The organism is Rhizobium sp. SL42 (assembly GCF_021729845.1).
Taxonomy (GTDB): Bacteria; Pseudomonadota; Alphaproteobacteria; order Rhizobiales; family Rhizobiaceae; genus Allorhizobium.
In genome coordinates this window covers 172160-229830 of sequence record NZ_CP063399.1, presented here as the reverse complement: position 1 = coordinate 229830, position 57671 = coordinate 172160, and the positions used below count along the sequence as shown (strand labels likewise).

The following is a 57671-nucleotide window of genomic DNA, read 5'->3' as shown; positions in this document are numbered from 1 at the left end:
CTGCCAGCTCGGCATAGGGACCGGATTTCGGAGCGTTCAGCGTGATGGCATTGCCACCCGTCAGACAAAACGACTTTCCACGGCATTCCCAGTCGGAGGGCGTTTCGGCACCGGACAGAACAATGGTGACATCTTTGCCGGAGACGGCGATATTGTCGCTGCAGGCGGATCCCCCGGTATTGACCGAGAAGAACCCGTCAACGGTGTAGGTGCCTGCACCGAGCCGGGCACCACCGGCCAGATTGACGTTTCCAGATATGTCGTGCTCGGTGCTTGCAGGAATGGAAATACAACTTCCGCCACCGCCGCCGTTCAAATCTCCGTTGAGGCGGAACTCGCCCTTGCCGCTACTGGCGTCCGCCATGACCGTGATCGAACCACCATCAAGCCCGATCGCGTTGTCGCCGCTGGACTTTCCAAGCGTGTAGCTATTGGCCGTACCGGCACCAAGTTTGAGTGTTGCACCGGCACCCGTATAGAACCCCGCGTCGAATTCGAAGGTGCTTGGCCCACCGATAGAAACTTTGCCCGAAGTACAGAGGCTATAGCGCGCATCACCACATTTCTCGTCTCCCATACCGAAGTGGAATGAGCCGGCGCCAAATATCAAGTCCGCACCGTAGACCCCCTTCTCGACGTTGAAGGTGCCATCGCCAAATTCCAGCTTTGTGCCGAAATCGTTCTGAATTCTCCCAGAGAAGTTATAGACTGTCGTCTTTTTTCCTGAGACGTTAAACTTCACCTGGACGTTTCCGTGGACAAGCAGGGAGCCGATGTTGATCTTGGAACCGCTGCAGGTGACATCCCATTTGTCGGTCCAGTACTGATTGTAGTTGATCGGGTCGTAACTGCAGCCAACCGACTTGATCGCATCCGCGGTATCCGGAGGCGAGGCACTCCCGCCAAATTCAATGTTCTTGCTTTTGTTGAGCGATATGTCGGTCGGCCAAGATGCTTTCCGAATTACGTCGAAACGGGCGCTAAGCTCCGCAACACCGGCGTGGTTCTCCAGCGGATCGCTCGTATACTGTTTTGTGATAGGCGCTTCGGCGCCATTGCCGGCGACGATGTTCTTTGTCCACGGACAGGGTTGCGCGGAACCCTCGAAATAGGTAGCGCTTTTGGCTGTGATCTTGGTTCCGCAAGGCGCAATCAAGTCGCTGTTGGAGGCCACATAACAGTTTGGAGCTCCGACCTGGACACCACCGGACAGCGCCACGCCTGAACCTGATTTATGGAGTGCGATTATACAAGCGCTTGCCGTAGCACCAAACGATGAATAGGCCTCCGCGGCTATGTCAAGCTGTGGTTTCACGCCAAGAACTGGTGCCAAAAACAGTGTGTTTGTCGTCTTGACTTCAACATGCACGGCTTGAAGCTGAGCATCCTTTGGCGACGGAGCGAGGGAAACTGCGACGCTCGTGGGGTCCACTCCGTTGAGCTTCGCGACATGAAGCACAGCCGATTTCATTCGGTCCTGCGAGTTTGTGTCGCTATATGCGAGTGCTCCTGCATAAGATGCCAAGTCAGCGGTACGCTGGTTTTCGTCGCGTACGAGCAATCCGTATCCATATTCAACAGATAGGGCAGCAAAACCAATGATGATAGGCAGCAGTATCGCCGCCAAGATGGCGATCCCGCCACTTTGGTCGGCGCTCAAGCGAAAAATAGAGGGGTGAAAAGCTCTCACAGTCTAAGTTCTCCAGGAGGCGATGCTCGGTACAAGACCGAGGGAGCAAACCTCGTGTTCGGATTGTTACTGGCGAATGGTGACCGTCTAGCCTTGGGGAGCAAAACAGCTTGCGGTGGTTACCATTCTGGCAGCGATCAAAGAGTAGGCATCCGTGCACTGGCTTTAGCCGAAGCGCTTTGCCATGGAAGTCGGATAGAGCACGGCCAAATCGGACACAACAGATCGGTGCGACACCGTTTCGCTTGCGTATTTCCTGTTTGCTGACGCTTTTCCAATATCGAACTCACTGAGCATCGCTGCGATGCGCGCGACCTCCTGCACCAGCGCATGGCTGGCCGCGGTGGACTGCTCGACCATCGCAGCATTCTGCTGCGTCCCCTGGTCCATCGTATTGATGGCTGTGTTGATTTCCTGAAGTGCGGTCGCCTGTTCGCTTGATGCCCTGACGATCGCACCGATGTGCCGGTCGATCTCGGTTACCTCGTCGACGATCTCCGTCAGAGCTACGCCGGTTTGTCCCACCAGTAACACACCCTCTTTCACCTGTTCTCCGGAGTTATTGATCAATTCCTTGATCTCCTTCGCGGCCTTGGCTGAGCGCTGGGCGAGTTCGCGCACTTCCTGCGCAACCACTGCAAATCCTTTGCCGGCATCGCCGGCTCTGGCGGCTTCTACGCCGGCGTTCAATGCCAGAAGGTTCGTCTGGAATGCGATCTCGTCGATGACGCCGATGATGTTCGAGATTTCGCGTGACGAACTGTCGATCGCACCCATCGCCGCAACTGCTTGCTGGACGATGTGGCCGGATTTCTCAGCACCGATGCGTGCCTTAGCGACCAGTATCCCGGCCTCTGCCGCACGCTGGCTGGAATCCTTCACTGTTGTGGTGATTTCCTCAAGTGCTGCTGCTGTCTCTTCGATTGATGCCGCCTGCTGTTCCGTGCGCTTTGCGAGATCGTCGGCTGACGAGCGAATTTCTCTTGATCCGGCGTTGATCCCCGCCGTGGCTCCATTGATCTGCTCGATCGTTGTCGCCAACTGCTCCAGTGCATTGTTGAAATTGTCACGAAGGGTGTGATAAGCTGCTGGCAGGTCTTCGTCGATGCGGTAGCCGACATCCTTGGCGGCAATCTCCGCCATGGCTTTGCCAAAAATGTTGCAGACCAACTTGCGCTCAGCATCGATAGCTTCTGCCTGCGCCTTCTGTTTGGCAACCTCGGCTTCGTCGATATAGACCGAGATCGCCAGATCCATGTCCAGCATCACCGCCTTGACCAGACTTGAGAGTGCCTTCCCGAATGCCGCAGGTGTCATCGTCCGTTTAGAGAAGATGCCGCCCTTTGGGAATATCTCTTCGACCGCGCTGTTGATCAGATGGTCGAGAATGATGGCATAACCACCGATATACCATTGCGGCTCCAGACCGATGTGGGCATGCACCGTTCCGATCGTGCGGACTTTGCCGACATAGTCCTCGTTGAAGTTGCCGTCGGCGATGTTGGTCCAATGACCCATCTGCGCGCCCTTGGCGCGAGCGATATTGTCATCGTTCGAAAAGAACCGGCTGACTTCCGGGCTTATGCGCAGTTGCGCGTAGAATTTGTCGAGGCCATGTGGCAGCTCGCGTTCCACCAGAGTCTTCAGGGATCGAATGGCACTGCGTCCGTGGTAGTCGAGCTGCATAAATTCGAGACGACGTTCCACACTTTGGCTCCTTGCCTTTGTATTGGCGGGCCCATAGTCGAGACAGTGGACGGAACTACTGGCTGTATGTGTGGAATCCTGACCGGACACTTGTCTACCTCGAATACGGAGCTTTGAAATCGCGATCGGGTGTGTACCGCAATCACATCGAAACCCGTCGTCATGCCGGAACTGGGCGTTCACCCGCCCTCTTAATGACCCCAAATTTGGGGGTGCTGGTTAAATTGAGATTAACCAGGCGGGCTCAGCAAGATAGATCTCGAGACTTGTGCGCTTATTGGATGCCGATCGCCATTTAAGGATATGGCGGACTCGAAAAGTACCTGGCTTGACGGCAACAGATGGCAAAGTTCGCGCCAGGATCCGGCAATTTTATCCCTAACACTACTTTGGCAGAATTGATTTTGAGGTCATTTGGAACCTGATACGGCAGTGTGGACATCGTTGTGGTGGATGGTGGTTTGAGAGCGCCGCTATGACGGCGCGTCGGATAGCTGGCAGTGTCGGTTTAGGCGGGCCGCGTCTGTTCCTTTTTTTCCCGCTTTGCCTTGTATAGGTGCTGATGTTGCAGGAAGGCATAAGCGATCATGGTCATCAGCGCGTGTCGATGAAGGCCTTGCCATGATCGGCCTTCGAAGTGATCGAGACCGAGTTCTTCCTTCATCTGCTGATGAGCCTGCTCGCAGACCCAACGAGCTTTAATGGCCGCCGCCAGTTGTTTCAATGTCGCCGCGGCCGGCAGATTGGACAGATAATATTTGCGTTCGTCGTTTGAGCGCCACTCGCCAACCAGCCAGGCTTCCTCGCCCGGCATATGCTGTTGCCCCTTGTCGAAGATGCGTTGTGGGCTGCCATCAGCGATCCGAATGCGCAGGGCAGCAAAGCGCGCGGTCAGTCGGCCTTTGGTGCCACGCCGCCAGCTGAGTTTCGTCCACGTCGAGGCCGCCAGCATCGTTTCGGCGGCTGTCGACAGCGTATCGGGGATGGAATGTTTGCGCGGCCGTCCATGACCAGCAACAGGAAAGATCAATCCGACATCATGGGGATAAACCTTCTGATGCTTGGGAATGCCGACGGCCCAGGTGAGACCCCGCGCACTCAAACCCTGCCGAAATGCGGCTGACAGACCATAGCCTGCGTCCGCAAGCACGGTGCCAAACCGGACACCTGCGGCAATCAGCCGATCGATCTCGTCGAGCGCAATCTCCGGCTTGGTGCGGGATACGCGCGACAGCTCGGGAACGCCGGCTTTTGCCATTCTGTCCTGATCGCTGGTCCAACTCTCGGGCAGGAACAGCCGCAAACCCACCGGGACAGGAACCTCGTTGCGTGCCAGCGTCAGTGACACCAGCGTCTGGCAATTGGCGCGCTTGCCCAGCATCGATGCATATTGCGGCGCGACCCCTACCGAGTGGTCGCCCTTCTTCGGAAGGCCCGTATCGTCGATCACCAGAAATGCATCTGGGCCTCCGACTATTCTGTCAGCCTGCACGGCCAATTCCGCCTCAAGCGGACCGGCGTCCCAAATGCCATCCGAGATGAAATGATGCAGGCGATCGTAGCGATCAGGCGCAAGCCGCTCCGCCATCGGCCCTATGCTTTTGCGATCACCAGGCCCAATCAGACCCGAAACATAGATCGGGCACATCTGCCGCCGCTTCTTGTGGCCAAGCTTCTCAACGAACGGCTTCAGCCATTCCGTCAGTGCAACATCTTGCTCCGCCATCCTTCGCACCCCTGTTGAAGTGCCAAAGATCGCCGATCATCGTTAACCAAGGATGAATCTGCCAAAGTAGTGCTAGCTCTGGCTCAGGATGTAATGCGACTGCACGGTTTCTATCTATTAAAATCGCCATTGAAGAATTCTGCGAGTGTGGCGATATAGCCTTTGAACCGTTGCATCGGCGTTGCCAGGGATTTTGTTCTAGCGTGGCCAGCTGCCGTTGCTAGATGCCGTGGTGGGCCGGCGTCTCATGAGTAGCCAGTTTGGTGGCTGTCCCTCAGAATGACGATTGTCTTGGAACGAGGTCCGCTGCGCATCAACCAGCACGGCGGTTGCCGTTGCATAGGTTTCGGACCGCAGATGCCGGTCCACCATCAGCATCATGTGGTGAATCGTGACGCCGCGTGAGCTTTTCGCCATCTGTTCGGCTCCGGCATTGGTGGCGTCGGCAAGGATTGCAGCCATGAGCGCCGCCTCATCGTTCGCCGTTTCGCCGGTACGATAATGCGTGAAGCTGTCGAGGAACCTCGTCCAGCTTTGCACTTCGGCAAGCAGGCTGGTGATCCTGATCCGTGGCACCAGAACATAAAGTCGGCGGCTGAGCGTGAGGATCCTGTCGCTTTCCTCCTCGCGGATCGGCGAGATAGGCAGCCCCTTGTCTGAAATCGTCGTATCCGGAATCACGTTGGTTGCCGCAGCCTTCGCCAGCTCTTTCAGTTTTGCATCGAGCGTGGCGGTGCGCTGGGCTCGCCATTCGGCAAAGCTGTCGGGGAGTGCAAGCCCGAGCCGGCCCTCGGCATGCATCAGGGCGAAGATCGGTCGAGGCAGAAGACAGTGCAGAAATGATCACGGCTCCTCGTGGAAGGCAGAAGACGATGATCTCCATCTGATCGTCGTCGAGACCGATCAAAGGCACCGCCCGCGACGTCAAAACTCCTCCCAAGTGTCGCCACCCTTGAGGGCCGCGTTGCCGTTGAAGGCCTTCGCTATCTTGGCTGCCATCTCGCGAGTCGGGGATGCGACCGGTCGTGATGCATGGTTGGCAACGGAGGGCGCAGCACGATATCCATTGCCCCCTGTTCCGATGTTGAACTGTCCCAGGAGCTCGAACAACTGCTCTGCTTCCTTGGCGAGGCTATGGGCGGCCGCGGTCGTTTCTTCAACCATGGCCGCGTTCTGCTGCGTTCCCTGGTCCATAGTGTTGACGGCTGCGTTTATTTCCTTGAGGCCGGTTGCCTGCTCCCTGGAGGCTTCGACGATCGCGCCGACATTGCCGTCCACCTGCACGACTTGGGTGACGATTTCCTGTAGTGCCTTGCCCGTGCTGCCGACCAGCGAGACCCCGTTCTTGACGTGCTCATTCGACGCGTTGATCAATTCCTTGATCTCTTTTGCAGCCTTGGCTGAACGCTGGGCCAACTCGCGGACCTCCTGAGCGACGACGGCAAATCCCTTGCCCGCGTCACCGGCGCGGGCGGCTTCGACACCGGCGTTGAGCGCCAGAAGATTCGTCTGGAAGGCAATCTCGTCGATAACGCCGATGATGTTGGCAATTTCACCTGCCGACTTCTCGATCTTGCCCATGGCATCGACCGCTTGACCAACCACGCTGCCGGAATGTTCGGCGTTTTCCTTCGTCTTGCGCACGAGCTGGCCGGCCTCCTGGGCACGGTGACTGGAATCGCTGACGGTCGTGGTGATTTCTTCAAGAGCGGCTGCCGTCTCCTCGATGGAGGCGGCCTGCTGCTCAGTCCGGCTCGAAAGGTCATTCGAGGCCGACTGGATTTCCTGGGAGGCCGCAGCGATGGTGCTGGCGTTTTGCGAGATCGTCTGCAGCGTGCTGCGAAGTCTCGAGGAAGTCTCGTTGAAGTCGCAACGGAGTTTTTCGAGCGTCGGCAGGAACGGCGTGGCAATCGTCTGTGTCAGGTCGCCTGCCGACAGTGCCTGAAGGGCATTGGCGAGCTGATCGACATTGTTCACGCGCTGCGTGACGTCGGTGGCAAACTTCACCACCTTGAACACTTTGCCGTTCACGTCGATTATCGGGTTGTAGGATGCCTGGATATAGACCTTCTCCCCACCTTTGCCGATCCGCATGAACTCATCCGAAACGAGTTCTCCGCCGGCCAGCTTGGTCCAGAACCGGCCATAGTCTTCGCTGTTGCTGAAGCTCGGCTCGCAGAACATAGAATGGTGCTTGCCCTGTATCTCGGACAGTTGGTAACCGAGTGTATTGAGAAAATTCTCGTTGGCGGTGAGAATGTCGCCCTTCAGGGTGAATTCGATAACCGCCTGGGCTCGGGAAATCGCCTCGAGTTTGCAGCCGTTCTCGACGGCTTGCTCCTCGAGCTCACGGCGCTTTCTAGCGTTGTCACGGAAGGTGACGACGGTCGAAGCCATGGCGCCAATTTCGTCGTGGCGGCCTTCGCCATAAATGGCAACGTCCAGATCGCCCGCGGCAAGTGAGCCCATGGCGCCAGTGATCGAGTTTAACGGCCGGATCACCCCAGCGATGACGGTCCAGATCGAGAATACGGCGGCGGCGGCTCCCGCGACGGAGAGTATCGTCATGACAATCGCCAGCTCGGTTTGCAGCGCCTTGCCTTTCTCAAGACTGTGCTGAGCAAGGTCTATATGCAGCTCGATGAGCTTGGAGATTTCTGTCCCAAGCGGGTCAATTGTCGGGTACAGTTTCGTGTCTATAAAGGTAGCGAGACCCTGCATATTGCTGCTTGCGAGCAGGTCGCGCATTTCGCTGATGCGCTCATTGGCGCTTTGCCGAATGCTCTGGAACTTGCTGGCAATCGCCCTTGCCTCCTCGGTGAGTGTTCCCGAGGTATAGTGCTTCCACTTGGTTTCAATTGTCGAAAGGGCCCGGTCGACGCTCTTTGCTCCGTCCGCGGCGAGCACCGCACCTGAACGCACTTTGTGCGTGGTGTCGACGATTTCGACGGCATAGCTGTCGGCAATGATCTTCAATTCCTCCATGGGAAGAACATCATTCGAGACTATGGACTCTGCGATTTCCTTTTCTTTTTCAGACACATAAACGGAAAATATCGAAATGGCAGCGATTGCAAGAATAAGGGCCGATATGGATATCAGTAGCTTTGCTTTTATCGTCATAGGAACCTCCAATTCGACGACAGGTATCGTCGCAGACAATGAGCTGAAACCGTGATTGGGCACGAACCTCAATCACATCGAAGCCCGTCGTCATGCCGGCTCTGGTGTTCATCCACTTTTTCGATGGACCCAGACGTGGAGGTGCTTGGTAGACTTTCGGTTAACAAATCAGGATCTTGAGACAGATTGCGCTAAAATTGCGCCAAGCGGATACGTTCTATCGTTTATGGATAGGAACAAGCTCGAGGGGTGGGGTTGTTTGTATATGCCTGAGCCGAATTGTGCTTCCTGTCCAACCGCCGCCTCCATTTTTCGCATGATCCGGTCCGGTTCAACCAGGCCATGCGCGAAATTGGCCGCCCCTCGAACGTTTCAGGCCGATCCGCGAGATCAACCGGTGCACCGAGCTGTCACACAACACGATCGCGAAGTATTTGAACGCTGGTATGATCGAGCCGACGTTCACGATACCGGATCTGCCGAGCAAGCTTGATCCTTTTGCCGACAAACTGGCGGCCTGGTTGAAGGCAGAGACTGGAAAGTCGCGCAAGCAGCGCAGAACGTTGAAGCAGCTCCACGCGGATCGGGTGTTTTTCGGCTTTACCCGCTCGTATGGTCGGGGTGCCGCCTTCGCCCGCGATTGGCGGGCTGAACGGCAACGTGAGCAGCAGACGACGGGCCGCGGGCATATTCGTTCCGCTGTCTTTTCGCCCAGGCGAAGCATTCCAGTTCGATTGGAGTGAGGACTATGCCGTGATCGGCGGCGAGAGTGTGAAGCTTCAGGTCGCGGACATCAAGTTATCGCACAGCCGGCCGTTTCTCTTGCGGGCGTATATGCTCCAGACACATGAGATGTTGTTCGATGCCCTTTGGCACGGCTTCCGGGTCTTCGGCGGCGTACCTGATCGTAGCGTACCAGATTACGTGCCCGGGCACGTAATCTGGTTTTTGTGATCCCGTACGGCTATGTGCCCCGCAGCCTGTTGATCTAGGCGTTCTCGACAACACAGGGCACATAACGCTCAGTCCGACTATGGTAATCTTCTCCATGGAACGGTTCCTTCTGCCTTGTGGCGATTGGCGTCACCACAGTAGGCATCCTCAATGCCGGTGCGAAGGGCCGTTTCACACCATCATTTTTCCATTTCGCGCCTGCCCACCTGCACCGTCCTAGGTAAGCTGCATGTAAACAAATTTTTCGAGTTGAACCGTGCCACGGCGAAATGAAAACTGGATCAACATCACCCGATAATCCACAGGATCAATGCCCTGCTCGACATCGAACGGAAGGTCAACGGGCTTGCCGCCGACCAGCGCCTGGAACGCCGCCGCAGGGACCCGCTGGATCTGGTGAGCCAGCAAACAGTGAAGGAAATTTGCCTGAAGTGGGGCTTTTGCCACTTAGGCAGGCTTTCTGCTCTCTACACGGCAGGCTATGGCGAGACCCATCCGATACCAGAAAGCGATCCGCGACGACCTGACCTCTGTCTGACTTCGGCGCAAGGGTGTTCGTTTTGCGCGCCGACTATCCACTTTCCGCAGAAATGTACTACCCGAGTTCCACATCAAGAAAATTATTAACCTTCGCCGACGTTTATATGATCGCTAGACCGCAAAAGCTTGGAGGCGCCGCGAGCAGGATACAGTCCTGCACCTCCAGGGTTGTGCGACGGTAGTAACTCTCGGCCAAATGAATGAGTCATCCGGCACAACCGTTGAAATTTCCTACGGATATGAAATCCGGTAGCGAACCCCGGGTAGCTCTATATGCGCGCTTTCTCCCCAATTCTTCTAGCATTCCTGCTGATCGGCAAGCCCGTCGCCGCTAAGATGATCGGTGTGGTGATCTCAAACTCCACACCATTCTTGGCGATGCTTCAGAATGGCATCGAGACAAATGGCGCCAAGGTGCAGGGCCTCACTCTCAAGCTCGATGTGACCGAGAACGATATTGAACATCAGTTGAACGCTATCCGCCAGTTCGCCAGCGAAAAGGTCGATGCCATCATCATCGCTCCTGTCGATGAAGATCTCGGCGTACAGATATCGAAGATCTCGGCGGTCGGCGACCAGATGGACAAGATCACGCAGCAGAATGCCACAATGGTCGAAGAGGCCACCGCTACGGTACAGAATCTGGCGCAGGAGACGGCGGAGTTGGAGATCTTGGTGCAACGCTTCCGGACGAGGGCATCGGTATCCTATTCCGAGCAGCCCCGCGCGGTGGCGTGATGTTCAGCATTGACTGTCCGGGAAACTTACGAGGGGCCCCGGGCTGAACATGTGCTGTCCCGTTCAAGTCAGAGGATGGAACAGCACAAACGGTTGAAAAAATATGAGAGGGACAGGCTTCGACCTGTCATGCATTGATCCCATGATTGGAAAACATACTGACACCGCCTCTTCGCTTCAGAATGAAACAAACATGCTGTCGACCGCACTTACCGTGGAATCACAGTTCATCGAACCATTGTTTGCGGCGATCACCGTCGACAGCGGCACAATTCAACGAGACTCATACGTCTCCACCGCGAACCTGGCCTTCTGGTCATTCGACCCTGAAACAGGTCACCTTTGGTGGTCCAGCGAACTCGACAGGCTTTTCGTCCAGCTTTCAAGCGAACTCGATCTGCACCAAGTTCGGCCGATCGTAAGCACGGCCCTCTCGCCTTGGCTGCAAGGCATCGCTCGACGGTCGCTTAAATCGGACAGCGAGCAGTGGAAAGATCTAAAGCTGCGGACCGGACCTTTCCACCATCGCGGTAAAACCATCCGGTTCCGATGCCATGTGCAGGAGCAACAAAGCCATTCGATGATCCTCACGGGAATTGCGTTTGAAGACGACCCGGATGGCGTTGATCAGCCCGAGGGGATATTTCGCGAGGCATTTGAATACGGACCGATCGGCGCGGTGCTTATCGATTCGCATGGCCTCTACCTGAAAGTGAATGAAGCTTTCGCGGGTATGCTGGGTTATGCCCGTGACGAGCTTTCCGGACGCCACGTCCATCAAGTCACGCCTCCCAATGATATTAGTGTCGACCCGGAAGCCGTACAGGCCCTTCTGCTGGAAGGAAACGGACGGGCAACATTCTTCAAGAAATATGTCCACCGCGACGGGCATATCGTCGATGCACGAATCGAAATGGTGACCCTCTCGGGTGATATCACGAGACCAGACGAGGCCCTTCGCTTTCTCGCCTTTGTTCAGGACCTTACGGAGCTGCGGAAAACACAGGCCGAACTGTACACGTCTCAGCTACGCTCGGAACTCGCACTCGAAAGCGCGGGAATCGGTATATGGGAATGGAATGGCCAGGAAAATATGGGCTTCTATTCGCGGCGGACATGCGAAATTCTCGATGTGGAACTGGAAGAGCTGCCCTCTTCGGAAAGCTGGCTTGCCCGCATCCATCCTGAAGATCTTCCGGCTTATGTTGAAATTCGCAAGCGGCATCTGGACGGCGATGCACCCCTTCACAGGGCGGAAGTCCGTATTCGTCAACGAAATGGCTCGTACAAGTGGATTGAGGATCTCGGTAAGATCGTCGAACGCGACGAGTACGGCCAACCGCTGCGCATGGTCGGAACGCTTCTGGATATCCACGATCGCAAAGTCATGGAAGAGACGTTGGCACGACAGTCGCGCGAAATCGCTTCTCTGGTGGAGCACTCCCCCGACGGTATCATCCGCTATGATCGAGAACTTCGCCGGTTGCATGCAAACCCGGCCATGCGGCGCTTTATTGGGGGCATCGATCCGAAGGAGGTTATAGGCCAAGTAGCAGAAAAAAACGACGCCACGGGGATTCCCGATGACTATCTTTTGGCGCTCCGTTCTGTCTTGAAAACCGGCGAGGAGACCGAGCTGGAGACGACATACTCGTCTTCTTCGGGGGAACGTAATTGGCTGCATGCTCGCTTTACGCCGGAAATCGATGCCCGAGGGAAACTGTCGAGCGTTCTGGTGTCGATACGTGATATTACCGAAGCCATATCGCACCGGGAACGCATACAGAAGCTTGCCTATTTCGATGCTCTAACAGGGCTACCCAATCGCGCCCGTTTCAATCGCGACTTTGAGACGATACTGACCGAAGCTGCAGCCAAGAACAATCAGTTTGCTCTCATTATTTTGGACATCGACAACTTCAAGGATGTAAATGATACGCTCGGCCATGCGGCGGGCGACCAGCTCCTGTGTGAGGTTGCCCAGAGGCTCACGGGTGAGCTGCGGCATTCCGACACTACCGCCCGCCTTGGCGGCGACGAGTTTGCCATTTTTCTGGAGGATGTGGAACATCGGCAAAACGTAACCGAAATCACCAGCCGGCTGCTCACGGCGATAGCCCAACCATACCATCTTGATGGCCGTGACATTTTCGTTTCGGGCAGTCTCGGAATAGCCTGCTATCCAGATGATGGCTCCACCTCGCGCGATCTCTTCGCCCACGCCGATGCTGCTCTTTACGAGGCAAAGGCACGGGGCCGGAATAATTTCCAATATTACGACGAGACATTCAGTGCCAACGCGAGACTGCGGGTAAAGCTCGGTAATGCCTTGCACACCGCTCGCGCCAACAATGAGTTGGAGCTCTATTTCCAGCCGAAGGTCGACCTCCCGTCCGGCGAGATCATCGGTGCCGAGGCGCTGCTGCGCTGGCGGCATCCTGAGCTTGGACTCTTGATGCCCGATTCCTTCATCGCGATCGCGGAAGAAAACGGGTCTATCATCGATATTGGCGGCTGGGTTATTCGAACGGCTGTACAGACGGCCGTCGACTGGAACGTCGAGCGCAGAAAACCGCTGAAAATTGCTATCAACCTTTCACCCCGGCAATTCAAGCAGAACGACCTTGCGAAGCAGATCGAGTTTGCCTTGAAGCAGACCGGCTGCCTAGCGGAATGGCTGGAATGCGAAATCACAGAAAGCCTGCTGCTTAAGGATGAGGCCGGTATTCAAGCGACGCTGGAAAAGATCCAGACGATGGGAGTTAGCATTGCCATTGACGATTTTGGAACCGGCCATTCGGCTCTTGCCTATCTTGGCCGCTTCCCGATCGACGTCTTGAAGATTGACCGGTCCTTTATCGCCGAAATGGACAAGAGCGATCGCGGCAGGGAACTGGTAAAGGCCTTTACTTCCATCGCCGATGCACTTGGAATGACGACAGTGGCCGAGGGGATCGAGACAAGCGAGCAGGCAGCAAGCCTGAATGGTTTCGGTTGTGGAATCGGACAAGGTTATCTGTTCGGCAAGCCAGTTCCTCTCCAGGATTTCGCGAAGTATTTCGAGGACTATTCAGCTGATTGAACCGCTTGGCGCAGCCGGGCATCCATCTTTCGCACTGGCTATCCGTCCCGCGCGCGGAAATCGTCCCTTATCAACCGCACGGCGGGTCAGAGCGACGAAAGCAGGAATTCGTTAGCCATTCAACGGGCAATCATCTCGCGTCCCTCGCATAAAACACCTGCAAAAGCAGTATCTTATGTTGAGAAGGCGCATCGCTATTTTGGGCTGTGACCAAGTTAGCCGTCCGATCGAATGAATCCATCAGGTCATTTCTCTATGTTTCCAACAGGCAGAAGCCATGACCGCTTCCAGAGCCATTGCACAGGAGCGTCGGATGAAACGCACAGCCGCCAAGGACATCAAGGTGCTGATCTCGCGTTCGAGCGAGGAGGTCAACTCCGGTGTGAAGCTGGTGACGGCGACCGGTGAGGTCCTCGGCTTGATCCAGGGCCATGTCATCAAGGTCAACGAGCATGTGCATTCGATCGCCGCGGCGGCCAAGGAGCAGTCGACCGGCCTGTCTGAGGTCAACACTGCCGTCAATCAGATGGACCAGATGACGCAACAGAACGCGGCGATGGTGGAAGAAGCCACCGCATCCACCAGCCGGCTGGCCGACGAAGCGTTCAACCTCGCCCGATTGATCTCCCGCTTCAAGCTCGACGGTTCCGTTTCCGCACCGCGCGTCGCAATGCAAGGCAGTAAGGCGGTAGCTTCGCCAGCCAGAGCGCTTACCCGCAAGCTCGGAGGCGCCTTCGGCGGCAGAGCCGCAGCCTCAGCCGTTGCGGAAGAGTGGGAGGAGTTTTGATCCATGAAGGGGATGCAGCTCATCTGCTGGGCACGACGCTGGAAATCATCGCCTTCCATCTCGGCGACCAGCAATTTTGCATCAAGACCACTTCGATCTGGGAAAACCGGGCTTGGGCAGCGGCAACGCCGCTGCCCAAGCCCGCGTTAATATCGCCTTCTTGCGATCCTTGTCGCTCAGTCCGTCGAAGGTCCGGGTTTTCAATATCAGGTCGAGCTGCCGGCCCGACGCCGGCATGAGCGTATTGCGGGATCTCATCATGGTCCTCCTGAGTGATTCTACGTCCACTTCGGACGACTGTAGGCTTGTCGTAACCGGTGACCAGCCTGTTCAATTCGATCAGCGCCGCAAGATCGACGCCTGGCGTTCCCTTGGTCATGCCGTTGCACACCAAAGGATCAATCATCCACCCGACAATCGAGACCACAACGCCCGGTGGCCCCAGAATATGCAGAAACTGACCTGTCGCGCGTTCTTCGACACGGCGAACGATTACCTTTTGGCCGAAATACGGATGCCAGCGATAATGAACCTCGACTTCATCGCCGACATGGGCAGAATGAACGGGGAATGGCCATCATCAGGAAGAACAGCCTCTTCGCCGGCAGCGACGGCGGCGGCAGGACATGGGCGACGATCGCGACGCTGCTGCAAACTGCAAGAATGAATACCGTCGATCCCCAGGCTTGCTTACCTAAACGCTTGAGCGTCTCGCCAACGGCTGGCCCAGCAGCGATATCGACGCCCTCATGCCATGGAACAATATGGCCTGAACGGCCTCAGCTTGCCGCTTACGTGCCATCTTCGTTGAAAGACCGGTCTCGTCTATGAAAACCAGCATCTGTGGATCGCGATCGAGTGGCTCATTAAATCAGGCGCGTCGGCGCTTCGGGACATCCGATCGATCCTGCTCCTATGTGTGTGCGGACTTTTCTAAATGTCCAGCGGCGAACACGCAGTTAGGCACCGAGCGCGCTCCGACTGATGCGGACCTGCCTTCAGCCGACAGGCGCGCGACCATTTCATCGAGCGATACGTCCCGGCGATCGTCGATCATTTCGACAACAAACGCCTCGTGAGTGTCCAGAAGGCAAGGGCGTTTCCAATCCTGCGGCCGCGGTTGGACACCAAGGGCGGTCACCCGTTGGGTCTTGCCTGTCCCAGGTCAGCTGACAAGCTCTAGGATTTGTCAAGAAATGCACTCAACTCGTCAACGAGCCGAACGGGATTTTCCAATCCCACCGAAACGCGGAAGGCTCCGTCTCCTATCCAATCCTTGTAGCGCGCCGTCGAATCGGGATACATTTTATACGATGAGCTAGCGATATCGTCGGAAGGGATGTAGAATACTAGGCTCTTTGTCTTCCCGAGAGATACCGCATAGCTGAACGTTCTTGCTGCATCAGCCACACGCCGGGCGAGTTCTATCCCGTTTCCGACCGAGAACGTCACCATGCCCGAAAAGTTGCTCATTTGCCGCTTGGCGAGTTCATGCTGCGGATGCGATGACAGCCCCGGCCAGTATGTTTTCTCAACCTTTAAATGGCTTTCCAAAAAGCGGGCGACAACGCCGGCGTTCCGCTCGTGAATCGCCATTCTGGCTTCGAGCGTTTCGATACCGCGAAGGATCAGCCAGGCTGCGAAAGGCGACATGCAGCCGCCGTGATGGATAAGGGCCTCCTTCCGCATCTCGGCCATCGCGGCAGAGCTACCGACAATTCCGCCGCCAATTGCGTCACCGTGGCCGCAAAGATATTTGCTGAGCGAGTGGACCACAAAGTCGGCGCCAAGCGACAGCGGGCGTGTTGCAATGGGGGTTGCGATGGTGGAATCAACCGAAAGCCTCGCACCGCAGCTCCTGGCAATTGCGGCTACGGCTGCAATGTCGGTCAGCTTCAGGATCGGATTTGCCGGTGTTTCGATATGGATGAGGCGGGTCTCAGGCCGCACGGCCGCGGCGACGTTGGTGGGATCGCCGGTATCGACAGCCGAAACGGCAATACCGAATTTTGGCAGGATGTCGTGCGCGAGTTCCGCCACGCCAGCATAGCAAACCTCGGACAGGATGAGATGATCGCCGCTGCGGAGCAGCGTGAGGAACAAGGCCGATATGGCCGCCATACCGCTGGCAAAGCAAAGGCCGGCCTCGCCGCATTCAAGCTGGGCCAGTTTCTCTTCGAGGGCAGCGACAGTCGGGTTACTCCATCGCGTGTAAAAATGTGGCGCGTCCAGCGTCAAATCATTGGCGGAAAATCCGACGAGGTCGGGGTGGGTGTGAAAACTCGTCGCCGTAACGATCTCTGGAGATACAGCATTTGTGCTACCCCGCAATTGTTCGTCTTTCGCCATTCTTTAAGTCCTTATGCAAATGAGTTTCGGCTCGGTCATCGCCTCGATGGCGAAACGGATGCCCTCCCGGCCAAGACCGGCGCTGCTGTTGCCACCGAATGGCATCGCATCGATCCGAAAGTCGGTGCTGTCGTTGACGATCGTCGCACCCGTATCAAGCGCATTGTGCCAGGAAAGGATGGAATCAAGGCGGTTGGTGAAGATGGCCGAATTGATCATCGCGCCATTGTCAGCCGCCCGGTTTTCCGCTTCTGTGAGGCTGTCAACGACTTCAATAGTGGCGACCGGCGCGAAGATCTCCTCTCGAGCAAGCGGGTGATCGTCAGGAACGCCCGTCAACAATGTCGGCTCCAGCCGCCGCCCGAAACGCCGTCCGCCCACGAGCAGCGTTGCGCCGCGACTGCAGGTATTGACGATTTGAGCATGGACACGATCGGCATGCTCCTCGCTTATCAGGGAGCCGTAGTCGGCCATTTCTGAAAATGGATCGTCCCAACGCAACGCTTGCAGGCGGTCAGTGAGGCTTTGCGCCAGTTGCTCGAACACAGCGCGTTCGGCGAATATCCGCTGGGTGTGTACACAGTTTTGTCCGGCCGCCCAAACAATGCCAGAAGCCAGGGCGTCGGCCGCACGCGGCACATCGGCGTCCGATGCAACGGCTGCAATGCAAACCCCGCCAAGTTCCAGTGCTAAGCGTTTGCCAATCGCCTGCCGGGAGATCGCTTCGCCCGCCTGTTTGCCTCCGGTGAAAGAGACGAACGACGTTCGCGCGTCTGAAACCAGTTCCATCGCCTGAGTGTTGTCCGCTTCGAGGATCTGGATGGCTCCGTCTGGAAGTCCGCTGCCCGAAAACGCTCGCGCCAGTTCATGGGCGCTGGTTGGGGTGCGAGGATGCGGTTTGATGATGATGGGCGCTCCGGCGGCGACAGCGGGTGCGATTTTGTGGGCAACGAGATTGAGAGGATCGTTGTATGGCGTTATCCCAACGACCACGCCGAGCGGGCGGCGCTCCCACCAACCAATCCGGCCAGCAGAGGCAGCCGATTGACCAAAGTTCACGCACTCTCCACCCAGTCGCCGCGCTTCTTCTGCCGCAAGTAGCAAGGTTTCATGGCACCGATCGACTTCGCGCCGTGCTTCGCGGATCGTCTTCACACCCTCGGCCACGATCGTGTGGGCCATCATTTCCCGTTTGTCGAAGACGCTCGCTGCCGCATTACGCAATGCGGACATGCGGACATGTGCCGGCAGGTCGCGGCATGCTCGCCGGGCGGCGTGCGCCGTTGCCAATGCCTCATCGACGGAGATGGCTTCTCTATTGCAAACAGGTGAAACACCGACTACCGACATGGCTGCCCCGCTGCCCTTATCGCTTTCGAAAGCGCATCCAGCGCGGCTGGAAGAACATCAATCGGCAGATAACCAAAACCGAGGCGCAGTACTGCGGAAGTCTCCCCGAACCATGTGCCGTCACCAATTTGGAGGTCCGCCTCTGGCAGCGCCGACCAAAAACGACCAATTCCCGCCTCATCAAAAGCCTTCGGGTTCAATCGAAGGCAGCACAAGGCGCCACCATCCGGCCTGACCCAATCGACAGAGCCCTCATGGTTTTCGACCCAGGCTGCGACCTTCGACAGCCCGTTCGAGAGCAGTTCACGACGCGCACGCAGTATTTTTTCGCGGTTGTCGAGGATGGCAGCAGCCAGGGTCTCATCGAGTGGCGATCCTGAAATCACCATGTTCATTTTCGCAACGATCAGCCGCTCCAGAAGCGCGGGCTCGCGAACGGTCAACCACCCGACACGAAGTCCGGGCGCGCCATGTGCCTTCGACACGGAACCTCCGGTGATGATTTCGTCGCCCAGTGCTGCAGCACTGGGAGGAGGGGGTTCGTTCCCATATGTCGCATCGCGGTAGGTCTCATCGACGAAGAGACGTGCCGCAGGCGCCTTTGCGCGCATCAGTTCCAGGATGGCCTCTGTCTCTGCCAAAGTGGTGCTAACTCCGTTCGGATTCTGCGGGCTTGCGATGCTGACGAGTTTTGTGCGTTCGCTGAGAAGTGGTTCGAGTAGGTCAGCGGTCAGACGGTAACTTTGATCGAAGGAGAGGCGGCATTCGCGTAAGGTGACACCTGTGGCGATGAGCGAGTCGCGCGACGGTGGAAAGCAAGGCGTCACAATGACGGCTTCGTCGCCTGGACGACAAAGCTCGAAAGCCAGCAGAAACAGGCCGAGGGCCGTACCCTGCGTGGTTACGACTTGGTTCGGTTTAACACCTGTGAGAGCCGCGATCCCGGTGCGAAGGCGCGGGAGACCAGCCGATGAGCCATAGCCCATCTTCAACTCGTCCAGCGCGGAGGCTCCTCCCGCCAGGTTCATAATCTCCCCGAAGGTCAAATCCTGTGCCGTGCTTTCGGCTAGGTTGTATCGCCGGTTGACGTCCAGCAGTGAAATGATCTCGTTTCGAGGGAAACGTCCCTGCCAACCTGAATTGCTTTTCAAGATTTTACTCCTCATCAATTTCGTCGGCAGCAGCTAGGTGTGAAAACGACCAGGCGTCTTGTCGAAAATTGCCCTGCTACTGCGTCCGTGTATGCGTGGTCCACAACCGCGCGCCAGAGCAGTGCATTCCTGCTCCGGAGGTCTTCAATGCATAATTCCAGTGTTATTCGCCCAAGCTTTCAATTTTGAAGCGAAGCAAGTCTTCTGTCTGAAGGTAATCCAAGCCGGACTTGTTGTAGGCCACTCCAAATGGTGTGCCCGTAGGGATCTCATCGCCCGGCAGAAGCCACATGAACTTGCTGTGATGGGCAATGTTCCGAGGGAAGAAGACCAAAGGTTCACATGTTATTTTCGCCTATGTTCAGGGTCGCCGCGCGACGAAATCGATCTCGACACGGGCGTCCAGTGCGAGCTTGACCACCTCTACCGTTGTGCGTGCTGGAAAGGGCGCCTCAAACATCCGTCCATAGATGGCGTTCATGGCCGAAAAGTAGTTGATGTCGGCAAGGAACACGCTGGTCTTGATGATATGCTCGAACCCCAGACCTGCCGCGGCCAGGACGCGCCTGATGTTCTCGAACGCTTGAGAGGTCTCCGCCTCGATGCCGCCGGGGACCATCATGCCGCTGGTCGGATCCTGCCCGACCTGGCCCGAAGCATAGAGAAGATCGCCGGCCCAGACACCCTGCGCAAACGGTCCAATCGGTGGCGCAAGATCCGGTACGGTCACTGTCATTCTGGTCATGTCATGTTCCTCGATCTGGTTCAGACAGTCACGCGATCCTGTTGGAGCCCGCTGTAGATTTACATAAAGCATGAACAGGCCTATGGTTCTTGTCTGATCCTGACCTTGTGAAGATGACCGAAACACTATTTGAACACCCACTCGACAGAGCAACATTCTGCAGTTCTCGGATGTTTGGCGGCATTGATTTGATGTCGGCTAGGTTCGTGCAGCACAGATTTGCGCCGCATTCTCATGACGAGTTGATGATCGGCGTCATTCATGCGGGTGTGAAGTCATTCAAGCGCGGCAGGTCACTGGAACATGCTGCACCTGGCAGCTTGTCCGTTGTCAATGCTGGGGAAATGCATACAGGCGAGCGCGAGCACGGTCGCGAGTTAGTCTATGCGGCTCTCTATGTGCCGGAAGCCGCACTTGCGACCATGCTGGCGCATCATCAACGCGGTCGCGCTGTTGTCAGGCAGCCAATCGTGGGTGATCGAGACATCTGGTACTGCTTTACAGTGGCACACCGGCATGTCATGTCGCTAGACGACGCGCCCGCCGCAGAAGAAGCGATGATTTGCGGTATTTCACTTCTGTTCGAGCGGTATGGGGCCAGCCCACCTGCACGCTCCGAAGCGGACTGTCCAAAAGCGGTCAAACGCGCAGTGGAATTCTTGCAAGCGCACGCCTGTGACAACGTCAGTCTCGAAGCCGCATCGGCGGCTTCTGGTGTTGGTTTGTTTCACCTAATCCGGCTCTTCCAGAAGCATATCGGGTTGACGCCATACGCCTACCTAACCCAAACTCGAATTGCAAAATCGCGACAACTCTTAAGGCTTGGCGCGCCGGTTGCGCAGGTTGCGCTTGATGTGGGATTTGCCGATCAGGCGCATTTTACCAAGCGTTTCAAGCAGCTTACCGGTGCGACCCCAGCCCATTATGCAAAATCGATGCATAACTATGAGCAGCCTCGAAATCTCCTGATGCGCTACATGCCTGAGGTCGCAGGCAAGTCATTCAGTAGGCAAGCCGAGGCCACCTTTTCGACCTTTGGCCTCGTTTCTCAAACACCACAATCTGGTTCACTCGATGAGCCGACGCGGTAATTGCCATGACAACGCAGTGGCTGAGAGCTTCTTCAATCTATCGAACTGGGCATGCCGACCCTTGGTGGCGCTACGCCGACGGCTTCGGGTCTGGTGTTCTTCTCTGCAACATCCGACTATTACCTGCGTGCCGTCGACGTCACGACCGGTGAGGTCGTCTGGAAAAGTCCGCTTCCGGTTGGCGCAGGCTCCACGCCACTGGTCTTCATATCGCCAGAAGACGGCAGACAGTATGTCGTGGTCACCGCAAACGGCGCTCGTGCGGCTCCGGACTATGGTGATTACATCATCGCCTATGCGCTTCCCAAGGTGCAGTGACGGTAGAGTGACCGTAGGATGGATACCGCTCCACCTGCGGTCATCTTAAACCCAGGAAACAGAGTTCGGCATGTCACAGATTACACGCATCATCCATCGTCGCGCCAATCCGGGTCAGGAAGCCCATTGTGAGCGCCTTGTTCGGGACATGCTCGCCGCCTGCTCGAGATCACCCGGTTATCTGTTCTCGACCGTCATTCCGCCAAGAATGGACGGCGAGGAATTTCATATTGTCCAGTGCTTCACGACGCAGGCGGCCCTCGATATCTGGCGCAACTCGAAGGATGCGGCCGAGTGGCATGAACGCTTGCGGCATGTCTCGGACCATGAGCCCGAATACCGGGTCTTCAATACGACCGACTTGTGGTTCTCGGCTACGGGTCTGGAAGGTCAGAAACAACCGGCACGCTGGCGGATGGCTGTGGTGACCTGGATGGGAATATTTCCACTGGCGTCCTTGGCCGTGGCCTTCCTGTTTCCCCTCCTGACGGCCCTGCCATTCATCCTCAGAATGATGATCCTGACCGTGTTGATCGTCTTTGCCATGTACTGGATCGTCATGCCGCGCCTGTTGCGCTGGCTGGCCTGGTGGCTGAAGCGGTAAAAAAACGGGTATGGACGCCTGTCTACTCGCCGAGGTTTCCGCGGCGGCCCTCGTCTGCGAGGATCTCAACCACATGCCTGACGCGCGGGAGAAGCTGCTTTGTCGATGGCCAGATGGCGGAGATCTCGATTCTTGCCCCGGTGAACGCCTCCAGAACAGAGACAAGTCTTCCGGCTGCGATATGACTGGCAACTAGCGAACTTGGCATTTGTGCTAGTCCAAGGCTTGCCACTGCAGCATCGACAATCGCCGCGCCGTCACCGATCTCATGGGTCGGCGGTGGTGTAACACGATAGATTGTGCCGCCTGTCGCCTTGACCCGCCATGTGTTTGGGATATCCCGGCGGAAACCAACAATGCAGTCATGCTCCTGCAAGTCCTCGACCGTGACAGGCTCACCGCGTGCTTTGAGATAATCCGGTGAGGCAACGATCAGCGCTCTTTGTTCGGTCAGCTTGCGGGTGATCAGCCCGGTGGTGCTTTTGGTCTCGCCAAACCGGATGGCAAGATCCACACCCTCCTCGACCGGATCGATGATCCTGTCAGTCAGCGACAGGGACAGGCAAAGGCCGGGATGTTGCTTTGTGATCTTCGCAAGCAAGGGCAGCAGAATCTGCCGGCCCCAGGCAGCAGGTGCATCAATCCGCAATCGACCGGCGAGCTGCTGGCTTTTTGCGGCGAGCGCATTTTCCGCAGAACCGATTTCTTCGAGAGCGTGACGGCAACTGGCCAGATAGGCCTCTCCATCGGGCGTTAAAGTCAGCTTGCGGGTGCTGCGATGCAGGAGCTTTACACCGAGCCTCTCTTCCAGCCGGGCAACGCTTTTGCCCACGGCGGACTTCGTCACGCCCAGCTTGTCTGCGGCTGCGGTGAAACTCAGAAGGGTTCCCGCTTCGACAAAGCTGATGATGCCGTTGAGTTGCTCAAGCTGAGCCATTGTAGCAAATTCCTCTACTCATCGTAGATTTCGAGCTGTTTATCGTCTTTCAGATTTACATTACCACAGGTTCATCGGCAAGGGTTCACGACGAGCGCGAACTCGTCGCCCAAAATGCAGGGTTTGTGAAATGGCTCAAAAGTTTCTGTCCACAATGAGCGCCTTGTCAGGTCTGCTTTTGTCCGCGAGCATTGCATTCGCGGCACCCGCGATTGAAGTGCTTGGCAAGGACTATGTCTTTCCCAACAAGATTGAAGGCCTGCCGACGAAGCTCTCCGACTTTACCGGGCTACAGATCAACAGCTTTGAGACCAGCGATGGTGTCAAGCTTTCCTATTGGGAAGCGGGCAGCGGCCGGCCGCTGATCTTCATTCCCGGCTGGTCGGCCAATGGTGCTGACTACGTCAATGTCATGTATCTCCTCGCCCAGAAATACCATGTCTATGTGATCGATCCGCGCAATCAGGGCCTCTCCGAGAATGTCCAATACGGGACGCGGATCGCCCGCTTTGGCGCGGATCTGAACGAGTTCATTGGTCATCTCGGTGTCGAGAGAGTTGACTTGTGCGGCTGGTCGATGGGGGCGTCCGTCATCTGGAGCTATATCGATCTGTTCGGCACGGACAATATCCGCAAGGCGGCGTTCATTGACGAGCCGATCTCAATCTACACCCATGCCGACTGGTCAGAGCAAGAACGGCTTGACGCCGGCGGCATGACCACATCGCCTGAGCGCATGATTGCAGCCTTTGGCGGTGCGCCGACAAACGATCAGGTCGTCGATATGAATGCCATGCGACGCTACATGGAAAATGGCTCTCCGGCCTTCCAGAATTCGGAAGCCTTTGCTCGGGAGTTCATCAAGAATGACCCGAAGTTCATGAGCCTTGTCCTCTTCGATCACGCGATGAACGACTGGCGCGATGTCGTCAGCCATAAGATCGATGTGCCAACCGCCATCTTCACCGGCGAGAACAGCAACAATGTGCCAAGCCAGCGGTGGATGCAGTCCGTGATCCCAGGCTCGGAGTTGCATGTCTATAAGGCCGAAGAGCAGGGTGACCATTTCCTTGCTTTCAAAAACCCCACGAAGTTCACGGACGATCTCTCATCGTTCCTGGAGCGCTGATCGGGCCACCAATGGCTTGAACTCACACACACACGAGGCGGAAGATGTCCGCCACTGTCATAGGAGACTATCATGCCCGTCGTACGCGTAAGCTGGTTCAGCGGTAAGGATGCAAAGGCGAAGAAGGCGGTTGCCGCCGAAATCACCGAGAGCATCGTCAAGAACACAGGAACCGACCCGAACTACATCTACGTCATCTTCGAAGACGTTGCGCCGTCGGACTGGGCGGGTGCCGGCAAGATCTTCGGCGAAGAAACCGAAAAAGCCTGACGCCGCGTTGCCGCTCGAGAGATACGCCTCGATTTGACGAGACGTGTCTCGCGATGGCCAGACATGCTAATTTGGAGCATCACCGATGACCTATATCACCAACGTCTTTCACATGACCGTGGAGCCTGAGGCTCTCGAAGAGTTCAAGGGCCTGATCGCGCAGATTATCGCGCTGTCGAACAAGGAACCCGAAACGCTGATCTATGAATATTCGCTCGGGCAAGACGGGCGCAGCGTTCACATCGTCGAACGATACCTGATGGATGGCGTCCTGCCGCATGTCGAAAACACTTTCGGCCCCTTTGCCGAGCGGTTCTTGAAGCTTGCCACAATCCATGCGCTCTACGTTTACGGCGAACCGCCGGCGGAACTGCGCGCGAAGCTTCAGTCTTTCGGTGCTGTCTTCTTGGCGCCTCTGGCCGGGTTTGCGCGCGCGACAGTCGCCGCCTGATACTGCGTTGGCTGCTTAAGTGGCCACCGATCGGCTGAAGATTGTGCCCGGCAGGTTTTGACCTGCCGGGCACATGTCGCGGCATGGTGCGAGTACTTGGCGATATGCCGTGATCAGTGGATTCGTATCGGTGAGACGGTCGCACCAATGCCGGGGGAGGGAGAGGTTGTCATGATGAAGGCTGCCGTTGTGTATGAAGCGGGAGGACCAGAGGTTCTCCGGCTGGAAACCCGACCGATACCCGTCCCCAGGGCCGATGAGATCAGGATTGGCGTGAAGGCCTTTGGCCTCAATCGGTCGGAACTCTTCACACGACAGGGCCATTCGCCAAGCGTCGTCTTTCCACGCATCTTGGGTATCGAGGCTGTCGGCATCGTGGACGCAGCACCGGGCGGAGAGTTTGCCGAGGGCGACATCGTCGCAACGGTCATGGGGGGAATGGGACGCCAGTTCGACGGCAGCTATGCCGAATTCACCTGTGTTCCTGCGGACCAGGTTCGGCTGATGACCTCCACGCTTGGCTGGGAAACGCTGGGCGCTCTTCCTGAAATGCTTCAGATGGCATGGGGCGCCCTGTTCTCGTCTCTGCATCTGGTGGCCGGGCACCGGTTGCTCATCCGAGGCGGCACGACGTCGGTCGGAATGGCGGCGATTGCGCTGGCACGGCGTGCGGGTGCTCATGTCACGGCAACAACGCGAAGAGCGGAGCGGGTCGCGCTTCTGGAAAATCTCGGCGCTGACCGGGTTCTGCTCGACAACGGTGAACTGTCGAGCCGCGGTTTCAAATTCGACAGGGTGCTTGAACTGATCGGGGCGAAAACCCTTCAAGACTCGCTGCAATGCGCGGAACGTGACGGCGTCGTCTGCATGGCCGGCATTGTCGGCAATGCCTGGAGCATCGCGGACTTCGCCCCTATGGATGCCATTCCCAACCGGGTCTCCCTGACATCCTATAGCGGCGAGCCCGAAGACTTCATGTCGATGCCGCTGCAGGATCTGGTTGACGATATCGCCAAAGGAGATCTCAAGATCAAAATTGGTCGTGTGTTCGCACTGGACGACATCGTCGAGGCGCACCGCTGCATGGAAGTCAACGAGGCCGGGGGAAAGATCGTGATACTGGTCTGAGACCGATCAGGCTTCTGCTGGAACGCATTCGCTGACAGAACAGGTCATGCAACTGCAATCGAGGATACGGCCGTTGCCTTGCGCACGACAGGCAGCACTTCGGTTGCCAGCAATTCGATCGCGCTGCCAACCTTTCCGAAGGGCAAGCCGCCGATATCGATCTGAGCCATGAACCGGTCATGTCTAAACATCTCGTGTTCGTAGAGGATCTTGTCGATGATCTGCTGCGGGCTCCCAACGAAAAGGGCGCCGTGCGGGCTGGCGAGACGCTCGTAGTCTGCCCGCGTCACCTTCCAGCCGTTGTCGCCATTCGGCAGATTATGGCCGATGTATCGAGCGTAGTGGGGGTAGAATTCGTCCAGGGCCGCCTGACTGTTCTTCTGCACATGCAGATGGCTGGATATCCCAACCTTTAGTCCGGTCCGGTCATGGCCGGCTTCCTCGTAGCTTTTGCGGTAGAGATCGATGAACGGCCGAAACCGTGCGGGTTCTCCGCCGATATTGGCAAGGTTCAGCGGCACGCCGGCCCGGCCCGCACGGATCGCGCTTTCGGGAGTGCCGCCAGCGCCGATCCAGATTGGCGGCTTTGCCACATAGGGTCGAGGAGCGATTTCGACGTTGTTCAGGGCCGGGCGGAAGCGCCCTTGCCAGGTGATGGCGTCATTGGCCGAAATTTTTAGGAGGAGGTCGAGCTTTTCTTCGTAAAGCGCGTCGTAGTCCTTCAGGTCGTAGCCGAAGAGAGGAAAGGACTCGATGAAGGCGCCACGCCCGACGGTCAATTCGGCACGACCGGAAGACAGGAGATCGATCGTTGCCAATTCTTCAAAGATGCGCACAGGGTCGGATGAAGAGAGAATGGTGACGGCCGTGGTGATCCGGATATCCTTGGTGACTGCCGCAATGGCACCCATGATGGCAACCGGGACGGAGATCGTGTAGTCCGGCCGGTGATGCTCGCCAATGCCGAAGACGCTAAGGCCCGCCTGATCGGCAAGCTTCGCCGCTTCCACGATCTCCAGCAGTCGACGTTTCGATGCTTCCGGGCCGCGGGTGCCGACGGGCAGGTCGCCAAATGTGTAAAGACCGATTTCCATTCTGGCTGCCGTCCTATTTCAGAAATGCTTCGGCCAGAAAACTGCCGGCGCGCGCGGCACCCTCGGCGGAAATCGTGTGAGGCACACCCGGCAGTGAGAGTGTTTCGACCTTGAGGCCGAGTGCCTGGAGAGTGGCTGCGGCCTTGCTGGTTTCTGTCGCGGGGATGACCGGATCGGCACTTCCATGGACCAGCAGGATGGGTGTTTCCAAAGCCGGCTGAAGCGGAAGCGGGGAGGCGAGGCGACCGGAAAAGCCGACCACGGCACCAACCGGCCAGCGGCCTGACGCGACCGCATCCAGCGCCATGATCGTGCCCTGCGAGAAACCGACGAGAGCGACACGGTCGAGCTTATCGGCAAATCCGTTCTCCGCGATGATCGATGAAATCACCGTGTCGAAGGAGGGCCGCGCATCGACAATCCGTGCACTACGGTTCTCTTCCGTGACGCCTGCGACGCTGAACCACTGGAAACCCGAACCAAAGCTGGAAGGGGCGGAGGCATTGGGCGACACCAAGACGGCTCCGGGCAATGTAGTCTTCCACGTATTGCCAAGCGGTGCCAGGTCATTGCCGCTGGAGCCAACGCCATGGAGCATGATGACCAGAATATTCGCTGCGACTGTCGACATTGGTTTGGTCCTTTATGCCTGCTCGAACGGCAGTTGCGGCCCGACTGGCACGATGCCGTTCGGATTGAGTGCCTTGATCGAATAATAGCCACGCTTGATATGGTCGATATTGACCGTGGCGCGAATGCCGGGGATTGCGATGATGGTCTCCACGTAGCGGCTGAGGCGAGCGTAGTCGGCAAGCCGGCGCAGATTGCATTTGAACAGGCCGTGATAGGCGGCATCGAAGCGAACCAGAGTGACGAACAACCGGACGTCAGCTTCCGTCAATCGATCGCCGAACAGGTATGGGCCCTGGTTGTCGAGGCGGGTTTCCAATCCGTCGAGCATCGAAAAGACATCGGCAAAGGCTTCTTCATAGGCAGTCTGCGTAACCGCAAAACCGGCCCGATAGACCCCGTTGTTGAGCATCGGATAGATCCGCTCGTTCAAGGCGTCGATATCGGCGCGCAGATCCTCCGGGTAGAGGTCGATGCTGTTGTCGGCAAGCGATCCAAACCCCGAATTGAGCATTCGCAATATGTCGGCGGACTCGTTGTTGACGATGGTGCCGCGTTTCTTGTCCCACAAGACAGGCACGGTTGCCCGGCCTGTGTAGACCGGATCGGCTCGCGTATAGATCTCGTGCATGTAGGTTGCACCGTTGAGCGTGTCGAAGTCGGAGCCCGGGTAGTCGCCGAAGCGCCAGCCCTGGTCGGACAATGCCGGTTCCACGACGGAAACCGAGATGGCACCATCGAGCTTCTTCAGGGCGCGGCCGATCAGGGTGCGCGACGCCCAGGGGCAGATCAGCGCGACATACAGGTGGTAACGGCCGTCCTCTGCCTTGAAGCCATCTTCGCCGGTCGGCCCGGCGCTACCGTCAGGCGTGATCCAGTTACGGAAGCCGGAGATCTGGCGGACGAAACCGCCTTTGGCGTCGCTTGCCTGCACCGGGTGCCAGTCGGCGGTCCATTTGCCTTCTACAAGCATTGTCTACTCCTGCGTGTCCTGTTGGATCGATGATACGATGCTGATCTCGGTGCCCCATGGGTCATTCAAGGTCAGACCTTGAGTCGTATCGGCTGTTCCGGCTTCTGTGGCCTTCCCGTGGACGGATGTCAGAAATTCGGGAGTTGCGATGATCTCGATATTGGCAAGACCCGTGCTGGGGTAACTGCGCACACCGGCGCCGCGGCTGTTCCAGATATTGGTTGCGATATGATGGTGGTAGCCGTCGGCGGCGTAAAAGGTTCCGCCGGGGTAGCGCGAGGTGACGGCAAAGCCGAGAACCTTGGCATAGAATGCTTCAGCAGTGGGAATGGCGCCGACCTGCAGATGCACATGGCCGACCGTCGAGCCTTCGGGAAAACCCTTCCAATCGCCGCTGCCGCTGGCTGCGACCACAGCATCGAGATCAAGCGGGTCGCTGGGCATATGGACCAGTCCGTCCTTCCATTGCCATGACAGAACCGGCCGATCCACGTAGATCTCGACGCCGTTGCCTTCGGGATCGGAAAGGTAGAGGGCTTCGCTGACCGCGTGATCGGATGCGCCCACCACCGGCGGGCGCGTTTTCATCGCATGTTGGATCCAGCGGCCGAGGTCGGCACGGGAAGGAAGCAGAAAGGCGGTGTGAAACAGGCCTGCCTCGCGGGGAGAACGCCGGCGTGCTCCGGGATCGCGCCGCAATTCCAGAAGCGTTTTTCCTTCAACGCCGAGTTCTGCGGTGGCCGCATCGCTGCGAAGGAGATGGAGGCCCACGGCCTCCTGGTAGAAGCCGCTGACCCGATCGAGGTCGTTGACCGTCAAGGTTACTTTGCCAATGCCGGTCTTCAGGCTTGATGTCGTGCTCATGGCTTCCTCCGTTCGCTGTAGTCGCTGAGTTGTTACTTGCGGATAGGCGTGGGGCGTAGTGCCTTCGCGCCATCGCCGGTCAGTGCCAGCACGATCAGGCCGATGATCCAGAAAGCCGGGAATTCCCAGCCACCGTTCGGATTGTTGAAGAAGAAGCCTGCTGCGCCGTGAACGGTGAAAATTGAGCCGAGCAGAACGGGGATCATTGCGATGGCAGCCAGGCGCGGCCAGATGCCGAGGATGAGAGCGATGGCACCTGCCAATTCCCACAGGATGGTAACGTAAGCCAGCCAGCCGGGAAGACCGAGAGATTCAAAAAAGCCGGCAGTGCCCGCCGGGGTGAATACGAAAATTTTCAGGCCGGCATGAGCGAGGAAAAGCAGGCCGAGTACGACGCGCAATGTGAGGGCGGCATATGGAGCAGTGCGGGTATCAATCATGATCGTTCTCTTCTCATTGGGTGAATTCCTGAGATGGAATATGGCCCAATTCCAGATCGATGATTATCCCGTCTGCGGGAGGGATATTACTTCCACATTGGAATCAATTATGTCCATCCGTTGTCCCATGCGGGCTGACCGCGAAACGCGTCCGCCAGAAAATCGACGAGGACGCGCACTTTCAAAGCAAGATGACGCGCCGGTGGATAGACGGCGTAGAGACCTCGCGGCTCGTCTTCAAATTGGCTGAGAACGGTTCGAACCGATCCGGCCCGAAGACTGGTGCCGGCAACGAAGCTGGGAACACGGGCGATACCCAGACCGGCGTCGGCCGCTGCCAGACAGGCTTCGGCATTCGAGAAATGCAGCCGGCTTCGCACTTCGGCAGCAATGGTTTGGTGCCGATCACCGCTTTTAAAGCGCCATGAAAGGGGATCATTGAAATTGGTGTCGACAATGCAGTGGTGATCAGCAAGCTCACTCGGGGTGGCCGGTGATTGTCGAATTTCGAGATAGGCGGGTGAGGCCACGAGCACAATTCGGACAGCGCAGAGCTTTTTGGCAATGAGGCTGCTATCGGCGGGCTGGCCAATCCGGATCGCCGCATCAAACCCCTCGTCAACGAGGTTGATGAGGCGGTCGGAGAAGCTGACGTCCAGCTGGATATCGGGAAAGGCTGCAGCGAAGGAGATCAGCACAGGAGCCAGTTGGGTCGTGCCGAAGGTCACGGGCGCTGTAATCCGCAACCTGCCCGATGGCGCACCTGAGGCGTTGCGTACCGATGCATCAAGGGCATCGAACTCCTCGATAATCCCTTTTATGCGTTCATAGTAGGCACGGCCGACCTCCGAAAGTCCCAATGCCCGTGTTGTCCGCATGATAAGCTGGACACCAAGTTCCTTTTCAAGCCGCGACACGAGCTTCGACGCCTGACCGGTACTCGTTCCAAGACGCTTGGCCGCCGCCGCGAAGCTACCTGTATCGATTACTGCGGCAAACATGCGGTCACATTCAAGTCGGTCCAAGACAATCACCTTTCAAAAATCGATTGGTCGCCCGCGCCCTCAGTCCTCGAATGCGCTGGCCCCAAAATTTGCGACGACGAAGTCCAGGAAGCTTCTCAGTTTCGGCGTCAACCGTCGGTCTGGCGCGTAGAGGACGTGCAAAGGCCGCATCGGGACCGTGTAGGCTGGCAAAAGCTCCACGAGTTGACCATCGTCAAGGTAGTCACGCACCAGTTCTAAAGGCTGCAACATGATCCCGAGGCCTGCGAGGGCAGCACAAAGCAAAGGCTCCCCATGATCGGCTACAAGCCGGCTCGTGACGGGAATGACGTGACGTCCATCTGGGCCATTAAACGTCCAGTGGGTGCGCAGTTCCGTATGGGAAAACCCAAGACATTCGTGACGTGTCAGATCTTGCGGCGACGCCAAGGGTGGTGCCTTCGCGAGGTATTCGGGCGATGCGCACAGAGCGAGCCGATAAGGGGAAAGCCGTCGAGCAATCAATCCGCTGTCCGAAAGCTCTCCGACCCGAAATACGGCATCATATCCCTCGTCGATCAGATCCACTGCGCGATTGGCCAGTGTTAGTTCGACCGCAACTTCGGGATACAGCTTCATGAACTTGGGCAAGACCGGGGAAAGGGTGCGCATGCCGAAGCTCACAGGGGCGTTGACGCGCAGGCGTCCTGCCGGAACTGCGCGGGTTTCTTCCGCCATGCTTTCCGCCGTCTCGACCTCGGCCAGAATGATTTTCGCACGCTCGTAGAAGATCTGACCGAAATCCGTCAGGCTCTGGCGTCGCGTCGAGCGATGAAGCAGTTGCACGCCAAGGTGTTGCTCTAGCTTCTGCACGTGCTTGCCGACAAGCTGTGACGACATCTGCATGACGTCGGCTGCGGCACTGAACGAGCCACATTCCACGGATTTGACGAACACTTCCATTCCAGTCAAACGATCCATTTGAAATCCGTTGTTTCAAGTCATGCGATATTTCTGAGATTTATCTTAATTCGTTTCACCGTCAAAGTAATTTTCAACCACAACAGAGGATCAGAGAATGAAAGTTGCAGTCATTGGAACAGGGAATATGGGTTCTGGATTTGCCCGGGCATTTGCCGCTTCCGGTGTCGACGTTGTCATTGGTCACCGCGATCCGGCCAAGGCCGCATCGCTCGCCGCAGACATCGGTCCCAATGTTGAAGGTGGAGGCATCGCTGGCGCGGTGAAGCTCGCAGACATCGTCCTGTTGGCGCTGCCATATCAGGCCGTTGGCCAGGTGCTCGCAGAGACCGGTGATCTCACGGGCAAAGTTCTGATCGACATCTCCAATCCGATCACCGCGGATTACAAGGAATTGCTACTCGGTCACACAACGTCCGCAGCAGAGGAGATCCAGAAGCTCGACAGCGGAGCGCATGTTGTCAAAGCCTTCAACACGATCTTTGCAGGCTTGATCTCGCCGGAAGCGCGAGCAGCCAAGACGCTGCAGGTGTTTGTGGCCGGAGATGATGAAGGTGCAACCGCGCAAGTTCGCGAATTGGCTGAAAAGCTGTCGTTCGAGGCCGTCAATGCCGGTCCGCTGAGCAACAGCCGCTTCCTCGAGCCGATCGGAGAGATGAACATCCACTTCGGTTTCTTCCTCGGAATGGGGCCGACTGTGGCGCCGTCCTGGGTTCGTGTCTGAAAATTGTTGCCTGATGGATGGCGGTCTGCTGTCCATCAGGCCCTCCAGGCATGAGTTGGTTCTCTTGGAGGAGAATAGCTTGGCTTGCGACATTTTGCGCTTGGTAAAAGGGAGAGAGAAAAATGACTTTATCGGGCCCTATGGATGGGAGGAACGAGGCCGTTTTGGCGTCAGACGGCAGTTCAACAGGCGTCTTGTCAGATCCGGCGCTTGCGGACTTTCTGCTCTCGGTTGTGTCTCTAGAGCATAGCTCCTTCGAGGGCGCGCCTGCCTTCAAGATGACGATGCCGTCGAAAGCCGTTCAGGATCCGCGAACTGAGAAGCTAATCGATCGGAACTTCATGGCATGGTTGCCCATGGACTTCTCAGATGGTGTGATCGAGGTCGACGTAGCGAGTGAACTTGCCCCGGACGCGCCTGCATATGCTCGCGGTTTCATCGGTCTCACGTTTCGCATCGATAAAGAAGGACGGTTCGAGAGCATCTATCTCAGGCCGACGAACAGCACCGCAGACGATCAGGTTCGCCGCAATCACAGCGTTCAGTATGTCGCTTATCCATATTGGCGATTTGACAGGCTAAGAGCGGAGGAACCTGAAAAATATGAGAGCTACGCCGAGCTTGATCTCGGGCGATGGATTCATATGCGCATTTTGGTTTCCGGCGCGAGGGCGGAGCTCTATCTCGATGGCAAGACGCGACCGGCTCTTATCGTCAATGACCTGAAATTCGGACCCGATCAACGCGGAGGTGTCGGTGTCTGGCTGGAATCCGGGACGATTGGGTATTTCAGAAACCTGAGGGTCGCGCCCGCTCCGTAATATCAGTTTGCAACAGATAGACGGTAATGCCGCTGCAATGTGAGGCGTCCAACGTCACCTGACTTTTCCCAGCAGGTGACGTTTTGATGAGCCGTCGTAAAGCCATACTTCGTGTTCTGCTTTCCTGTCTCCACCCGATCATCGTTCTCGCAATTCTCGTCGCTGGGCCATTGAGCATCCTCTTGCTCCGTTGACCAAATGGGCTTTGGCGTCGGCTTGAATAGAGCGATCGGAGCATGGCGTTTACGGCACGGAAGCATGTCCAGTACCTCCCCAATACAGGGTTGGATGGTGCGCACTGCAGCGACCTACATCCTGGTTTCTGGGCGTCCATCACCGTATTCATCAGGCGCTTTTGGCAGAAAGCGAGCCAGACGCTGTGTGAGGCTGTCAATGTAGGACAGGATCATGGGTACCACGATCAGGGTCAATACGGTGGAACTGATCAGCCCACCGATAACGGCATGCGCCATCGGGGATCGCTGCGCACCGCCACCACTGACGGCCATCCCGAGCGGGATCATGCCGACTATCATGGCAAGCGTGGTCATGACGATCGGCCGGAAGCGGATGGTTCCAGCGCTGATCAGAGCATCATTGAGCGAAAGCCCGCGCCGCCGTTCCCGGTTCGCGAAGTCGACCAGCAGGATACCGTTCTTGGTAACCAGGCCCATGAGCATGATGAAGCCGATCAGCGAAAACATGTTGATCGTGCTGCCGGCGACCATGAGGCCGAGCAGGACACCGACGAGTGAAAGGGGGAGGGCGGCCATGATCGCAAGCGGCTGCAAAAAGCTGCCGAACTGTGAGGCCAGCACCAGATAGATGAAGATTACGGCCATCGCCAGCGCCGCCGCCATATGGCCCATGGTCTCTTGCATATTCTTCGATTCCCCGCCGAAACGGATGTGGTAGCCGGCGGGCAGATCGAAGCTGTCGATCAGCGTCTGCAACTCGGCTGTGACGTCGCCGAGCGTCCGGCCGGATACATCAGCAGAGACCAGCACCTCGCGGCGATTGTCGAGGCGGCGGATTTCGGAAGCCGCCGGGACGGGGCTGAGATCGGCGATCTGATCGACCTGGACCAGGATTGGGGCCCCGTTCTCGTCCGTTCGCCCGGTCGTCAGCATAAGCGCGCCGATCATCGCCGGATCAGCGCGCTGCTCGCTCGGCAGGCGCACGACAATATCGTAGGTTTCGCCGGTGGCATCGGTCCAGTTCGAAACTTCTTCGCCGCCGACGAGCGGAGAGAGCGAGGCGGCAAGATTGGATCTGGTCATGCCAAGATCGCTCGCCGCCTCGCGCTTCAGGCGCACCGAAAGGATGGAGGTCACTTCCCTGGCGCTCGAATTCACATCCGCCATGCCCGGGATCCTGCGCATATCGCTGTCAAGATCCGAGGCGATCTTCTCGATGATCGCGCGGTCATCTCCAAGTATGCTGAGCTGGATCGGGCTGTCGCCGCCGCCAAGCCCTTCCTGCACAATGGCAATCTCGATGCCCGGAATGACGGACAACCGCTCGCGGATCGGGTTTGCCAGCGTGAGCGGGGTTCGCTTACGCTGCTCGAGAGCCACCAGGCGCACCAGCACGGCGGCGCGGTGCTTGCCGACCATCCCGCCCGTGTTGATGGTCGAATAGATCGTCTCGACCTCGGGGAATTCCCTAAGCGCATTTTCGACCTGGCGGACTTTCGTCGCGGTGTAGTCGAGGGAGGAGCCGACAGGCGCCGTCACGTTGATCTGGAAGCGGCCCTCGTCGGCGCCAGGCACGAACTCCGCGCCGACCAGGGGCACCATGAACAGGCTGCCGATGAAGATGCCGACGGTTGCAAGAAGCGTCACGAAACGGTGGCGCAGTGTCCAGCCGATGACATGGCGGTACTGATTGGCCAGCCATTCGAAGCCGTGATCGAAGCGTGCGATCAGGCGCCCAATGGCTCCGCGTTTCGCATTCGGATGCGAATCGGGATCATACCAGACGCTGGACAACATCGGATCTAGGGTGAAGGCGACGAAGAGTGAAATGAGGACTGCGGCAGAAACCGTGACGCCGAATTCGTAGAAGAAGCGGCCGACTATGCCGTCCATGAAGGCGACCGGCAGGAAGACTGCAACGATCGTCAGCGTCGTGGCGATCACGGCAAGGCCGATTTCATTGGTGCCGTCCAGCGCTGCCCTCAGATGCGACTTGCCCATGTGCAGATGCCGCGTGATGTTCTCGCGCACGACGATTGCATCGTCGACCAGAATGCCGATCGACAGGGTCAGCGCCAGCAGGCTGAGTGTGTTGAGTGTAAAGCCGAGGAAACTGATAACCGCCAGCGTACCAAGCATCGCGATCGGAAGTGTCAGGCCGGTGATGACGGTGCTGCGCCAGGAGTTGAGAAACAGGAAGACGATGGCGACGGCAAGTGCCGCGCCTTCGATCAGCGTGGCCTGAACTTGGGTGACCGATTCCTCGATCGCTGTCGATGCATCGGTGACGACCCGGAGTTGGACATTCTGGGCGGCGAGTTCCCTGTTCAGTTGAACGAGACGGTTCCTGACGTCGGCCACGACCTGCACGGTATTGGCGTCCTGCACCTTCACCACATCGATGGCGAGGGCCGTTTCGCCATTATAGAGCGCGCGGCTTTCGGCGTCGGCGGCGCCATCCGAAACGTTGGCGACATCACGCAGATAGATCGGCGCGCCACCGCGTTGTGCAACGATCATGTCAAGCAGGTCGTCAGGCTGCTCGACGCGGCCCTGTACCTGAATGGTGCGTTCGGAGAACGTGCTGATCAGGCTACCTGCTGGACTGTTGCGGTTGCCGTTGCGCAGAACGTCGATCACCTCATTGATGCCGACGCGCAGCGCGCGCATCCGCGTGTCGTCAATGGAAACCTCGATCTGCCGCTTCTGGGCCCCGATCAGCGTGACCTGACCCACGCCGGAGATCGTCGTCAGTTGCCGCACGACACGCTGATCGGCGACGGTTGTCAGGGCAGGGACGTCCAGCGATGTCGAGCTGATGGCGATCGACAAAATGGGCTGATCCGACGGATTGAAGCGCGACACGATGGGCTTGTCGGCGTCGTCAGGAAAGTCAGCCTCAATTGCGGCGACTTTGTCGCGGACGTCCTGTGCCGCAGTAGCCCCCTGAACCTCCAGCTTGAACTTCGCCGTTACAACTGAGCGTCCTTCATAGGACGTCGATGTGATCTCATCCAGTCCGCCGATTGAGTTCAGGGCGTCCTCAATCGGGCGGGTCACCTCTGTCTCGACGGTTTCGGGTGTGGCGCCCGAGTAGGTCGTCATCACCACGACGATCGGAACGTCGACATCAGGATACTGGTCCAGCCCAAGCCGCTGGAAGGAGAAGATGCCTATCACCAGCAGGGCCACCATCATCATGGTGGTGAAGACGGGATGGGTGACGGAAATACGGGTCAGGAACATCTCAGCCGGCCTTGTCGAGGGTCACGGCAACATTGGGCTGCAACTCGGGCAGTGGAGCGGTCACGATCGTATCACCGTCCTTCAGGCCATCCGCAATCTCGATCAGGCTGTTGCCGTTCCAAGCCTGTCTGACGGTCACGGGCTGGCGTTGAAGATGGCCGTTGTGGAGTCTAAGCACATAGTCACCGGTCTCGTCCTTCCGCAGAGAAATAGCAGGAACCACGAGCGCATCTGCTTTCTCCCGAACGAGGATTGAACCAGTGGCGAACATCCCGCCCCAGAGCCGTCCGTCACGATTGGAAAGCTGCAGATAGACAGGCACGAAGCGCGTGCCGCTGTCGGCGACCGGATTGATCCGGGTGACCCTGCTTTCAATCGTCAGGCCATCCATGCCGTCTATTTGCAGTTCGGCGGTCTGGCCTGGGGTCACGCGCAAGATGTCGCGGGTGGAAACCAGAACCTTCGCTTCCAGAATGTCGGTATCGACGATGGTCAGCAGTTCGGCATCTGCGCTCACCTGCGAGCCCGCCTCGACAGCGCGGCTCGCAACAATTCCGTCGAAGGGGGCGGTAACCTCCGTATTGCGCAGCGCTACACGGGCGATATCGACCTGTGCCGAAAGGCTCTGCACCTTGGATGTGTTGGCGGCGACGTCCCTTTTGGCCCTTTCCAGTTGCTCTTTGGATGTGACGCTTTTTGCAACAAGTTGTTCGATCCGGCTCAGCGCCTGCATGGCCAGCGTCAGCTCTGCCTCGGCGGCATCGCGATCGCTCTCGCGTTGCAGCAGCGTCGATTGCAAATCGTCCGTTTCGAAGCTGAGAATGACGTCGCCAGCTTTCACCCGCTCGCCCTCACGAACAGCGAGGTTTAGGACCTTTCCTCCGGTTTGTGCCCGCATCACCAGGCGATTGATCGGCTGAAGCTCGCCGCTGACGCGCAGGCGCTCGATCATCGAAACCCGCTCGACCTTGGTCACTTCTGTATGCGTCAGTTCCAACGGCCTGTTTGACTGTAGTGCGGATACGGACGCCACGATATTCTTGACGCGTTCGTTCGCATCGACCGTGCCCCGGGCAGGATCGAGATAGAGGAAAGCAAGAGTGCAGCCGCCGAGCAGCATTCCTGCTGTGGCGATTTTTTGGGTCCAAATGGGCGTCATTACGAACATCCTTCTCGGTCGAACTCAACATGGCCGCATGTAGGCGGCCTCGTCGCACATCGAGCGACTGGTGTTCCCGTGGATAGATGTCGACAATTGCAGCAGCATTACCGGCTCGACACGAGCTCTCCGTAATCCTGCGGCAACGTTGGCAGGAGAGAAGAATGATGCAAACGAGGGCGTCGACCATGAGACTGTTGCTGATCGAAGATGAGAAGGAACTGGCTGAGGCCCTGAGCGCTGCCCTAAGCAAACAGGGAGTGGTCATCGACCATGCCATGCTGCTGGCCGATGCCTGTGAACTCACTCGACAGAACACCTATGACGCGATCCTTCTCGATCGTCGTTTGCCGGATGGGGAAGGTCTGACGTTTATCCCCAAGCTCAGGCGGGCAGGGGTCGACACGCCGATTATCGTGATGACAGCAAGAAACGAGCCAAAGGAGCGAATTGAGGGGCTAAACGGTGGCGCGGACGATTACCTCGGAAAGCCGTTTCTGGTCGATGAGCTGATGGCGCGGCTACGCGCAGTGCTAAGACGTCCGCCGAATGTCGTCGAAGAGAAAATCGCAGTCGGCAAGATGATCATCGATCCGCTCAATATGAATGTCATGATTGGGTCGGCCTTGCTGGAACTGCCTCGCCGCGAACTGCTCGTTCTCATCGCCCTGGCAAAGCGCAAGGACAAAACCGTGCTTCGGTCCGCACTCGAAACGGCCGTGTACAACTATGAGGAGGAGATACAGTCGAATGCACTCGATGCGCATATCTCACGTTTGCGAAAGCGCCTTTCGGAGTCCTCGGCTGGCGTCACGGTTCATAACATCCGCGGTGTCGGATATCTCCTGAAGGAAGAATAATGGCTGCGGCGACAATACCCAATCCGTCTCTCTGGTGGAAGCTCAGCTGGCAGCTCAGTCTCGTCTTTGTCGCAGTCGTTGCGGCCGTCATTGTCGGTCTCTGTGTCTATGGCGCCATGATCCTGTCGCCGACAGTGGGGCTGCAGGACAAGCTCGGTGCAGCGCTCTACGAGGCGGTGGCACGGGATGCACAAGGACAGCTCGTCATTCAAGAGAACCTGGCTCTTCGGTCCTTCAAGGCGGAAAATGATCGCTTGTGGTTCGTCGTCGCAACGCCGGACGGAATGACAGCGTCCTATGGCGCAGTACCGGCGCCCTATGCAGAGATGGCGCCTTTTGTCAGGCTGATCAGAGATGGCGACATCCGTGGCGCCGCAGAAACGGACGAGGTGGCGTCCATCGACCGTATCGATACGGCTCTTGGGGAAGTCCGAGTTATGTACGGCGGAAACACAAGCAGAAGCGCGACGTTTCTGACCATGCTGACGAAGACCTATCCCATCTACCTGCCTTTGTTGGCCATTGCACTGCCCGCCATCTTCTTCACTGTACCCCGTGTCGTCAGGCATGCCCTTGCCGGCCTCAATGCGGTTGTCAGCAAGGCGCCGGAGATCGACCCCAGGCGTCCCGGATCGCGGCTTCCGGTCGAAGACGTGCCGAAAGAAGTGACCCCGCTTATCATCGCCTTCAACAGTATCCTTGAGCGCCTGGAGGAACAATTTCAAGCGCGGCAACGCTTTCTGATCGATGCGGCGCACGAACTCAGAACACCCATTGCCATCATGCAAACGAGGATCGAAGGCATGTCGGAAGGCGGCGAGCGACGCCGCCTGATGGCCGATGTCGCACGGCTGGGGGAGACGGCCGAACAGCTTCTCGACTTCGAGCGCAACGTTCAGGCGACGGATGTGCATGAAACCGTCGATCTGGTCGAGATCGCCCGCTCGGTGGTGGCCGATCTTGCGCCGATGGCGATCGCGGGCGGCTATGAGATCTCGTTTGAAAGCAACGTCGATCAAGTTGAACGGGAAGGGAGCCGACCCGCCTTGCAACGCGCCATCAGCAATCTGGTGCGCAACGCCATCGATCATGGCGGCAACAGAGGCGCAATCTCGGTGACGGTTTCCGGGCATGGTGAGATCGCGGTTTCTGACGAGGGACCCGGCATCCCGGAAGACCAGCGCGAACAGGTGTTTGAACCGTTTTACCGCCTCACACCGCGTAGCACGGGTGCCGGCCTTGGCTTGAGCCTTGTGAAGCAGATCGTTGCCAATCACCACGGCCATGTGAGCATGGATAGCACACCCTCGGGCACAACATTCAGAATTCTGGTCTGAACGCGATTGGAATTCTGACCGCGGAACATCTTGTAATGTTACGGCAATGCTTTGCCCGCAGGTTCTGCGCAAGTGATCCAAGAGGGCAGGAAAGTGCACCAGAAACAAGCTTCGGAATGTCTTGAACCTACCCTCTGCAATAGGGACGAGCGCCGCTTAACGGTTGCCATCGTCGCGATGCCGCTCTTGCTTGTGATGGCGGGATGCACATCCGTTTCACTGAAAGAGGGCGGAACTCTAACATCCTATGATCAGCTCAGCCCCGCCAAAGGCAACTTCACCAAGACACGCACCTTCGTCGATGCTCAGGGTCTGTCTGGCGTGGAAACAGTCGCCATCCTTCCATCGACGTTCTCGTCGGCCGCCGCCGCGCGCATCAAGGCCATGCAAGATCGAGCGCTTGTCACAAATGCGCTGGACCGTGCCGTTTGTGTTGCCCTCAGCGACAAATATCAGTTGGTTCCAACAGGCCAGCCCGCTGACCTGACAGTCCGTGCCGTCGTCACTGACGTTGTTCCCACGAGCAAGACGATGGCCGGCGTCTCGACCATCGTTTCCCTGGGAAGCAGCCTTGCGCTTCCAGTCGGCATTCCGCGTCTGCCGGCTGGTTTGGGTGGGCTCGCTGTCGAAGCCGAGGCTGTCGACAGTGCCGGCATACAATTGGCCGCGGTGGTCTGGTCGAAGGGCGCCAATTCGATCACCAACAACGCGCGCGTGTCAGAGGTCGGCGACGCCTACAGCCTCGCATCAAACTTCGGCAAATACTTCTCAAGTATTCTGATGACCGGCAAGGAACCCAAGGGTTTGGATTTGTCCCTGCCTTCGGCACAGCGGGTGAATTCGGCGCTTGGAGGCAAGCCAAAATATACTGCCTGCGACGCATTCGGGCGGTCTCCCGGCCTTGCGGGCATTGTTGCCGACAAGGTTGGCGCGCCGCCGCAATGGACTGACAAGCAGCCGAGAACACCCGTCCAACAGTAGCAGGATAGCTGTCAAAGGCGCGCTGTCTCGGCGCAGCACGATCGGCCGGCCCCCAACCGGACGAAGGGACGGGCGTAATGTAGGTTCCGCCAGCCTCCGCCCGCCCGTCCCACCTACCTTTCCATGAATTGCGGTCCCGTAATGTTGCGGCAATCCTCCCTCACCAGTGTGGGTCAATCAAATGAAGTCCAGCGGCTCTTATGATTTTTAGGAATGCACATGAAGACTGAAGCTCTGTCCGATCATTGCGCGGTGGCCGCTGCATTTCTGTCGCTGCTCGCAAACCCGAAGCGCCTTTCCATCCTGCATCATGTCACACAAAGGGAGTATTCAGTCGGTGAGCTTTCGCGGTGTGTTGGTCTCAGTCAGTCCGCACTGTCACAGCACCTTTCGAAGCTGCTCCGCGGGGAGCTAGTCGAGAGGCGCCGTGATGCGCAGACGATCCATTATTCCTGCACCTCACCCGCCGTCGGAAAACTTCTGACGACACTTGGCGAAATTCTCCCAGATTCCGGTTGCGCAGTAGCGCCCTCGGGGGAATGACCCCTGTTCCCGACGTTCAATACTCGCTGTAGCCCTCACCAGCGATGCCTTCCCGCAAGCCATAATAGGAGTATATAGTGACCCGGTACCTACCCCGCCTTCTGCGACTAAAAACGACCAGTTCCGCCCGTGGCGCGGTTCAGACAATTGTGCTGGCAAGCGCGCTTGGTTTGCTGCCTGTGACAACACTGGCTGCCGACCTTGAGAATGGTGATGTCGCTGTCGTCCCTCCTCAGGAGTTTGATTCTGGGCGTTATGGCGATTTCCGTGACAGGCTGCACGACTGGAAAGTCACCGTCGGCGCAGGCGCTATCTACATGCCCGAATACGAGGGTTCGGATAAGTTTGATATCAATCCATTACCGATTATTTCGGCTGAGTTCGGCGACCGTATCAGTGTCGACATCACAGGCGTCACAGTCGATCTTTACGAGGCCAATGGGTTCAGGGCTGGCGTGAAGGGTGGCTACGACCTGGGGCGTAAGGAAGATGATTCTGATTATCTGCGCGGCCTCGGCGATATTGATGCAGGCGGTATCATAGGCGGGATCGTCAGCTATGAGGTTGGGCCGTTTGAAGCTTATGCAGAGCTCGACAAGACGATCGGCGGCAGCGACGGCCTGACGGGGACCGTTGGCGCCAAGGCGTCGTACAGATACGAAAGCTTTCTCTTTTCGGCCGACGTCTCCGGTACTTGGGCGGATGACAAGCACATGGAATCGTATTTCGGCGTTACCAGCGCCCAATCGGCAAACTCAGGCCTTGCGCAGTATGATGCCAAAGCCGGCGTCAAGCGGGTCGATGTGAAGGGTTCCATCACCTACATGATGACCGAAAACTGGCTTGTGACTGGTACGGCGGGAGCGGGCTTCCTGATGGGCGATGCCAAGGACAGCCCGATCGTCAAGGATGATGTCCAGCCTTTTGCAATGCTGGGAGTAGCGTATCGCTTCTAACTCGTCCTCCAGTTTTTAACGCTTGTGCGTATGCAAAGCTGACATCTGAAAAGTATAGGCCTAGTGCGAAGTATCTGATCGAAGTGCCCGGCGCGTCCGGACCTGTCCGGGCCACGCCAGCATTGTCGGTGTCGGTCGAATGACAAAGGGCTCGTCTTTTGGTGGCGAGCCCTTTGTCCTACGGTGCTCCTGGGAGGGAGTAAGGGATCCGTGATCGTTCAAGCCGAGGGTGGCATGAGGTAGGTGTGGGACAACTCTATATGGGTCACTGACCTGATATCGGAAGCATTTGCGGCTATTACGATTTCGTATGTGCCGGGCTCGGCGCGGAAAGCGCCCGCGTCTTCGTCGTAGTAGGAGAGGTCGCGTGGTATGATTTTGAGCGTCGCGGTGCCAGTCTGTCCGGCGGAGATAAACAACTTGGCGAACGCCCTTAGTTCCTTGTCCGGGCGCTCGACCTTGGCTTTCGGAGATCGGACATAGAGCTGGACGAGTTCCGAACCTGCGCGACTTCCGACATTCCGGACGTCGATCGTGACAGCAATGCCTTCATGTCCCATTTCACGCGACGAGACACTTGGCTCACCCCAGGTGAACTCGGTATAGCCGAGACCGTGGCCGAAGGGGAATAATGGCACGATACCGCGCGAATCATGATGCCGGTAGCCGATGAAAACTCCCTCCTCGTAGCGGACGTGTCCATCTCTGCCGGGGTAGGTTCCAGGATCGCCGGTGATTGCCGAATTGTCCTTTAGCGACTTAGGAAAGGTCTGTGGCAACTTGCCGCCGGGTTCGACATCACCGAATAACACGTCGGCAACTGCATTGCCGAGTTCCTGTCCGGGATACCAGAACTGAATGACCGCAGCGACCTCGTCGAGCCAAGGCATCTCAATAGGACCGCCTGTTTGCAGTACGACCACGGTCTTCGAATTGACTGCGGCGACCCGGCTGATCAATTCGTCCTGGCTGCCCGGCAGGCGAAGATCGGGAAGATCTAGGCCTTCGGTATCCCACTCGCCATCGCGGCCGACGAAGACGAGCGCAACATCGCTGTTCCTTGCAATCTCGACCGCCTCGTCTATGTACTCGATGCCCAGCGGCTTTTCGACGCCAAAACGGACTGCGGTAATGTAGATGCCTTCACCGCTCGCTTCCGGCGTATCGTAGTCGATGCGGATGCAGTAGCTCCTGCCGGCCTCGAGCGAGATGGATGCTCTTTGCTCATCATTTGCCGTCCCGAAGTAATTTTCGCCCCTGGTCCAGCCGTCCTGGCCGTCAACGAGAAGCGCGTCGTCGATGTACAGACGCGCCAGACCTGCATTGGTCATGCCGAATACATGCTCCCCAGCATCGTCAGGCGTGAACGTTGTGGAGAGTCGTACCGAAAAATTCGTGGGGTCGAGCCGCTTTTCGGGCAGGTCGAACCAGAAAAATTCACCCTTGGCGGCTGTCTGGACATGGAGTGGTGTGCCCTTGCGACCGTGTCCGGCGAAGAATTCGACACGAATATCGCCTTGAAGCAATTCGACCAGTCTGTTGTGTCGACAACCTATAGCGTGGCGCGTGCTATTCGGGTTCTGCAGTGCCGCCCGGATGCCTTGCAAGGGGCTGACGGCATAGCTCGTCGCAATCTGCGCGCTGCCACCGCCCATGATGCGGGAGCTCGCCGCATTGGGCCCGAGAACTGCAATCTGGTCAAGCGAGGTCTTTTCCAACGGCAGAACACCATCGTTCTTTAATAGGACGGCACCCTCTGCGCCGAGCTGGCGGATGAGTGCGCGATCTTCCTCCAGGTCCAGGAAGCTCTCACTAAGGTCGGGCGTCCTTTCGAATGCGCCGACACGCTCGATCAGCACGAGCATCCGCCTTGCTGCCTCTCGAACGGTCTCGGCCTTGACCTTTCCATCCCGGACAGCTGCAACGAGCTTTTCGCCCCGGTCGCGTGTGGGGCCGGGCATTTCCAGATCGAGGCCTGCATTGATCGTCTCGGCGGTCGTGCGCGATCCGAACCAGTCTGACATCACCACGCCCTCGAAGCCCCACTCCTCTCGCAGCACCTTGGTCAGGAGCCAATGGTTCTCGCTCGCATAAACGCCATTGATCTTGTTGTAAGCGGACATGAAAGCCATCGCCTTACCGCGCTTGACCGTCTGCTCGAAAGGCGGAAAGTAGATTTCGCGCATGGTACGCTCGTCGATGTCGGACGACATCGTCTGGCGCTCGACCTCGGATTCATTGCCAGCAAAATGCTTGACCGTGGCTGCGACGCCCTGGCTCTGAACGCCCTGAACATAGGCGACGGCAAGTTCTGCGGTCAGGAGCGGGTCCTCCGAGTAGCATTCGAAGTTGCGCCCATTCAGCCCGGAGCGCTGAATATTGATCGTCGGGGCTAGAAGAATGGAGGCGCCCTTGCTCTTCGCCTGTCCAGCCAGGGACACGCCCATACGTCGGACGAGTTCCGGATTCCAGGTCGCGCCGAGCGCAATCCCTACCGGGTAGCATGCCGCTTCGACGCCGCCGACAAGAGAGCCTGCACCACGCGCCCCATTGGGACCGTCGGTAACCTTGACTTTCGGCACACCAAGCCTGCCGACGGCCACGGTTGTCCAGAAGTCGTCGCCTGAAAGCAAAGACACCTGCTCCTCAAGTGTCATCCTGTCGAGTACGGAATCTATCATGCCTGTCTCCCTTTAGGCCTCTTGTCGAGCGGCCAAATGGGGCCGGTGTTGGTTTTCACGCGGAACTGAGCCGGTTTTTCCACCGAGAAGTGAGCCACCTCTGATTATGGTTTTCTGATCAGGCTTTGGTCAATGGGTTGGTCTTTTCTCCTCTCTTTTGCGCTGCTGCGGCCGAGCTGGCTTTGAAGCGGAAGCTGTCGTTCCCGGTTTCCAGGATATGGCAACGGTGGGTGAGGCGGTCCAGCAGAGCTGTCGTCATCTTGGCGTCGCCGAAGACCGTTGCCCATTCGCTGAAGCTGAGGTTGGTGGTGATGATGACGCTGGTGCGCTCATAAAGCTTGCTCAGCAAATGGAACAGCAGTGCACCGCCTGAGGCACTGAACGGAAGGTATCCGAGCTCATCGAGGATAAGCAGATCGAGGCGAACCAGTGTCTCGGCGATCTGGCCTGCCTTGCCTTTGGCCTTCTCCTGCTCGAGCGCGTTGACCAATTCGATGGTCGAGAAGAAGCGGACCTTTCGGCGATGATGCTCGATGGCCTGGATTCCAAGAGCGGTCGCGACATGCGTTTTGCCAGTGCCAGGGCCACCGATAAGGACAACGTTCTGCGCCCCATCCATGAACTCGCATCGGTGCAATTGGCGCACGGTGGCCTCGTTGATCTCGCTGGCGGCGAAGTCGAAGCCGGAGATGTCTTTGTAGGCCGGGAAGCGGGCAGCCTTCATATGATAGGCGATGGAGCGGACCTCGCGCTCGGCCATCTCGGCCTTCAGCAACTGGGACAGGATTGGCACGGCCGCATCAAAGGCGGGAGCGCCTTGCTCGATAAGGTCGGTGACGGCTTGGGCCATGCCATACATCTTCAGGCTCCGCAGCATGATGACGACGGCAGCACTTGCGGGGTCATGACGCATGGCGGCCTCCTGCGATCCGGGCGCGTAGGTCATCATAGCGTTCGACATTTGCTTTGGGTTCACGCAGCAAGATCAGAGCCTGTGGCGTATCGATGTCGGGACCATCGATTGTCTTGCCGTCGATCAGCCGATGCAGCAGGTTCAGCACATGCGTCTTGGTCGCCACCCCCGCATCCAAGGCCAGTTCCACAGCCCTGAGGACGACCTGTTCGTCGTGATGAAGGACAAGCGCAAGGATATCGGCCATCTCACGATCACCGCCGGGGCGGCGAAGCATCTGATCTTGCAACTGTCTGAAGGCCAGCGGTAATTCCAGGAAGGGTGCACCATTGCGCAGGGCACCGGGTTTGCGCTGGATGACGGCAAGGTAATGTCGCCAGTCGTAAATCGTTCGCGGCGGCTTGTCGTGGCTGCGCTCAATGATCCGCTCATGCTCGCATAGGACATTGCCCTCAGCCGCAACCACCAGTCTTTCGGGATATATCCGCAGGCTGACGGGCCGGTTCGCAAACGATGCAGGCACGCTGTAGCGATTCCGCTCAAAGGTAATCAGGCATGTCGGCGAGACGCGCTTGCTCTGCTCGACGAAGCCGTCAAATGCAGCGGGGAGCGGCATCAATGCTGGTTGTTCTGCGGACCAGACGTCCGCGATCGTGCCGGGCAAGGTGCCGTGCGCTGTGTCGCGCCACAGGTCCTGGCAATGCTGTTCCAGCCAGGTATTCAATGCCGCCAGATCCGGAAAGTCTGGCATCTGTTGCCACAGCCGCGGTCGGGCATCTTGGACGTTCTTCTCGACCTGCCCCTTCTCCCAGCCGGCGGCGGGATTGCAGAACTCAGGCGCAAAGACGTAGTGGTTCGTCATCGCGAGGAAACGGATGTTGACCTGCCGTTCCTTGCCGCGGCCGACACGATCGACCGCCGTTTTCATGTTGTCGTAGATGCCGCGACCAGGTACGCCGCCAAACGCCCGGAAGCCGTGCCAGTGGGCATCGAAGAGCATCTCATGCGTCTGGAGCAGATAGGCCCTGACCAGAAAGGCGCGGCTGTGCGACAGCTTGATGTGAGCGACCTGTAGCTTCGTGCGCTCGCCGCCGATCACGGCATAGTCTTCACTCCAATCGAACTGGAATGCTTCGCCTGGGCGGAAAGACAGAGGAACGAATATGCCGCGGCCAGTCGTCTGCTGCTCAACCCGCCACTCACGGGCAAAGGCGGCGACCCGACCATAGGAGCCGGTAAAGCCGAGAACCACCAGATCGGATGAAGCTGCTTCAGCGTTCGGCGCTGCTTGCGCGACCTCCCGGCCTCGGTCTTCAGCCAGCCAGCAAGTTTGTCGGCATAGGGATCAAACTTGCTCAGTCGTTCCGGTCCCGTGAACGTCGGCTCGATCGTACCAGCGTTCAAATACTTCGCGATCGTGTTACGCGACAAACCGGTATGCCGACTGATCTCGCGGATCGACTGCTTCTCGCGCAGCTTCATCCGACGGATGATGTTTAAAAGTCCCATGTGGATCACTCCGTTGCCCCCGTCGCTCACCGCGTTGGGGGAAGGTTCACATGGCTCAATTCTCAATGGAAATTATGCGCCTAACCGGCTCAGTTCTGCGTGGAAACCAACAGCGAGGTCGTACAATGGGCGGGATCCGGCGAAAAACATATCGCCGATATGCGCAATAAAGATGGGCTTTTGGTCGAGTTCCAGCACTCTGCAATCACTCCCCAGGAGCGCATGGAGCGAGAGGCGTTTTACCCGAACCTGGTCTGGGTCGTGGATGGGACGCGCTTGAAATACGACATTCCGAGATTTGACAAGGCGAGCTCGGACCTGCGCGGAGCGCTTCGGTCCGGCTACTTTACGACCCACTGGCTTTCACTGAGGAGGAGAGACCTCGCGATCTCAGATGCTTCCTGGATATGTGCCCGACATGCCAGTTCGGCTGCCGTTGGGTCGTTGTGCCGAATGGCATTGAAAATCTCGCGCATGCGGGCAGGTCCGGAGACGGTGCGGTTGACGGTCGAGAGGGTAATCACGCGCAAGCGGGAAATACGTCCGTTGAGACGGTTTACGATTTCCCAGGCGATCACGTGCCCGCCGGCTTCGAACATGACCTTGTAAAACTCATGCGTCGCTTCGAGAATCGCGGGCGGCGAGAGGTTCTTCGACGTGCGGTCCAGTTCCTCGAGCGCGCTTTCGAGCTTCGCCTTGATCGTCGCATCGGCACGCCTTGCACAATCAGCTGCCGCAGTGGCTTCGAGCGCCAAGCGGATCTCGTAAATCTGTCGCGCGTCCTCCCAGCTTATCCGTGCAACCGTCGGCCCCTGCTTGGCGACGTTCTCGACAAGGCCTTCCGATTCCAAATGCCGGATGACCTCGCGGATGACGGAGCGGGAGACGCCCATCTGTTCACACAGGGTGCGCTCCACAAGCCTTTGCCCCGGTTCAAAGAGCCCGGAAATAATGGCGCGCCGCAGGCGATCAAGGGCAATCTCCCTCAAGGTCGCTGGCGGTGTTTCGATCCGCAGATCGGTAAAGTCACGGTCTTGTTTCAGCATCCTTCTTCCATAACCGTGATTTTTGTCAGGGGCAAGGTCTTGACACGTTGTATGATGGTATACCAACATGTGGTATACACATAAAAAAGGAGGCGGCCTTGGTTCCGGTCATTCGCAAAACCCTGCTCCACGTCGAAACCACGCTGATCGAAGGTGGCAGGCAGGCCCCGACGCCGCTCAAGCTGATTGCAGCCATCGCGGTGCTGAAAAATCCCTGGGCCGGGCGTGGTTTCGTCGAAGACCTGAAGCCCGAGATCCATGCTGCGGCTCCGGTGCTTGGTGCACTCCTGACCAGGATGATCCTCGACGTTACGGGATCCGGCGAGGCCGTGGAAGCCTATGGCAAGTCAGCCGTGGTAGGCCTCGACGGCGAAGTCGAGCATGCCTCTGCCCTGATTCATACGCTTCGCTTCGGCAACCATTATCGCCAGGCGGTCGGTGCCAAATCCTATCTTGCTTTCTGCAATACGCGTGGCGGGGCAAATGCACCGATCATGATCCCGCTGATGGACAAGAATGATGAGGGCCGTCGTTCGCACTACCTGACGATCCAGTGCGCCATTCCCGACGCTCCGGCGGCTGACGAGATCGTTGTCGCACTTGGCGCATCGATTGGCGGGCGGCCGCATCATCGCATCGGCGATCGCTATCAGGACCTCAAGGAGCTGGGCAACGATGTCCATAATCCCGCAGCGGTCTGAGACCCCGTCTGGCACGACCTATGTCGCGGTCGGACGCGGCGAGCCGCTGGTTCTGATCCATGGCGTCGGCATGAAGCTGGACGCCTGGCTGCCGCAGATCGAAGTCCTGTCCGGCCGCTTTGAGGTGATTGCCGCAGACCTGCCGGGGCATGGCGGAAGTGTCGCCCTCGCAGACGGATCTGACTTGCCGGCCTTTGTCAGCCGCTTCGCGCGGTTTCTCACCGAAATCGATCGTGGCCTGGTCAGCGTTGCCGGGCATTCGATGGGTGCCCTTATCGCCGGCGGACTTGCCGTCGAGGCACGGGGTCTCATCCGGCGGGTAGCCCTTCTCAATGGCGTCTATCGCCGGGATGCCGTTGCACGGAATGCAGTGCGGCAACGCGCTGCCGAAATCGAGACGGGCGGCTTTGACCGCGAGGCGCCGCTGCGCCGCTGGTTCGGCGAAGGACACGAGCATGAGGCAGCCTATGCGTTGTCGCGCCGCCTCCTCGCAGAAGTCGACCAGCAGGGCTATGCGACGGCGTATACCGCCTTCGCCAATGGAGACGCGGTCTATGCCGATCGCTGGCCGGAAGTTGGCTGTCCCGCTCTTTTCCTGACGGGAGAGGGGGACCTCAATTCGACGCCGGAGATGGCGCGCGCCATGGCGGCGTCCACGTGCTCGGGCAGGGCGGTCATCGTCCCTGGCCATCGCCATATGGTCAACCTGACGGCGCCACAGATAGTGAATGACGCGCTAACCGACTGGATGAGTTGGACCACGGAGGAGGCCTGCCATGACGCATGATCCGCGCGCATTGAGAAATGCCTTTGGAGCATTCATGACCGGAGTGACCGTCGTGACAACCCGCAGTGCTGCGGGTGAACCCATAGGTTTTACCGCCAATTCCTTCACCAGTGTCTCGCTCGATCCGCCGCTTCTTCTTGTCTGTCTCGCCAAGACCTCGCGCAATTTCGACGCTGTAACCGGCTCGACCGGTTTTGCCGTCAACATCCTGTCCGAGGCGCAGAAGGACGTGTCGAACACCTTCGCCCGACCGGTCGATGATCGTTTCGCCGCAGTCTCCTGGCGTGATGGCCCGCATGGCTCTCCGATCTTTGCCGATGTTTCGGCGTGGTTCGACTGTTCCACCCATCAGGTGGTCGAGGCTGGCGATCACGTGATCCTGATCGGCCGGGTCGAGGCCTTCGAGGACAACGGACTGTCCGGGCTCGGCTATGCACGAGGCGGCTATTTCTCGCCGGCGCTATCGGACAAGGCGCTGCTGGCCGGTCAGGACCTGCCTCAGGTCCTCGGTACGGTTGCCGAACGCAATGGCGAGGTCCTTCTCCAGGAAGAGCCGGACGGGACGCTGCGCCTGCCGTCAATCGAATTGGAAAATGGTGGTGACGGGGTCGACGCCCTGTTCGACTATCTGCGGGATCTTTGCCGCCTTCCGGTCGCGCCCGGCCTGGTCTACTCCATCTATGAAGACACCCATTCCCGTCGCCAGCACGTCATCTATCGGGCAACGCTTGGCGAAGGCGATATCGTGGGCGCGAAGCTCTACCCGGTCGACGCCTTGCCGTTGGAGCGCGTCGCCGACCGGGCCACGCGCGATGTGCTGACGCGCTACGCTCAGGAATCGAGCCTCGGCAATTTCGGGGTCTATGTCGGAAATCAGGAAAAGGGCCGGGTGCATGCCCAGGTCGCCAGGGGATAGGCCATGAAGTTCTCGCTCTTCGTCCACATGGAAAGACTGGATGCCAGCCAAACGCACGGGCAGCTCTATGAGGAGTTCATCCAGCTCTGTGAGCTCGCCGACCGCGGCGGCATGCATGCGATCTGGACCGGCGAACACCACGCCATGGATTTCACCATCGCGCCGAACCCCTTCATCAACCTCGCCGACCTTGCACGGCGGACAAAGAATGTTCGCCTCGGCACAGGCACGGTAATTGCGCCTTTCTGGCATCCGATCAAGCTGGCCGGTGAAGCCGCGATGACCGACATCATCTGCGAAGGTCGGCTCGATGTCGGCATTGCGCGCGGCGCCTATGGCTTCGAATACGAGCGCCTGCTGCCGGGGCTCGATGCGTGGGGCGCTGGCCAGCGCATGCGCGAGCTGATTCCGGCGGTGAAGGGCATCTGGGCCGGCGACTATGCTCATCAGGGCGAGTTCTGGCAGTTTCCCTCCACGACCTCGGCGCCGAAGCCGATACAGGAGCCACATCCGCCAATCTGGGTCGCCGCACGCGATCCCAACAGCCATGAATTTGCCGTCGCGAATGGCTGCAATGTCCAGGTGACGCCGCTGTGGAATGGCGATCCGGAAATCGAGGCGCTTATGGGGCGCTTCAACACGGCCTGCGACAAGGCGCCCGACCAGGCGCGGCCGAAGATCATGCTGCTGTTGCACACTTATGTCGGTTTCGATGCAGCCGATGTGGATCGGGCGAGCCAGGAAGTCAGCGTCTACTACAACTACTTCTCCGCCTGGTTCAAGAACGAGAAGCCGATCCGCCAGGGTCTGATCGAGCGGCTCACCGAGGAAGAGATGGCCGCCAATGCCGCTCTCTCACCGGATGTCATGCGCCGAAACCTGCCGATCGGGTCAGCCGACGAGGTCATTGCTCGGCTCAAGGCCTACGAGGCCCTGGGCTATGACGAATATTCCATGTGGATCGACACAGGCATGTCCTTCGAGCGCAAGAAGGCCTCGCTCGAACGTTTCATCGCCGACGTCATGCCGGCTTTTGGCTGAGGGGGTCTGATGCAGCGCTTCCAACAATACATCAATGGCACATTCGAGGACGGCAGCGGCCGGTTCGAAAGTCTCGATCCGGCCACGGCCAAGCCCTGGGCGCAAATGCCGGAGGCCCGTGAAGCGGATGTCGATCGCGCAGTGGACGCTGCCGAGGCTGCCTTGCAGGACGGCCCCTGGGCCGCGATGACGGCCACCCAGCGCGGCAAGCTGCTCTACAAACTAGCCGATCTGGTTGCCGCGAATGCGCCGAAGCTGGCGGAGATCGAAACCCGCGACACCGGCAAGATCATTCGCGAGACCTCGGCCCAGATCGCCTATGTCGCAGACTACTATCGCTACTATGCCGGGCTCGCAGACAAGATCGAGGGCGCCTATCTCTCGATCGACAAGCCGGATATGGATGTCTGGCTGCGGCGTGAACCGGTCGGCGTGGTCGCGGCCATCGTGCCGTGGAACAGCCAGCTGTTTCTCTCGGCCGTCAAGATCGGCCCGGCAATTGCGGCCGGCTGTACGCTGGTGGTCAAGGCCTCTGAAGACGGGCCGGCGCCGCTTCTGGAATTTGCCCGCCTCGTGCATGACGCCGGTTTCCCGGCCGGTGTCGTCAATATACTGACCGGCTTTGGCCCCTCTTGCGGCTCGGCACTCACGCGTCATCCGAAGGTTGACCATATCGCCTTTACCGGCGGTCCAGGCACGGCTGCCGCCGTGGTTCGGAATTCGGCTGAAAACCTCGCCAGCACGTCACTCGAACTCGGCGGCAAATCGCCTTTTGTCGTCTTTGCCGACGCCGATCTGGAAAGCGCCGCCAATGCGCAGGTGGCCGGCATCTTTGCCGCGACCGGACAGTCCTGTGTCGCCGGCTCCCGCCTCATCGTCGAGGCCTCGGTGAAGGATCGCTTTCTCGAAATCCTGAAGGCGACGGCTGAAGCCATTCGCATTGGGTCGCCGCTCGACATGGCGACCGAGGTCGGGCCTCTCTGCACCGAGCGCCAGCGGACACTGATCGAAACGACGGTTCAGGCCTCGCTCGATGCCGGGGCGAGACTGGTCACCGGAGGCGAAAGGGCGAAAGGCGAGGGCTACTACTATGCCCCGACGATCCTCGACTGCGACGGCGTGACGTCGCCTTCAGTCGAGACAGAGCTTTTCGGTCCTGTGCTGTCGGTGCTTTCGTTCGATACCGAAGCGGATGCCGTCAGGCTTGCGAACGACACGCGCTATGGGCTGGCGGCCGGCGTCTTCACCCAGAACCTGACCCGTGCGCATCGCATGATCAAGCGCATCCGCGCCGGTGTGGTCTGGGTCAATACCTACAGGGCCGTATCGCCAATCGCTCCTTTCGGCGGCTTCGGCCAGTCGGGCCACGGACGCGAGGGCGGACTTCAGGCAGCGCTCGACTATACGCGGACCAAGACGGTCTGGATGCGCACCTCAGACGATCCGATCCCCGATCCCTTCGTCATGAGGTGACACCATGTACTACGAAATACGGACCTATCGACTGAAGAACGGCGCGATCCCCGAATACCTGAAGGTTGTCGAGGAGGAGGGGATTGCGATCCAGAAAGGCCATCTCGGCCACCTCGTCGGCTATTTCTATTCCGAGATTGGCCCGATCAACGAGATCGTTCACATCTGGGCCTTTGCCAGCCTGGACGAGCGGCAGGAGCGGCGCGCCGCGCTGATGGCGGACCCGGCCTGGCGTGCCTTCCTGCCCAAGATCCGCGACCTGATCGAGGTTGCCGACAACAAGATCATGAAGCCGGCGGCCTTTTCGCCGCTCGGTGCAAGCCTGCCTGCATGACACATAAAAAGTGAACAGTAACGGAGAACGGGAACATGAAAAAACAACTGGTAGCCACAGTCTTTACCGCCCTGATCGGCCTCTCGGGTTCGGCTTTCGCCGATGAGATGGTCTTCACCAGCTGGGGCGGCACCACCCAGGACGCCCAGAAGGCGAGCTGGGCCGACAGCTTCACGAGCAACACAAACATTGCCGTTGTGCAGGACGGCCCCACCGACTACGGCAAGATCAAAGCCATGGTCGAGGCCGGCAGCGTCACGTGGGATGTGGTGGACGTCGAGGGCGATTATGCCGTCCAGGCCGGAAAGGCAGGGCTGCTCGAGCCGCTCGACTTCTCTATCATCGACAAGTCCAAGCTCGATCCGCGTTTCGTCACCGACTATTCTGTCGGCAGCTTCTATTATTCCTTCGTCATCGGCTGCAACAAGGACATGGCCGGCACCTGCCCTAAGACCTGGGCCGACCTGTTCGATGCGGCCAAGTTCCCGGGCAAGCGCGCCTTCTACAAATGGTCGGCACCGGGCGTGATCGAAGCAGCACTGCTCGCTGACGGCGTGCCTGCGGACAAGCTCTATCCGCTGGATCTCGACCGCGCTTTCAAGAAGCTCGACAGCATCAAGGGCGATATCGTCTGGTGGGATGGCGGCGCTGCCTCACAGCAGCTTCTGGCCTCCGGTGAAGCACCCTTCGGCTCCTTCTGGAACGGTCGTCTGACGGCGCTTGCCGCTACCGGCGTCACGGTCGAGACTTCCTGGGATCAGAACATCACCGCAGCCGACTCGCTGGTCGTGCCCAAGGGCGCAAAAAACAAGGACGCCGCGATGAAGTTCATCGCCCATGCGACCGCCGACATGCAGCAGTCGATGTTCTCAATGGCAACCGGATATGCACCGACCAATGTCGACGCCAACCTTTTGATGGATGAAGCCGTCCGCAAGACGCTTCCCGACATGCAGGCCGAGAGCCAAGTCAATGCCGACATGACTTACTGGGCCGACAATCGCGACGAAATTGGCAAGCGCTGGTACGACTGGCAGGCCAAGTAAGCGAGAAAGCCGGCCGGTTTCGATCGGCCGGCCCACAAGAACCGGGGCAACATCATGGCCATTCTCGCAACGGCAGACAGAGATAACGGCAGGGCCCAGGGATTGGGAAAACGCAACAGCGGTTTTTCTCATGCCGTCCCTGCACTTCTGCTGATCATCCTCTTTTTCGTCACCCCCGTACTGGGCCTTCTGCTGCGCAGCGTGACGGAGCCGGAACTCGGCCTGCAGAACTATGCCGAGCTGATCGGCAGCGGTACCTATCTGCGGATCTTCGCCAACACTTTCCTGGTGGCCGGCGTCGTGACGGCCTTGTCCGTGGTGATCGGCTATCCGGTTGCCTGGGCGCTTGCCGTTCTACCTCGCCACTGGTCGCAACTGGTCTTTGCCATCATCATCCTGTCGATGTGGACCAACCTGCTCGCCCGCACTTATGCGTGGATGGTTCTCCTGCAACGGACCGGCGTGATCAACAAGACGCTGATGGGGCTGGGGCTGATCGACACGCCGCTGGCGCTTGTCAACAATCTGGTCGGGGTCACGATCGGCATGACCTATATCATGCTGCCCTTCGTCATCCTGCCACTGGTCGGCGTCATCCGCTCGATCGACCCCGCGATCTTAAGGGCTGGTGCGCTCTGTGGCGCAAACCGGCTGCAATGCTTCACCCATATCCTCCTTCCCTTGTCCCTCCCGGGCGTCGCGGCGGGTGCTCTGATGGTCTTCGTTATGGCACTGGGCTACTACGTCACCCCTGCGCTGCTCGGTGGGACGGCGAACATGATGCTCGCGGAAATGATCGCACAATTCGTTCAGTCGCTGGTCAACTGGGGCATGGGAGGCGCGGCCGCATTCGTGCTGCTGGTCGTCACCCTTCTGCTTTACGCCGTGCAACTGCGCTTCTTCGGCGCAAGCCGCATCGATTGAGGAGATCCCACCATGCTTCTCGACTATGACAAGCTCGGCGCCTGGAAATGGCTGCTCCTCGGCATGACGCTACTGGTCTGCCTGTTCCTGTTGCTGCCGATCGTCTTCATCGCAGCCCTTTCCTTCGGCTCGTCGCAGTGGCTGATCTTTCCGCCACCAGCCTGGACCACCCGCTGGTACGGGGAACTGTTCTCCGATCCGCGCTGGCTGACATCGGCGCTGACGAGCCTGCAGATCGCCGCCGTCGTGACGGTTCTGTCGGTGGTGATCGGCTTTCTGGCAGCGCTCAGCCTCAATCGTGGAAGCTTCGTCGGCAAGGAGTTGCTGCGCGCGGTTTTCCTTACCCCGATGATCCTGCCGGTCGTGGTGCTTGCCGTGGCGCTCTATGCCTTCTTCCTGCAGATCGGCTTGGCGGGCACCACGCTCGGCTTCATCATCGCACATCTGCTGGTCGCGCTGCCCTTCTCGATCATCTCGATCGGCAGTGCGCTCGACGGCTTCGACAAGTCGATCGAGGATGCTGCAATCCTCTGTGGCGCAAGCCCGTGGGAGGCCCGACTTCGGGTGACGGTGCCGGCAATCAGCCACGGCCTCTTCGGGGCGGCCGTCTTCTCTTTCCTCGCCTCCTGGGACGAGGTGGTTCTGGCCATCTTCATGGCAAGTCCGACGCTTCAGACGCTGCCGGTGAAGATCTGGTCGACGCTGCGCCAGGACCTGACGCCGGTAATCGCCGCGGCCTCAACCCTTCTCATTCTTTTCACCATCGCCTTGATGGTCATCGCGGCCCTGGTCCGCAAGGGACGGAAAACATGACCTCATCCTTCATTGAAATCCGCGACATCCGCAAGGATTACGGTCCGATTGCGGCGGTCAAGGACGTGACCCTCGATATCCGCAGGGGCGAGTTCATGACCTTTCTCGGGCCTTCGGGTTCTGGCAAGTCAACGACGCTCTATATGTTAGCCGGCTTTGAGAACCCAACCTCCGGCGACATTCTGGTCGACGGCAAGAGCATGCTCGAAACGCCGTCGCACAAGCGCAATATCGGCATGGTTTTCCAGCGCTATACGCTGTTTCCGCATCTGACAGTTGGTGAGAATGTCGCCTTCCCGTTGCGCATTCGGCGCCTGCCACGGGCGGAGGTCGAGAGAAAGGTCAAGGACGCGCTGAGGCTCGTACGGCTCGAGGGATTCGAGGATCGAAAGCCAGCGCTCATGTCAGGTGGCCAGCAGCAGCGTGTCGCCCTTGCCCGCGCACTCGTCTACGAGCCGCCCATTCTGCTGATGGATGAACCGCTCTCTGCCCTCGACAAGAAACTGCGCGAGGAAATTCAGTTCGAGATCCGCAGAATTCACCGCGAGACGGGCGTGACCATCCTCTATGTTACCCATGACCAGGAGGAGGCGTTGCGCCTCTCCGATCGTATCGCCGTCTTTAGCCAAGGGCGCATCGAGCAGGTCGGCTCGGGCAACATGCTTTATGCCGAGCCCTCGACACGCTTCGTTGCAGGTTTCATCGGCGATTCCAATTTCATCGACGTCGACATCGTGGAAACACGTGGGACATCCGCCCGGATCATGACCAAGGGTGGGGTGGAGGTGGCCGGTGTTCCGCTTCACGGGCAGGGCGATGGGGGCAAGG

47 protein-coding genes and 9 pseudogenes (2 of these 56 running past the window's edge) are annotated in these 57671 nt (G+C 58.4%); 29 read left to right on the top strand and 27 right to left on the bottom strand.

Translation table 11 applies throughout. The features are described from left to right. From IM739_RS23400 to IM739_RS23380, 5 genes and pseudogenes are all read right to left on the bottom strand, one after another. Nucleotides 1-1627, bottom strand: partial view of a pilus assembly protein TadG-related protein gene (locus IM739_RS23400; RefSeq protein WP_237371761.1) — the 5' portion only. The gene continues 248 nt to the left of window position 1, outside the view; only the first 1627 of its 1875 coding nucleotides appear in the window; the start codon lies at nucleotides 1625-1627; its stop codon lies off the left edge, out of view. A gap of 228 nt (nucleotides 1628-1855) precedes the next feature. Further along, entirely contained in the window at nucleotides 1856-3580 is a 1725-nt protein-coding gene (locus IM739_RS23395; protein ID WP_237371760.1) for a globin-coupled sensor protein, read from the bottom strand. 328 nt (nucleotides 3581-3908) lie between these two features. Further along, nucleotides 3909-5123 (bottom strand): annotated as a pseudogene (locus IM739_RS23390) (IS701 family transposase); the annotation flags it as partial. A gap of 303 nt (nucleotides 5124-5426) precedes the next feature. Beyond that, nucleotides 5427-5966: pseudogene (locus IM739_RS23385) on the bottom strand (Tn3 family transposase); the annotation flags it as partial. 81 nt (nucleotides 5967-6047) lie between these two features. Next, nucleotides 6048-8246 (bottom strand): methyl-accepting chemotaxis protein, encoded by a 2199-nt coding sequence (locus tag IM739_RS23380; protein WP_272911348.1) that lies wholly within the window; start codon nucleotides 8244-8246, stop codon nucleotides 6048-6050. A gap of 380 nt (nucleotides 8247-8626) precedes the next feature. Here IM739_RS23380 and IM739_RS23370 point away from each other — a divergent pair. Continuing rightward, nucleotides 8627-9167: pseudogene (locus tag IM739_RS23370) on the top strand (IS21 family transposase); the annotation flags it as partial. A 249-nt stretch (nucleotides 9168-9416) separates the two neighbouring features. On the opposite strand, the gene IM739_RS23365 reads toward IM739_RS23370, so the two are convergent. Continuing rightward, nucleotides 9417-9647, bottom strand: a complete 231-nt coding sequence (locus IM739_RS23365) for a hypothetical protein (protein ID WP_237371757.1) — start codon at nucleotides 9645-9647, stop codon at nucleotides 9417-9419. Nucleotides 9648-10013: 366 nt separating this feature from the next. Here IM739_RS23365 and IM739_RS23355 point away from each other — a divergent pair, with 366 nt between their 5' ends. The 3 genes and pseudogenes from IM739_RS23355 to IM739_RS23345 form a co-directional block, all read left to right on the top strand. Further along, complete coding sequence (locus IM739_RS23355) at nucleotides 10014-10478, top strand: hypothetical protein (RefSeq protein WP_237371756.1); 465 nt, start codon at nucleotides 10014-10016, stop codon at nucleotides 10476-10478. Nucleotides 10479-10671: 193 nt separating this feature from the next. After that, entirely contained in the window at nucleotides 10672-13560 is a 2889-nt protein-coding gene (locus tag IM739_RS23350; RefSeq protein ID WP_237371755.1) for a sensor domain-containing protein, read from the top strand. A gap of 295 nt (nucleotides 13561-13855) precedes the next feature. Further along, nucleotides 13856-14347: pseudogene (locus IM739_RS23345) on the top strand (methyl-accepting chemotaxis protein); the annotation flags it as partial. A gap of 19 nt (nucleotides 14348-14366) precedes the next feature. Here IM739_RS23345 and IM739_RS23340 read toward each other — a convergent pair. Continuing rightward, the gene (locus IM739_RS23340; protein WP_237372007.1) at nucleotides 14367-14726 is read right to left on the bottom strand and encodes a hypothetical protein; all 360 of its coding nucleotides are present in this window, start codon (nucleotides 14724-14726) and stop codon (nucleotides 14367-14369) included. Between the two features lie 185 nt (nucleotides 14727-14911). Here IM739_RS23340 and IM739_RS23335 point away from each other — a divergent pair. Then, a pseudogene (locus IM739_RS23335) lies at nucleotides 14912-15120 on the top strand (transposase domain-containing protein); the annotation flags it as partial. Here the strand turns inward: IM739_RS23335 and IM739_RS23330 are convergent. The 6 genes and pseudogenes from IM739_RS23330 to IM739_RS23310 form a co-directional block, all read right to left on the bottom strand. After that, nucleotides 15099-15467: pseudogene (locus tag IM739_RS23330) on the bottom strand (IS630 family transposase); the annotation flags it as partial. The pseudogenes IM739_RS23335 and IM739_RS23330 sit on opposite strands and share 22 nt — an antisense overlap. Nucleotides 15468-15526: 59 nt before the next feature. Then, nucleotides 15527-16696, bottom strand: a complete 1170-nt coding sequence (locus tag IM739_RS23325; RefSeq protein WP_237371754.1) for a trans-sulfuration enzyme family protein — start codon at nucleotides 16694-16696, stop codon at nucleotides 15527-15529. 3 nt (nucleotides 16697-16699) lie between these two features. Then, nucleotides 16700-18046 carry an aldehyde dehydrogenase family protein gene (locus tag IM739_RS23320; RefSeq protein ID WP_237371753.1) on the bottom strand — a complete coding sequence of 449 codons (1347 nt, stop codon included), beginning with the start codon at nucleotides 18044-18046 and terminating at the stop codon, nucleotides 16700-16702. Continuing rightward, complete coding sequence (locus IM739_RS23315) at nucleotides 18037-19197, bottom strand: pyridoxal phosphate-dependent aminotransferase (RefSeq protein ID WP_237371752.1); 1161 nt, start codon at nucleotides 19195-19197, stop codon at nucleotides 18037-18039. The genes IM739_RS23320 and IM739_RS23315 overlap by 10 nt, the downstream gene beginning before the upstream one ends. 163 nt (nucleotides 19198-19360) lie before the next feature. After that, nucleotides 19361-19489 carry a hypothetical protein gene (locus IM739_RS24170; protein ID WP_442981175.1) on the bottom strand — a complete coding sequence of 43 codons (129 nt, stop codon included), beginning with the start codon at nucleotides 19487-19489 and terminating at the stop codon, nucleotides 19361-19363. Nucleotides 19490-19558: 69 nt separating this feature from the next. Continuing rightward, the gene (locus IM739_RS23310) at nucleotides 19559-19942 is read right to left on the bottom strand and encodes a Rid family detoxifying hydrolase (RefSeq protein ID WP_237371751.1); all 384 of its coding nucleotides are present in this window, start codon (nucleotides 19940-19942) and stop codon (nucleotides 19559-19561) included. Between the two features lie 113 nt (nucleotides 19943-20055). On the opposite strand from IM739_RS23310, the pseudogene IM739_RS23305 reads away from it, so the two are divergent. The 3 genes and pseudogenes from IM739_RS23305 to IM739_RS23295 form a co-directional block, all read left to right on the top strand. Next, a pseudogene (locus tag IM739_RS23305) lies at nucleotides 20056-20823 on the top strand (AraC family transcriptional regulator); the annotation flags it as partial. A gap of 249 nt (nucleotides 20824-21072) precedes the next feature. Next, nucleotides 21073-21351: pseudogene (locus IM739_RS23300) on the top strand (membrane-bound PQQ-dependent dehydrogenase, glucose/quinate/shikimate family); the annotation flags it as partial. A 70-nt stretch (nucleotides 21352-21421) separates the two neighbouring features. After that, nucleotides 21422-21955: an antibiotic biosynthesis monooxygenase gene (locus IM739_RS23295; protein ID WP_237371750.1), complete on the top strand. Its 534-nt coding sequence runs from the start codon at nucleotides 21422-21424 to the stop codon at nucleotides 21953-21955. A gap of 22 nt (nucleotides 21956-21977) precedes the next feature. Here the strand turns inward: IM739_RS23295 and IM739_RS23290 are convergent, their stop codons facing one another. Next, nucleotides 21978-22892, bottom strand: a complete 915-nt coding sequence (locus IM739_RS23290) for a LysR substrate-binding domain-containing protein (RefSeq protein WP_237371749.1) — start codon at nucleotides 22890-22892, stop codon at nucleotides 21978-21980. 130 nt (nucleotides 22893-23022) lie between these two features. Here IM739_RS23290 and IM739_RS23285 point away from each other — a divergent pair, with 130 nt between their 5' ends. The 4 genes from IM739_RS23285 to IM739_RS23270 all read left to right on the top strand — a co-directional run bounded on the left by IM739_RS23285 (nucleotide 23023) and on the right by IM739_RS23270 (nucleotide 25870). Continuing rightward, entirely contained in the window at nucleotides 23023-24021 is a 999-nt protein-coding gene (locus tag IM739_RS23285; protein ID WP_237371748.1) for an alpha/beta fold hydrolase, read from the top strand. Nucleotides 24022-24093: 72 nt separating this feature from the next. Continuing rightward, a complete protein-coding gene (locus IM739_RS23280; protein WP_237371747.1) occupies nucleotides 24094-24291 on the top strand; it encodes a tautomerase family protein in 198 nt (65 codons plus the stop codon). Nucleotides 24292-24376: 85 nt separating this feature from the next. Then, a complete protein-coding gene (locus IM739_RS23275) occupies nucleotides 24377-24742 on the top strand; it encodes a putative quinol monooxygenase (protein ID WP_237371746.1) in 366 nt (121 codons plus the stop codon). Nucleotides 24743-24916: 174 nt separating this feature from the next. Continuing rightward, the gene (locus tag IM739_RS23270; protein WP_237371996.1) at nucleotides 24917-25870 is read left to right on the top strand and encodes a zinc-binding alcohol dehydrogenase family protein; all 954 of its coding nucleotides are present in this window, start codon (nucleotides 24917-24919) and stop codon (nucleotides 25868-25870) included. A 44-nt stretch (nucleotides 25871-25914) separates the two neighbouring features. On the opposite strand, the gene IM739_RS23265 is transcribed toward IM739_RS23270, so the two are convergent. From IM739_RS23265 to IM739_RS23235, 7 genes are all read right to left on the bottom strand, one after another. Continuing rightward, nucleotides 25915-26964 (bottom strand): LLM class flavin-dependent oxidoreductase, encoded by a 1050-nt coding sequence (locus IM739_RS23265; protein ID WP_237371745.1) that lies wholly within the window; start codon nucleotides 26962-26964, stop codon nucleotides 25915-25917. Nucleotides 26965-26977: 13 nt separating this feature from the next. Next, the gene (locus IM739_RS23260; RefSeq protein ID WP_237371744.1) at nucleotides 26978-27595 is read right to left on the bottom strand and encodes an alpha/beta hydrolase; all 618 of its coding nucleotides are present in this window, start codon (nucleotides 27593-27595) and stop codon (nucleotides 26978-26980) included. A 12-nt stretch (nucleotides 27596-27607) separates the two neighbouring features. Next, nucleotides 27608-28567, bottom strand: a complete 960-nt coding sequence (locus tag IM739_RS23255; protein ID WP_237371743.1) for a glutathione S-transferase family protein — start codon at nucleotides 28565-28567, stop codon at nucleotides 27608-27610. A 3-nt stretch (nucleotides 28568-28570) separates the two neighbouring features. Continuing rightward, on the bottom strand, nucleotides 28571-29431 hold the full coding sequence (locus IM739_RS23250; protein WP_237371742.1) for a VOC family protein: 861 nt from the start codon (nucleotides 29429-29431) through the stop codon (nucleotides 28571-28573). A gap of 32 nt (nucleotides 29432-29463) precedes the next feature. After that, nucleotides 29464-29871 (bottom strand): DoxX family protein, encoded by a 408-nt coding sequence (locus IM739_RS23245; protein ID WP_007607340.1) that lies wholly within the window; start codon nucleotides 29869-29871, stop codon nucleotides 29464-29466. A gap of 107 nt (nucleotides 29872-29978) precedes the next feature. Then, a complete protein-coding gene (locus IM739_RS23240; RefSeq protein WP_037075166.1) occupies nucleotides 29979-30896 on the bottom strand; it encodes a LysR family transcriptional regulator in 918 nt (305 codons plus the stop codon). Between the two features lie 39 nt (nucleotides 30897-30935). Continuing rightward, nucleotides 30936-31835, bottom strand: coding sequence for a LysR family transcriptional regulator (locus tag IM739_RS23235; RefSeq protein ID WP_237371741.1), 900 nt, complete (start codon nucleotides 31833-31835; stop codon nucleotides 30936-30938). Nucleotides 31836-31932: 97 nt separating this feature from the next. Between IM739_RS23235 and IM739_RS23230 the strand changes: the two genes are divergently transcribed. Next, a complete protein-coding gene (locus tag IM739_RS23230) occupies nucleotides 31933-32559 on the top strand; it encodes an NADPH-dependent F420 reductase (RefSeq protein WP_237371740.1) in 627 nt (208 codons plus the stop codon). A gap of 122 nt (nucleotides 32560-32681) precedes the next feature. Next, nucleotides 32682-33380, top strand: a complete 699-nt coding sequence (locus tag IM739_RS23225) for a DUF1080 domain-containing protein (RefSeq protein ID WP_237371739.1) — start codon at nucleotides 32682-32684, stop codon at nucleotides 33378-33380. A gap of 308 nt (nucleotides 33381-33688) precedes the next feature. On the opposite strand, the gene IM739_RS23220 is transcribed toward IM739_RS23225, so the two are convergent. After that, nucleotides 33689-36823: an efflux RND transporter permease subunit gene (locus tag IM739_RS23220; RefSeq protein ID WP_237371738.1), complete on the bottom strand. Its 3135-nt coding sequence runs from the start codon at nucleotides 36821-36823 to the stop codon at nucleotides 33689-33691. Nucleotide 36824: 1 nt separating this feature from the next. Next, nucleotides 36825-37982, bottom strand: a complete 1158-nt coding sequence (locus tag IM739_RS23215; RefSeq protein ID WP_237371737.1) for an efflux RND transporter periplasmic adaptor subunit — start codon at nucleotides 37980-37982, stop codon at nucleotides 36825-36827. A gap of 188 nt (nucleotides 37983-38170) precedes the next feature. On the opposite strand from IM739_RS23215, the gene IM739_RS23210 reads away from it, so the two are divergent. The 5 genes from IM739_RS23210 (at nucleotide 38171) to IM739_RS23190 (ending at nucleotide 42659) form a co-directional block, all read left to right on the top strand. After that, entirely contained in the window at nucleotides 38171-38842 is a 672-nt protein-coding gene (locus IM739_RS23210; RefSeq protein ID WP_237371736.1) for a response regulator transcription factor, read from the top strand. After that, the gene (locus IM739_RS23205; RefSeq protein WP_237371735.1) at nucleotides 38842-40179 is read left to right on the top strand and encodes a sensor histidine kinase; all 1338 of its coding nucleotides are present in this window, start codon (nucleotides 38842-38844) and stop codon (nucleotides 40177-40179) included. Before IM739_RS23210 ends, IM739_RS23205 begins: the two co-directional genes overlap by 1 nt. 177 nt (nucleotides 40180-40356) lie before the next feature. Then, on the top strand, nucleotides 40357-41160 hold the full coding sequence (locus IM739_RS23200) for a DUF3313 domain-containing protein (RefSeq protein WP_237371995.1): 804 nt from the start codon (nucleotides 40357-40359) through the stop codon (nucleotides 41158-41160). Between the two features lie 219 nt (nucleotides 41161-41379). Beyond that, on the top strand, nucleotides 41380-41703 hold the full coding sequence (locus tag IM739_RS23195) for an ArsR/SmtB family transcription factor (RefSeq protein WP_237371734.1): 324 nt from the start codon (nucleotides 41380-41382) through the stop codon (nucleotides 41701-41703). Nucleotides 41704-41780: 77 nt separating this feature from the next. Beyond that, nucleotides 41781-42659: a MipA/OmpV family protein gene (locus IM739_RS23190; protein ID WP_237371733.1), complete on the top strand. Its 879-nt coding sequence runs from the start codon at nucleotides 41781-41783 to the stop codon at nucleotides 42657-42659. Between the two features lie 218 nt (nucleotides 42660-42877). Here IM739_RS23190 and IM739_RS23185 read toward each other — a convergent pair whose 3' ends face one another. The 4 genes and pseudogenes from IM739_RS23185 to IM739_RS23170 all read right to left on the bottom strand — a co-directional run bounded on the left by IM739_RS23185 (nucleotide 42878) and on the right by IM739_RS23170 (nucleotide 48877). Then, entirely contained in the window at nucleotides 42878-45340 is a 2463-nt protein-coding gene (locus tag IM739_RS23185) for a beta-glucosidase (protein WP_237371732.1), read from the bottom strand. A gap of 118 nt (nucleotides 45341-45458) precedes the next feature. After that, nucleotides 45459-46253: an IS21-like element helper ATPase IstB gene (gene istB / locus IM739_RS23180; protein WP_237368523.1), complete on the bottom strand. Its 795-nt coding sequence runs from the start codon at nucleotides 46251-46253 to the stop codon at nucleotides 45459-45461. Then, a pseudogene (gene istA / locus IM739_RS23175) lies at nucleotides 46243-47762 on the bottom strand (IS21 family transposase). Before istA ends, istB begins: the two are co-directional and overlap by 11 nt. Before the next feature lie 341 nt (nucleotides 47763-48103). Further along, entirely contained in the window at nucleotides 48104-48877 is a 774-nt protein-coding gene (locus IM739_RS23170; protein WP_336886422.1) for a GntR family transcriptional regulator, read from the bottom strand. Nucleotides 48878-48906: 29 nt separating this feature from the next. Between IM739_RS23170 and IM739_RS23165 the strand changes: the two genes are divergently transcribed. The 10 genes in view from IM739_RS23165 to IM739_RS23120 are tightly spaced (at most 54 nt apart) and all read left to right on the top strand, a layout consistent with a single transcriptional unit that may run on beyond the window. Next, complete coding sequence (locus IM739_RS23165; protein ID WP_237371731.1) at nucleotides 48907-49509, top strand: amino acid synthesis family protein; 603 nt, start codon at nucleotides 48907-48909, stop codon at nucleotides 49507-49509. After that, nucleotides 49436-50296 carry an alpha/beta fold hydrolase gene (locus IM739_RS23160; RefSeq protein WP_442981182.1) on the top strand — a complete coding sequence of 287 codons (861 nt, stop codon included), beginning with the start codon at nucleotides 49436-49438 and terminating at the stop codon, nucleotides 50294-50296. The genes IM739_RS23165 and IM739_RS23160 overlap by 74 nt, the downstream gene beginning before the upstream one ends. Next, complete coding sequence (locus IM739_RS23155) at nucleotides 50286-51212, top strand: flavin reductase family protein (protein WP_237371729.1); 927 nt, start codon at nucleotides 50286-50288, stop codon at nucleotides 51210-51212. The genes IM739_RS23160 and IM739_RS23155 overlap by 11 nt, the downstream gene beginning before the upstream one ends. A gap of 3 nt (nucleotides 51213-51215) precedes the next feature. Continuing rightward, entirely contained in the window at nucleotides 51216-52253 is a 1038-nt protein-coding gene (locus IM739_RS23150; RefSeq protein ID WP_237371728.1) for an LLM class flavin-dependent oxidoreductase, read from the top strand. A gap of 9 nt (nucleotides 52254-52262) precedes the next feature. Further along, nucleotides 52263-53726 carry an aldehyde dehydrogenase gene (locus tag IM739_RS23145; protein ID WP_237371727.1) on the top strand — a complete coding sequence of 488 codons (1464 nt, stop codon included), beginning with the start codon at nucleotides 52263-52265 and terminating at the stop codon, nucleotides 53724-53726. A 4-nt stretch (nucleotides 53727-53730) separates the two neighbouring features. After that, a complete protein-coding gene (locus IM739_RS23140; RefSeq protein WP_237371985.1) occupies nucleotides 53731-54060 on the top strand; it encodes an NIPSNAP family protein in 330 nt (109 codons plus the stop codon). Between the two features lie 35 nt (nucleotides 54061-54095). Beyond that, a complete protein-coding gene (locus tag IM739_RS23135) occupies nucleotides 54096-55106 on the top strand; it encodes an ABC transporter substrate-binding protein (RefSeq protein ID WP_237371984.1) in 1011 nt (336 codons plus the stop codon). 54 nt (nucleotides 55107-55160) lie between these two features. Further along, the gene (locus IM739_RS23130) at nucleotides 55161-56030 is read left to right on the top strand and encodes an ABC transporter permease (protein ID WP_237371983.1); all 870 of its coding nucleotides are present in this window, start codon (nucleotides 55161-55163) and stop codon (nucleotides 56028-56030) included. 12 nt (nucleotides 56031-56042) lie between these two features. Then, a complete protein-coding gene (locus IM739_RS23125) occupies nucleotides 56043-56843 on the top strand; it encodes an ABC transporter permease (RefSeq protein ID WP_237371982.1) in 801 nt (266 codons plus the stop codon). Continuing rightward, on the top strand, nucleotides 56840-57671 hold the 5' portion of the coding sequence (locus IM739_RS23120; protein WP_237371981.1) for an ABC transporter ATP-binding protein. Its footprint extends 248 nt past the window's final position; only the first 832 of its 1080 coding nucleotides appear in the window; it begins with the start codon at nucleotides 56840-56842; the stop codon falls past the right edge of the window. Before IM739_RS23125 ends, IM739_RS23120 begins: the two co-directional genes overlap by 4 nt.

Bases quoted from the DNA above. Each gene is read 5' to 3' on its own strand.
- IM739_RS23380 (WP_272911348.1), bottom strand. From the start codon at position 8,246: ATGACGATAAAAGCAAAGCTACTGATATCCATATCGGCCCTTATTCTT.
- IM739_RS23355 (WP_237371756.1), top strand. From the start codon at position 10,014: ATGCGCGCTTTCTCCCCAATTCTTCTAGCATTCCTGCTGATCGGCAAG.
- IM739_RS23350 (WP_237371755.1), top strand. From the start codon at position 10,672: ATGCTGTCGACCGCACTTACCGTGGAATCACAGTTCATCGAACCATTG.
- IM739_RS23340 (WP_237372007.1), bottom strand. From the start codon at position 14,726: ATGACCAAGGGAACGCCAGGCGTCGATCTTGCGGCGCTGATCGAATTG.
- IM739_RS23325 (WP_237371754.1), bottom strand. From the start codon at position 16,696: ATGGCGAAAGACGAACAATTGCGGGGTAGCACAAATGCTGTATCTCCA.
- IM739_RS23320 (WP_237371753.1), bottom strand. From the start codon at position 18,046: ATGTCGGTAGTCGGTGTTTCACCTGTTTGCAATAGAGAAGCCATCTCC.
- IM739_RS24170 (WP_442981175.1), bottom strand. From the start codon at position 19,489: ATGTGGCTTCTGCCGGGCGATGAGATCCCTACGGGCACACCATTTGGA.
- IM739_RS23310 (WP_237371751.1), bottom strand. From the start codon at position 19,942: ATGACCAGAATGACAGTGACCGTACCGGATCTTGCGCCACCGATTGGA.
- IM739_RS23295 (WP_237371750.1), top strand. From the start codon at position 21,422: ATGTCACAGATTACACGCATCATCCATCGTCGCGCCAATCCGGGTCAG.
- IM739_RS23290 (WP_237371749.1), bottom strand. From the start codon at position 22,892: ATGGCTCAGCTTGAGCAACTCAACGGCATCATCAGCTTTGTCGAAGCG.
- IM739_RS23285 (WP_237371748.1), top strand. From the start codon at position 23,023: ATGGCTCAAAAGTTTCTGTCCACAATGAGCGCCTTGTCAGGTCTGCTT.
- IM739_RS23280 (WP_237371747.1), top strand. From the start codon at position 24,094: ATGCCCGTCGTACGCGTAAGCTGGTTCAGCGGTAAGGATGCAAAGGCG.
- IM739_RS23275 (WP_237371746.1), top strand. From the start codon at position 24,377: ATGACCTATATCACCAACGTCTTTCACATGACCGTGGAGCCTGAGGCT.
- IM739_RS23270 (WP_237371996.1), top strand. From the start codon at position 24,917: ATGAAGGCTGCCGTTGTGTATGAAGCGGGAGGACCAGAGGTTCTCCGG.
- IM739_RS23265 (WP_237371745.1), bottom strand. From the start codon at position 26,964: ATGGAAATCGGTCTTTACACATTTGGCGACCTGCCCGTCGGCACCCGC.
- IM739_RS23260 (WP_237371744.1), bottom strand. From the start codon at position 27,595: ATGTCGACAGTCGCAGCGAATATTCTGGTCATCATGCTCCATGGCGTT.
- IM739_RS23255 (WP_237371743.1), bottom strand. From the start codon at position 28,567: ATGCTTGTAGAAGGCAAATGGACCGCCGACTGGCACCCGGTGCAGGCA.
- IM739_RS23250 (WP_237371742.1), bottom strand. From the start codon at position 29,431: ATGAGCACGACATCAAGCCTGAAGACCGGCATTGGCAAAGTAACCTTG.
- IM739_RS23245 (WP_007607340.1), bottom strand. From the start codon at position 29,871: ATGATTGATACCCGCACTGCTCCATATGCCGCCCTCACATTGCGCGTC.
- IM739_RS23235 (WP_237371741.1), bottom strand. From the start codon at position 31,835: ATGGATCGTTTGACTGGAATGGAAGTGTTCGTCAAATCCGTGGAATGT.
- IM739_RS23230 (WP_237371740.1), top strand. From the start codon at position 31,933: ATGAAAGTTGCAGTCATTGGAACAGGGAATATGGGTTCTGGATTTGCC.
- IM739_RS23225 (WP_237371739.1), top strand. From the start codon at position 32,682: ATGACTTTATCGGGCCCTATGGATGGGAGGAACGAGGCCGTTTTGGCG.
- IM739_RS23220 (WP_237371738.1), bottom strand. From the start codon at position 36,823: ATGTTCCTGACCCGTATTTCCGTCACCCATCCCGTCTTCACCACCATG.
- IM739_RS23215 (WP_237371737.1), bottom strand. From the start codon at position 37,982: ATGACGCCCATTTGGACCCAAAAAATCGCCACAGCAGGAATGCTGCTC.
- IM739_RS23210 (WP_237371736.1), top strand. From the start codon at position 38,171: ATGAGACTGTTGCTGATCGAAGATGAGAAGGAACTGGCTGAGGCCCTG.
- IM739_RS23205 (WP_237371735.1), top strand. From the start codon at position 38,842: ATGGCTGCGGCGACAATACCCAATCCGTCTCTCTGGTGGAAGCTCAGC.
- IM739_RS23200 (WP_237371995.1), top strand. From the start codon at position 40,357: ATGCCGCTCTTGCTTGTGATGGCGGGATGCACATCCGTTTCACTGAAA.
- IM739_RS23195 (WP_237371734.1), top strand. From the start codon at position 41,380: ATGAAGACTGAAGCTCTGTCCGATCATTGCGCGGTGGCCGCTGCATTT.
- IM739_RS23185 (WP_237371732.1), bottom strand. From the start codon at position 45,340: ATGATAGATTCCGTACTCGACAGGATGACACTTGAGGAGCAGGTGTCT.
- istB (WP_237368523.1), bottom strand. From the start codon at position 46,253: ATGCGTCATGACCCCGCAAGTGCTGCCGTCGTCATCATGCTGCGGAGC.
- IM739_RS23170 (WP_336886422.1), bottom strand. From the start codon at position 48,877: ATGTTGGTATACCATCATACAACGTGTCAAGACCTTGCCCCTGACAAA.
- IM739_RS23155 (WP_237371729.1), top strand. From the start codon at position 50,286: ATGACGCATGATCCGCGCGCATTGAGAAATGCCTTTGGAGCATTCATG.
- IM739_RS23150 (WP_237371728.1), top strand. From the start codon at position 51,216: ATGAAGTTCTCGCTCTTCGTCCACATGGAAAGACTGGATGCCAGCCAA.
- IM739_RS23145 (WP_237371727.1), top strand. From the start codon at position 52,263: ATGCAGCGCTTCCAACAATACATCAATGGCACATTCGAGGACGGCAGC.
- IM739_RS23140 (WP_237371985.1), top strand. From the start codon at position 53,731: ATGTACTACGAAATACGGACCTATCGACTGAAGAACGGCGCGATCCCC.
- IM739_RS23135 (WP_237371984.1), top strand. From the start codon at position 54,096: ATGAAAAAACAACTGGTAGCCACAGTCTTTACCGCCCTGATCGGCCTC.
- IM739_RS23130 (WP_237371983.1), top strand. From the start codon at position 55,161: ATGGCCATTCTCGCAACGGCAGACAGAGATAACGGCAGGGCCCAGGGA.
- IM739_RS23125 (WP_237371982.1), top strand. From the start codon at position 56,043: ATGCTTCTCGACTATGACAAGCTCGGCGCCTGGAAATGGCTGCTCCTC.